Below are 57,671 nucleotides of genomic sequence, written 5' to 3' on the forward strand. Positions count from 1 at the left end.
GCAGTGTGCTTGGCGGTAGTAGCCAGGCTGGTGGTTATAATCCGCAGCAGTATGACCGCAAGCCTGATAATGGTTTTGGTTTAGATGACATTATAGGTGGTTTGGCAGGCGGTAACCAACGTGGTAGTGTGAGCTCAGGCGCTGGTGGGTTAGGCGACATCTTGGGTAGTGTATTAGGTGGTCAACGTAGTAGCAGCGGTTTTGGTGGTAAAGGAATGCTTATCGCTGTTCTTATGCCGATGGTACTAAGCTGGATCAAGCGTAATGGTGGTATAGGCGGTGCACTATCAAAAATCACTGGTATGGGACACGGCGCTCAAGCACGCTCTTGGATGAGTACGAACGAGGCTAATGACAATCTAGACCCAAATGAAATCAATCGCTTGTTTGACGAAAGCGAAATCCAGCAAGTGGCCGCTCGTACAGGTGCCAACGAAACAGAAGTACGTCAAGGACTTGCTGAATTATTACCTGAAGTCATGAACCAGCTAACCCCTAATGGCAACCTAGACAATGAAGCGGAAGCAAATGAAGAAATCGATCAAATCATAGGTCAACTGTCTAACCGTCTTGGTACGTTAAAATAATCAATTTGAGTTAAAGCTGTCTACGCTATGAATTTCTAGAGCGGTGGCACTCTTAAATCATGACTATGGGGCACATCTCACGATGTGTTCTTTTTTTGTCTCGTTTAAAGCATATTATTAATATGATAATTGACGATATATTATAAAGAACGAATCAAAAGCGGTCAGCCAAAGTGTCTGTTGTGTAGTTGAGCGCTGCGAAACACACATCGGTATTAAATCCTCTGTATTGCAAAAATCGCAGTTGTTTTGCTTTTTCCTTTTGCTCAGTAGGGACGTTGTCACCGTATTTTTTGGTACGTGCGATGACAGCCAGTTTGAGCCAATCTACGCCATCGACTATATTGTCTTCACTGTCCTCTACAAACTCGCTAAACTCATCCGATTCTGCATTTGCCATATCGATCAGCTCATCGATGTTGCCTGGCATAGCGATCTTCTTGCGGTAGAATTCTTGCTTGATGCGTCCGCGTCCACGACCTTTACGGATATTTTCACGTATGAGCATAAGGGTGGTGCGGTAATCACTCTGATAGCCTTTTTCTTCAAACTCATCGAGTAGGGCATCGACCTTTTCTGGATCTTGCTCCTTATCGATTAGTTTTTGCTTAAGTTCAGCTTTGCCATATTCGCGGCGCGACAAATAATAAAATGCTAGCCAACGCAATCGGCTTTCGGCTTTGATCGCATCGATTTCTGCTTGTTTTTGTTCAGGTGTATGTAAATAAGCCTTAAGTGCAGCTGGGATATTGTCGTTTTGACTGTCCGTTTCGCTGTTGTGAAAAGGGTATAATTCGTTCTTATCCTCTAAGTTGCTTAGAGATAGCTCAACGTTATTATTCATAGCAGGATGGTTACTGGTTTCATCACTATGAATGCTATGCTTAACTTCTGCTAGCATCTCCTTAATCGTTTGCGCTTCAGGCGGTTGATAAGCGGAGGCATTACTTGGCTCAGCAGTGAAATTAGCTGCTGGATGGAAACGCTTTTTACGTTTTTTAGATTTAGAGACTTTGGTTGTACTAGAGGAGGGCGTTTCGAAAAAAGTGCTATCGATAGTAGAGTCATTGAGAGATGAGCTGTCTATCTTTGAATGGGTAGAGCGCTTGGAATAGGTAGAGGGCTTGCTAGATTTGGTTGGCTTTTTAGGTGAGTCTTTAGCAGTATACTTGATTGGTCTTTTTCGTTTGCTCTCGGTAGAGCCAGCTGAGTCGGAGTCCGACTCAGCTAGAATATCAGCCAATGTTTTAATTTTCATAATCAATCATAACTATTTATAGCAGTTACCGATAATGGTTAGACCGTTATTGTACGGGCTCAGGAGCCGGCTCTGCATCCTTTGTTTCACTGCTTTTTTTCTTACCGAGTTTTTCATCACGAATCTTATCTTCGATTTCTTCGGCGATAGCAGGGTTTTCTTTCAAGAACAGCACAGAATTGGCTTTACCTTGACCGATTTTTTCATCGCCGTAGCTATACCATGAGCCTGCTTTACCAACAGCACCAATCTCGACACCCAAATCAATGACTTCGGCCAAATGATTGGTACCTTCGCCATAAGTAATCTCAAATTCTGCTTGGCGGAAAGGCGGTGCCATTTTGTTTTTGATAACTTTGACACGGGTTTGGTTACCTATGATCTCATCACCGTTTTTGACCGCACCAATACGGCGAATATCCATACGGACAGAAGCATAGAACTTAAGGGCATTACCACCAGTCGTGGTTTCTGGACTACCAAACATAACACCAATTTTCATACGAATCTGGTTAATAAATACTACCATGCAATTAGAGCGTTTAGCATTACCCGTAATTTTGCGCAGTGCTTGGCTCATCAGACGTGCTTGTAGACCCATATGTGAGTCGCCCATCTCGCCTTCAATCTCTGCACGCGGAGTCAAAGCAGCTACTGAGTCAATAACGATCATATCGATCGCCCCTGAACGTACCAGCATATCAGTGATTTCAAGCGCCTGCTCACCATTATCAGGTTGCGATAATAGTAGGTCATCAGTATTTACCCCAAGCTTACGTGCATAAACAGGGTCAAGCGCATGCTCAGCATCGATAAAAGCACAAGTGCCACCTTGTTTTTGACACTCTGCAATAGCCTGTAGGGTCATCGTGGTCTTACCTGAGCTTTCAGGACCATAAATTTCAACGATACGACCTTTTGGTAATCCACCTATACCAAGCGCGATATCTAAACCAAGAGAACCTGTCGATACTACATCAGCATCAAGAATGGCTGATTCATCACCCAGATGCATGATGGTGTTTTTACCAAATTGCTTTTCAATTTGACCTAATGCCGCTTTGAGGGCTTTGGCTTTATTGTCGTCCATATTGGATTCCTTGTTTTCGATAATTGATTTGACGCTATAGATAAAACACTTATAGGGTTGAGCACTATAATCAGTGTGCATCCCATGTCACTAAGGATGTGCATACACAGTCATCAGTGTTTGGGTATCTAGCAAAATAAAGAGGTTGTCACACGCATGGTATGAGTAGTAATATCGAAGATATCGCTCTACTATACAGTAAAATTAAATAACGAGAGAAGTAAAAATAAGTTTGTAATTACGAGCGCTACAGTAATTTTTAAGCTGTATTATAGCTATTAGCCATTGTAGAAGACGCTGTAGTGCTACTGATTTGATAGAGTAATTATAACAAAGTTTAAGCAGTATATTGAGGCGTGAGCGATGCTATACGACACTATATGTCGTGTGAGTAGAGATACAGGTTTATAAAAACAGTTCCTGATATAAAATGATTTTGAACCTGATAAAAGCCATACTTGTCAATAGACCAACGAGTTGTCCACAACAAATAATGCGCTTATTTTTATTGATTGTGAAACATTATAAATAACTAAAATTTTTTTAAAAATATTTAAAATAATTTTTTACGCCTTTATATTTAATTTAAGTTGTTGATTTTAAATAATTTTAAATTTGTACAAAAAGTGAACGATTTTATCTTATCCTTTAAGTTATCTGGCTATAAACTTGTCAAGTGGTGACTTATACACAGGGTTATCCACAGCTTATGGGGAGAACTCTCCAAGCCCTTATAATATCTATGCTTGCGTGAATAGACAATATTTTAAAAGCGCTCAATCGTATCTATTAAGAATCAACAAAGACTGTTTTTCGGTAGTAGCCTATGTCTTAAGTGATATGTTTCACATAATAATATTTTATCTTTTTTCACGTACTATCATACTATAGGCCTTTAAAGTCAGCGGTGTGACTCGGTAAAGCCGATTAATAAACTATTAAGCATACTTATAGGTATGATGGCAAGCTTATAAACAGACATAAAAAAGCGGCTAAATAACGTAGCCGCTTTTTTGGACATCACTAGATCAGATGATTTGTATTAGTCTTTGATATAGATCAAATCCCAAACACCATGACCGCGCTCGAGACCACGTCGCTCGAATTTGGTCATTGGGCGAAAGTCAGGACGGTCGGTGAAATTGCCGACGCCTGCTTTGTTGGTTAAGCCTGAAAAACCATCTAGCACCTCAACCATCCAAAAGGCATAATGCTCCCAATCAGTTGCCGTATGGAACCAACCGCCTTGCTTTAGACTGCGTGTCAGAATAGTCATACGCTCAGGACTGACAAAACGGCGTTTATAATGGCGTTTCTTTTGCCATGGATCAGGGAAGTAAAGCTGAATACGATCAATATGGTTTTCTGGCAGTTGTTTGAGCAGTTGAATAGCATCGCCATTGATGATTTTGACATTGCTCAAGTCTTGTGTGCCTGCCATGTAGGCGCATTTACCAATACCAGGCTCATGCACTTCGACACCGACGAAATTGCGAGTAGGTTCTGCTGCTGCCATTTCAATAAATGAATCACCCAAGCCAAAACCAATCTCTAAAGTAAGCGGTGCGTCAGTACCGTTTGGGCTATCAGCGAACAGCGCTCGCAAGTCATCAATACCGGTAAGGTCGCCATCACCAAAACTGTTATTAACCAGATATTTAGAAAATTCTGGTGCAGTCAGAGCCAGCTCGGCATTTTTATTCATGTGCGTGCGACGCTTCATAAATGTATTGACGATACGGATATGTTTGTCAGAAGTAGGCTCTGCCTCTTGGTGAGCACTTGTATCAGTGTTGATAGAATCGCTGGTGCTATTCAGAGTGTGCTCATCAGTAGTATCGGTACTATTGATGGTGTCGTTGATATCAGAATGTTGACTCATAGGGTTACTAGGGCTTAATTAGGTGGGTAGTGTCTGCTTATTATAAGTTAAATCTATACAACTGTGAATGTGCAATGCGACTTTAGCGCGTTCGCTGTTTGGTTATCCAGTTTTTCTATCTTATACGTGGGTTTTGGCGTTATTATAGAGCTATCGTTGATAGATAATTTTTTAGAATAAGTAGAGCGTATCGTTATGCTATTTATTGAGACGGATTCACCGCCACCGTTTTACCAAGATTCATTGACACCTGCTAAACGTAAGCAGTTAGACAGATGGTACATCGGCAGTCGCACTCAGCGCTATTATCTCAAACGTTTTGAGCAGTTCGATCAGCAAGGGTACCTATCACCAAAATGGCATTGGGCTGCGTTCTTTATCACTTTTCCTTGGTTGTTATACCGTAAACGCTACATGGATGCGATTGTCTATAGTGTGGCAGGGTGGTCGTTCATTCAGCTCAATGTGGCTATCGTGCTCGTTGCATTCGAATTTGTAGCGATGTCCTACGTACCAGATGCTTATCAAATGGTTACCCGTATTGGCATTGCAGCCGTTATCTGGCTGTTCTGGTCTGCAATGGTGGCGCGCTGGACAGATGCATATTATTACCGAATGGCGCGGCGTGAGATCGCTGATGCGATTAATGACCATCCGCGAGACGAAGCTGCACAAAAAGCGCATTTAAAAAAAGAGGGCGGGGTTAGTTTATTTGGCTTAGCATTGGGGTTCGGTTTTTTCGCCTTTGCATTGCTGGTAATCAAAGTACAGTTTTTGCCTATTATTGCCAAGCCAAAAGAGAATGAGGTGCTATTTGAGGCTTACGACATTGCCAAAACTGCCCAGAACCGCGTGGCACTGATTTATCAGCAGACAGGGCAATGTCCAATAGGTCTGCCGCTGAGTACTGACGATCAACAAGTGCGCATGAGTGTCGATAATCGGGCTGCTGGTGTGCTGGAGACCGACTGTGCAGTGACGGCGACGATTCAAAACGTAAGGTTTCCCATACGTTACCTGAACGAGCAGACATTGGTCTTTTATCATGTCCCAGACAGCGATAATTGGGGCTGCACCAGTTCACTGAACAAGAAACAAGCCCCCAAAAGCTGTACGTCTGACTAGGAATTGAACATCCCTACTATTTAGAGTCAGTTGCGATATCGTCTGGTTTATCAACTGGTGTCGCTTGACTCTTTAATGCCTCGTAAAAATCTGTCAGATCCATTTTACGCGCCTTGCCAATATCTTCATCAAACAAGCTCTCAAGTTCTGCCATCGCCGATTGTGCTGACTCAATCATACTGGCTTCGTCATCATAGATCGCTTGCTGACGCTCAATCAAGTCATCATCATAATCACGGAACGTTCTTACGGTTTCTCGTGCTTTTTCGGGAGAGATGCCGAGCAGTTGCAGTGACTCACGTGACATATCAAGAGATGACAGATAAGTCTCACGCCAAATGTGACGCACACCCACTTCGCGTAAGCGGTAGTAGTGCTGACGATCGCGCGCTCTTGCCAATATAATCAACTCAGGGTAGTTCTTGCGTAAATATTGGGCGGTGGTGATAGAGCGCTCCAAATCATCGATTGCCAAAATAAATACACGCGCTTTTTGAATACCTGCGGCTCGTAAAATCTCAGGGTTTTTTGGATCACCATAATAGACCTGGTTACCGAATTTTCGTACAAAATCGACTCGGTTTGCAGAGCGTTCAATGGCGGTAAATTCGATATTATGCATACGAAGTACACGACCAATAATCTGACCGACTCGGCCAAAGCCTGCAATAATCACTTGGTGCTCATGATCAGGGATGGTGTCGTATTCGCGGCTAGGTTTGCTTTTAGCAAATAATGGCTCACCTATTTTTTCTAATAACAAAAACGCCAGCGGAGTGAGTGCCATCGAGATGGTTACTACAAGATTTAAGGTATTGGCCAGCTCAGGACGTAAGACATTTTGGGCCGTGGCAACGCTGAATAATACAAAAGCAAATTCACCGCCTTGGGCGAGAGTCACACCCAATCTGATACTGGTGGGCCAGCGGTTGCCTGATATTTTTGCGATAGCTGCAATCACGGCAAATTTGATAAACATCAAGGCAAGCGCACAGCCAATGATAAATATGGGCTTGGCCAAAATAAGTTTGACGTCAGTCAACATACCGACCGACATGAAAAATAGACCCAATAGTAAACCTTTAAAAGGTTCGATACTGGCTTCTAACTCGTGACGATATTCAGAGTCAGCCAGCAGTACACCTGTCAAGAATGCACCTAGCGCCATTGATAGACCAATCTGCCCCATCAAGATAGACACACCCATAACGATAAATAATGCGACCGCTGTGAGCAACTCTGTTGCACCACTTGATGCTACAAATTTAAAGAAAGGTCGAACGACATAGCGACTGGCAAAAATAAGACCAGCAAACACCGCGAATACTTTGCCAAAATAAAGCAAATCGTAGCTCTGTTCACGCACCCCTGACAAAAACGGAATCACTGCTAATAATGGGATAACGGCGATATCTTGGAACAATAGAATAGTAAAGGCTTCTCGGCCATGGGTGCTTGATAGTTGCTGTTTTTCAGTCAGTATTTGCAGTACAAATGCAGTAGAAGAGAGCGCTAAACCAAAACCAACGATAAAGGCAGTATCTAGCTGTAATGAGAAAAAGTGATGCAACAGTCCCATCAACAACGTACCAGTCAGCCCAACCTGTAGACCACCAAGGACAAATATAGAGCGGCGTAGTGCCCAAAGCCGTGAAGGTTGCAGCTCGAGTCCGATAATGAACAACAGCATGACCACGCCAAACTCTGAAAAGTGCAACAAGCTCTCAGCATCACCCGCCACATCCAATCCACTGGGACCCAATATGAGTCCTGTGATGAGGTAACCTAAGACCGTAGCTATACCAAAGCGTTTACCAAGGGGGACAAAGAGCAGCGCTGCTCCTAAGAAGATAGTGGCTTGTAACATTAAGTTTGGTGAGCCGGCGGCGGCAGCGAACATCTGGAATCCTCAGAAATTAGGACAAAATAAGCAATTTAAAACGGGCGTAGTTGGCAATAAGTCGCGAAACACTATCGACACTATTATTTTTTACGGTAAATTTTCCACACACCATTGTCTGCAAGCGGGTTGTTATAAGCATCATTGCGACGTTTACGTGGTGTTTGCCTACTATCGACAATCTTAAAATCAGGCAGGGCATGGACGATAAGACCAGTACGATAAAAACGTACGCGTTCAGGCTCTAACATCTCACCTTTACTGTCGCGGCAAAAAACATAAGCACGCAGATCGATAAATTCACGATGAGCGACTAAACGTGCTTCATCGTCGTTATCTAGCACCGCTGTCATGCGGGCAACTTCATCATCAGTATAGGGTCCACACTTATCTGTAAGTGCACCGACTGAGCCAAAGCTTTTGGACTCTTTGGCACGCGTTTTGGTTAAATGAAGGCGCTGAACATGATAGATAAACTGCGGTATCTCAAGGCTGGCTGGTAGCGGTAGATAATCAGGTGGCATATTGGCTGCGGGATAAAAATCCTTGGCGCGTTCAAGTAGGTTTTGCCAGCGCTGCTGATAAGCTTGTACCTCGGCTAAATTACCTTCATAGATAGGCATGTCACGAATCTGCCGCAAAATATCAGGCGGAAACTGCTCATGACGAAAATTGGCAATGTCTTCTTGCAACGTCGATAACAAAACTTTGGCGTGTTTTTTGCCGTCTTTTGACGTGGGATCATCGATATAGTCTGGGGCGACAAAGGGTGCTGAGCGTCTAGACATAATGTTGTATCATCAATTGATCGTGAATAAGGTTTTCAGTCTTAAGTATACAGAATTTATATCAAAAATATGGTTGCAAGACAGAGTTTTTCATCGCTTTTAACATGCCATTACAATCATAGAGTCAAATTTTATAGAAACACCAGCTTAATAGAAGCGTAGGCTGGTTGGAAATTTAAGTGAGATGTACTTTTTATTGCTTCATATGTTTTTATTTTTAATATCTTACAAAACGATAAATATTACTACCTAATCAAGCAAATTATCGCGACTGCTGTTTATGCGTAAGTACCTATCAGGCTTGGCTATGTCTCCTAAGCGGCGTAATCCATTACATACTATTAGCAAAATATCCATCAGCATCTTTTGCATGGGATTAATACTCTCAGTTGGGTTTTGGTTGCTGATGATGTCAAATATGGGGTGAGGTTATCTACCCAATATCTGTAATGGTTGTTTAGATATTTGGATTAGGATGACGTTATTCATAGTGGGTATCAGTCTTTGGCTAGTGACAGTGGCAGTATCAGGGACTTGGTTCACTTTACACCTGCAGCGCTTTTGTTGTCGCTGGATCAGACGAAACCAGTAGCATAGAGACTAGTAGATTAGAGACCAGACCTAACTTAGTGAATTAGATCTGAATGAAAGTGAATAAGTTATGCTGTTAGTGATTATGACCAATATGACTGTTACCAGTAGGTGATCGGCCAGATATATCGCAGACGAGTGCTTCACTATGTGAGCTGTTTTGTGGATGTGACGAGCTCTCTACTTGAATAGTCGCATGATGAATACCAAGTGTCGATAAGTTTGTCTCAAGACTAGCAATCAAGATGCTCGACTCGTGAATGCTCATTTCTCCATCGACCACGACATGGCAAGATAAAGCATTTAAGCCACTAGTAATGCTCCAGACGTGTAAGTCGTGTACTTTTTGTACTTGAGGATGTGTAAGTAGTTTTTGTTCGACATCGACTAGTGAGATATTGGCAGGAGTGCCCTCCATCAATATATGTACAGAGTCACGTACGACGCGGTAACCACTAACTAATATAAGGAGAGCGACGATTATGGATGCTGCGGCATCTGCCCACACCCATCCAAAACCCATCATTAGTAGCGCTGCAATAATGGCAGCGACAGAACCTAATAAATCGCTCAATACATGCAGATACGCACTTTGCATATTGAGATTGACTGGTTTTTTATGATCAGCTGGTTTTGCCTTGGTATCTGTAATTTTGGTATCTGTGGCATCTGTAACATTGGCATCATTGCTCTCGTGGCTGTGCCCATGTGACGCTTCACCATGGTTGCCGCGATGCATCAGCCATGCAACTAAAATATTAATCAACATCCCTATGGTAGCTATGATCAGCATGCCTTGGGTTGCAATTTCTGGCGGTGAGTTAAAGCGTTTGATTGCCTCGTAAAAAATCATCAAGGCAATAATAACGAGGGTGGCGCCATTAAAGGTAGCGACCAATATCTCAAAACGTTTATAGCCAAAAGTTTTTTGATGGGTGGCTGCTTTTTCACCGATTTTGAATGCTATGAGAGTCGCGCCAAGTGCTATCGCATCACTCAGCATATGACCTGCATCAGATAGAAGCGCCAAGCTCCCAGTGAGCCAGCCACCAATAGCTTCGATGAACATATAGCCAGTAATGATAACAAAGCTAAACAGTAAGGTGCGCTGATAGCCTTTGGTATCTTGCGATGTTGGTCTTTGCTCTAAGCGGGAATCATGGTCGTGACGATGCTGATGGTGGTCATTGTTGTCGTGATTTTCATCGTCATTGTGATTATGCACTTCAGGACTATTCTGACTCATAGCAGCACTCAAATTAACTAGTATTTAGGTTAAGTGAACAGTATCAACTGTAGATCAAGCAGGTGTAGGGTTTCTATCGCAGACCGTTTAACAACTATTATAAATTTAACATAGCTACCTATCATAATCTGTTACGACGACGTAAACACAGTGCAGAAGGCAGAAAAACAATGTAGATAAAGAGAAGCACTACGATGCTGCTTGATAAATCAACAACACCATAATGTTTGAGGTTACCAGCCGACAGGATCGATATCTAACGTTAATTTAAGGTATTTTACACTCGGTAGTGTAAGTACAGGCTGCCACCACTGGTTCAATACGTGGTGCAGCTGCTGTCGGTCCTTAGCCAAAAGCAATAGCTGTGCATGATAGCGACTGTTTTTTTTACTCATTGGCGCATCAATGGGACCAAGAACAGCAAGATTATGTGCACTGGGCAGATGCGCAATGGCATCTTTGAGGGCTTGAGTAGTGGCCGCCAGAGTTTTGCCTTCACAGCGTATCAGTGCGGCATGACTGTGAGGAGGTAGCCCCATCATTCTGCGCTCTTGTAATAGCTCACGAGCAAATGATAGATAACCATCTTTTACCAGCTTTAATAAAAGCTCATTGTCAGGTTGCAAGGTCTGAATCAAGACGCGACCAGCTTTGTCACCACGACCAGCACGCCCTGCCACTTGTATCATAAGCTGTGCGGTATGCTCAGGCGAGCGAAAGTCTGCTGATAGAAATCCGCGATCAGCATTCGGTAAGCAAACTAGGGTGACATTAGGGAAATGATGACCTTTGGCGACCATTTGTGTCCCGACCAATATGGCAGGGTTACCTTGGTTTATTTGCTCGTAGATATTCTCCCAGCTGTCTTTGCGCCTTGTGGTATCACGATCGATTTGGATAATCGGATAGAGCTCTTTACTGGTTTGAGGGTTAGCAAATATGGCATGTAGGTTTTCGCTCAGCCTTGTCGTACCCATACCTTTAGCATCTAGGTTTTGACTGCCGCAATCAGGGCACGTCGTTGGAATATAAGCTTGCCAATCACAGTGGTGGCACTTTAGATAAGAGCTAGCTGCATAGCTACTGTACTGAGACTGACTATTATAATGGACGGTTAGATGTGCATCACAGCGAGGGCAGTCTGCCTGCCAACCACAAGCCTCACATAACAACACAGGAGCATAGCCGCGGCGATTCAAAAATATCAGTACCTGATCACCCGCTTCTAGCGTTTGTTTGATGGCACCAATCATGGCGTCTGTCAGTCCTGTATCATAGCGCGCACCATCATCTTGGGCTTGCTGATGCGTGCTTTGCAGGCGCGCATCGATCAGTTGCATGGTTGCAGGCTTGGCATTACCAGGACGAGTGAGTAACTGATACTCTGTCAGCTTACCGTCATCAACCAGTTTCAGATGCTCAAGAGAGGGCGTCGCTGTACCGAGTATGACTGGAATTCTGTTTTGTAGGCCGCGATAGAGAGCAACATCAGCAGCATGATAGCGCAAAGTGTCTTGCTGCTTGTACGAGCCATCATGTGCTTCATCAACAACAATAAGCCCCAGCGCTGCAAATGGATATAGCACCGCTGATCGCGTACCGATAATGATTTGTGCATGACCTGTGCGGCAATCTTGCCAACCTTGGAGACGATGCGTATTGGTCATACCTGAATGTAATAAAACAATATGAGCGGCAAAGCGACTGGCAAACCGTGCACGTGTCTGCGGTGTGAGTCCAATCTCAGGCACCAAAATAAGCACTTGCTTGCCTGCTTCTAATACTGCTTGCATCGCTTGTAGGTAGACTTCAGTTTTGCCGCTACCGGTAATACCATTCAACAAAAACCCAGTATAAGTCTCAGACTCATGGGCTGCAACAATGGCATCGACGGCAAGTTTTTGCTCGTCATTTAGATCAAGTGGCATCTTGGCTAATTTAACAGGAGAGGGGGGCTTTTTTGGTTGAATATAGCGCTCGATAAGTCCCTTGTCTTCTAGCGTCTTTAAAAATGCCCGCTGCATACCTTCTAATAGCAATACGTCTTCACTTGCCCCATGCTGACCATGTAGCTTGAGCATATCAAACTGCTGTTTTTGTTTTTTAGCATTGGCATGAAAGTCATCATCAGTGATATGCGGCAAAATTCGCCAATGGGTAATCAGCAAATCTAGCGGCTTACCTTGACGCACGAGACTTGGCAAAATGACAGCTAATACGTCACCAAGCGGATAGTGATAGTAGCGCGCAAGCCAATAGGCCAGCTTGAGCATACTAGGATCTAGAATAGACTCCGTATCCAAACACTTATTGATAGCCTTGATTTTGCTAACCGGTACACTGCTTCTGTCCTCAGAGACATGGGCAATGACGATGCCAATCAAGGTCTGACGACCAAATGATACTTCAACGCGGCTACCGATTTGCGGTATCAAACCGTCTGGTGACGCAAGCATATCTGCTGGTAGGCTGTAGTCAAACACCCGATAAAGGGGTACGGGTAGAGCAACTTGGACCAACATAAACGGCTTCGCAATATCATCAGGTTAATGGGGGATAAAAGGCAGAGACTAATAAGCTTAGCATGATGCTAAGCTTATTATAGAACGATTTATAGCGTGCTAATTAAGTAGAGTCTATATCAGCACTGTTTAATATTGAGTACTGTTTGATATCCAGTATTAGTCAATATATAGGATAGACTCGATTTCGACCACACCACCTTTTGGTAGGGCAGCGACCTGTACAGCAGCGCGGGCAGGGTAAGGCTCGCTTAAGTTGGCAACAAACACGTCATTCAAAACCGCAAAATCACTTAAGTCAGTCAAAGAGACGTTGAATTTAACCACGTCATTTAAACTACCGCCAGCCGCTTCACAGATCGCTTTGATGTTCTCAAATACTTGCTCCGCCTGTGCCTTAAAGCCTTCTCTCAATTCCATAGTTTCAGGGTCAAAACCAAGCTGACCTGAGATATAAACAGTGTTACCGACTTTGACCGCTTGTGAATAAGTACCTACCGCTGCAGGTGCGTTGTCTGTTTGGATGGTTTGACGAGTCATATGATGTCCTTTGAATATTTTATGGGTTTGCTGCTAAAAGCTCAGTAGCATTACGTATGATTATTTTAGAAAATGCTAAAGTCTCAATGTTAGGTTTTCATGTCTCTCTAACGAGTATCTAACAGATAGTATCGATAAATAGACATGACTATTATAATTGATATAAGCGCATGATGTTAGGGAAGCCGAGTAATGAGCGCAGCTCGCGAATGCCTTGAGCCAAGTGGTTGCGACTGCGTACAATGATATGGACAATAGTATCGCTATTACGTACGTCAACGGTTTCAACACCCATATTCAATTGACGTAAATGGTAAATGACTTCACTGATTTGCTCATCACTAAGCGCGATAGAGAGTTTTAGGTAAGCAGGAAAACGGATTTTGCCGCTATTTTGTATATCGTTATCATCCGTATCACCCTGCATTATAGTAGTGTCATTGCGCCACCGTAGCTGGATAACCTGATAGGGGTTGTCTTTACGAATGTCATCAAGTGAGAAGCACTTGTGTCTATGAACCACCAAACCGTGGCGTGATAAATGCCCAACGATCGGGTCACCATAAATCGGATGGCAGCAGTTGGCAAAATCAAGTTCAACCCCAGATGCATTGGCAATCAACTGCTGTGGCTGAGTCATATCATCGTGGTGCGCTTGAGCTTGCAGGCTGCTCACTTCGTCACTAAACAGACGAGTAACGACCAGTTGCGGCAGTAGTGTGCCAGAGCTGATTTGTTCAAATAGAGCGTTCTTTTCGGCTAGTCCGCGCCATTCCGTCAAATCTTTCCAGTCATTGTCTGTCAAATCATCGAGTGTTTTTTGATAGGTTTTGAGGGCACGATCTAACGCTTGACGACCGTGGTGCTGTTTGTCAGCGGCAGACAAGTCCTTGAACCAACGTAAAATCTCTTCGCGTGCTTTATTGGTAACCACAAACCCTAGCCACTCTGCTTTTGGTTCAGAATGGCTGTTGACTTCGATTTCAACCGCTTGTCCGTTTTTTACCACCGTACCGAGTTTTGCAGGTTTACCGTCGATGTTTGCACCAACAGCGACGTTACCGATCATAGGCCCAACGGCATAAGCAAAATCAAGTGCGGTTGCACCTTGTGATAGCTCGTAAGCTCGGCCTTTTGGACTATAACAAATGATCTTACTAGAATGTAGATAGTCCATTAAGTCATTGATAGTGGAGACCGCTGCTGAGAAATTGGGACTGTTTTCGTTCAAGCTGTCTTCATCGACCAAGTCTTTCATATTACGTAAAGAAGCTTGGATAACCGACTGGCTGACGTCGGAGGCGTGCTCTGCACCAATAACACCAAGCCTTGCTGCGCTTTGCATTTGCTTGGTCAAGATAGTGACCTTGACGACATCGTTATCGCGCTCATAGATAAGCGTAAGCGATTGATTACCACCCGGTAGCGGCCTACGAATATTATCAGCAATGTGCGTATCGTCGATTTGATACTTTTTAATCAAATAATAAGCCAGCTTGTCACAGGCTTCGATATTGTCGAGGACAATTTCAAACGCATAATGACGTAGTAGGGTATTGATCTCACCGCGGTTGCGGAAAAACTGACGATATATCACCACACGATTGTCCAAAACTTTGACCAGCCCGTTAAGGTCTAAGTTGTTGAGGACGATACTTAAATAGCGGTGAATGGCTTCTCTTTGAAAATTACGTCCAAGTCCATGCTGTAAGAGCTTATCAGACAGTTTGTTATACATACCAGAATCAAGGTTACGGTAGCACAGCACCTCGATATAGTCGGCAATATCATTAAGACCCATCAATCGTGCAAATGGGACATAAAAGTCCAAGGTTTCTTGTGCGGTCGTGCGCTGCTTTTCAGGGCGTACCGCATCAAGCGTAGACATATTATGTAAGCGATCAGCAAGCTTGATAATCAGTACACGTGGGTCAGCAAGCGTCGCGGTCAAGATTTTGTGAAAAGTGGCCGCTTTATTTTGTTGCTTGTTGTGAGAGGATGATTTGAGCTTGGTCACGCCATCGACCAGTCTCGCTACTATCTTGCCGTAGCGCTGCTCGATCTGTTCGTCACTCACGTCAGTATCTTCGACCGTGTCATGCAAGATCGCGGCGATGATGGTGTCTCTATCTAAGCGAAAGCCTGCCAATATCTCAGCCACTGCGATGGGGTGAGTGATATAAGGTTCCCCTGATTTACGCTTGTCTTTGATATGCGCAATATCACCGAACTCACAGGCATCAATAATGTCACGGCGCTCAGCGGCAGTGAGATAACCTACTGAACGTAGCAGGTTATATTGAGCATCATCAACGAGATGATGACTGAGTTTGGGTAGGGTTTGACTCATAAAATAACAATCCTATTTTCCATTACCTACTTATTTGACCATTTCTCGAAGCAAATGATGATGAAATATCGACCTACCGTATGAATCGTAAATAAGAGTAGGCCATTCTCTAATTAATCGCAAATTGCATTCAATGTCAACTGATAAGCGAGTAGGCAAGATAAAAATCCAAAATTTTTCACTTAGTGGTCTATTTTAGAAGATAAATGGTTATCAAAATCGCGAATACAATAGAGTCACAACCAAAAAACCACAGCCTATGCTGTGGTCTCTATTGCTGATCAAGATATATAGCTGTCTTATTTAGAAGCTACAATCCTAAAAGCTATGATCGCCTGACAACGCTAAATCTAATGAGCTAGTAGCAAAGTTATGCTCTGGCTGATTTAGAATATCACGGGTGATTTTGCCAGCGGCAATTTCACGTAGCGCCAGTACGGTAGGCTTGTCATTGTCAACATCTACCAATGGCTCAGAAATACCCTTTGCCAATTGACGGGCACGCTTGCTTGCGACCAAAATTAGCTCAAAGCGATTATCAACATTATCCAAACAATCTTCAATCGTTACTCGTGCCATAAATAGCTACCTCGGTTGTTTTTATTAGTCACGGACTTTGACCGCCACTCAATAAAAATAATATCAAATACATAAAGGGGGATAGCTACATATTATAGCATTTTTTGCTAAGCTGCGTAGTTGCTTTTTATATCATCTTATTGGACAAGCAGCTTTAGTCGCTGATGCTAAGTTTACTCCGCTGCAGGCTTGTTTAGCAAGTTGCTAATCGTACGATGATAACGCTGCTGCTGACGAGCAAGCGTTTGCCTATCAGCGATAATAAGTGCTTTTAGCTCAGCCAAAGCCACTTCAAAATTATCATTAATAATCACAAAATCAGAATTGACGTACTGTGCCATTTCATGAACAGCACCAGCCAGACGTCGTTCTATAACTTCGCTGGTATCTTGTGCGCGAGTTGATAGGCGCTGACGCAAGGTATCAATACTAGGCGGCAAAATAAAAACAGTCGTCGCATCAGGGAATATTTTTTTGACTTGGGTGGCGCCTTGCCAGTCAATCTCCAAGACCACATCGATACCTGCCGCAAGCTGGGAGCGTACGCTCTGCTCTGAGGTGCCATAGTAGTTTCCGAATACTTCTGCATGCTCTAAAAATTTATTTTCGCCAATAGCTTTTACGAAGCTATCCACATCTGTGAAATGATAGTGATGTCCATCAATCTCGCCTGGGCGCGGGCTGCGAGTCGTGTGCGAGATACTGACGGTTAAGTCGTTAGTGGTCGCCAGTAGTTGCTTCACCAGTGAGGTTTTGCCTGTACCCGAAGCGGCAGTAATAATAAATAATGAACCTGTCATACAATTTGTCCCAATAAAATATGTGCTAACAAATGGAATGTGTTAATAAAATAAAAAAGTGTGCTAATCACAGACTAAAAATATTCCAGTCAGCAGAAAAGGCTGGAAAAAAGAAAAACCGCCATCATGTATGGCGATATAAATCATAATAGTTGTCTCATTATAAACGGCTTTTGTGTGAGTGAAAGCGAGTTTTGCAATATGCGATCAGTATGTCGATATTTATAACTAAAATATTGCGATGAGTGTACTGCTATTTTTGAGGGCAATAAAAGCAAATTATGCTAAAGTAGAGTATTGAAATTGCCCCAACTTTTGAATGAAAGCTTTGATGCATAAGCTTTACATATAAATTATCCAATGATAGGCCTTCTTATGCAAATTTATCTTGCCAATCCTCGTGGGTTTTGTGCTGGTGTAGACCGTGCGATCGCGATTGTTAACGAAGCGTTGACCCGTTTTGAGCCGCCCATCTATGTCCGTCATGAAGTCGTACATAATAAATTTGTCGTATCAGATTTAGCCAATCGGGGCGCAGTATTCGTCGAAGAGCTTCACGAAGTGCCAGATGGTGCGGTGGTTATTTTCTCTGCGCATGGGGTCTCTAAAGCGGTGGAAGATGAAGCAGGTCGCCGTGACATCACTGTATTTGACGCGACTTGCCCCTTGGTGACAAAGGTACATATTGAAGTGGCCAAGTTTGCCCAAGATGGCATGGATGCGGTTTTGATAGGACACGCTGGACACCCAGAAGTAGAAGGCACTATGGGCAGGTTCAATGCAAAAAATGGTGGGCAGATCCATCTTGTCGAAGATGAAAGCGACGTTGCAGCTTTAACCGTACAAGATGCCAAACGCTTGGCATTTGTCACTCAAACGACGCTATCGATGGATGACACTGCTCGCGTTATTGATGCGCTGCGTGACAAGTTCCCAAGTATCCAAGGACCCCGAAAAGACGATATATGTTATGCCACGCAAAACCGCCAAGATGCGGTAAAAGATCTTGCCAGTCGCTGCGAGGTTGTACTCGTGGTTGGCTCACCAAATTCTTCAAATTCCAATCGTTTGCGTGAGTTGGCTGAGCGTATGAATTGCCGTGCTTACTTAATCGATAATGCCAGCGAGATGAATCGCAGTTGGTTAGATGGTGTGCAGAGTATCGGTGTTACTGCTGGTGCATCAGCGCCAGAGGTGCTCATTCAAGAAGTGCTGCAGCAGCTGCAAGACTGGGGTGGCGATCTTCCTAGTGAGCTATCCGGTATCGAGGAAAACGTAACGTTTAGTTTGCCAAAAGCCTTGCGCATTCCTGTTACCCAAGTTGGTAAATAGTCAGTCGGTAAACAACAAGTATTTGCGTGAAATATTATTGATATGGATAAGGCCGCATGAAAGAACCCAAAGGCAAATTTGTATTGGCAGAAGCCACGCTCGCTGACGTCAATAAGCAATTAAAGCTCAACATGCTCGTGACGGTTGCGGTAGTGTTTGTACTATTCATGAATATTATAAAATTCATGGCAGAAAAGAGCTTTTTTTATGCGGCACTCGCAGTCGTTATGATCTGTTTATTGTTCTTTATACAAAAAGCTCGCGGTATTCTTTTGTTAAGAAAACAAGAGCTGACCCATAAATAAAAGTTTTACAAGAAAGTGTTAAATATAGGATAGCTATGACTGCTTATTACAAATTTATCAAACGTGAACAACAAGAAAATGGTACCAGTGTGGCACACTATCAGCCAACCGAGCATGCACAAGGTGCCTGGAATGAGCATGAGCAACACATGGCGCCAGCGACAGGGCTCCTAACTGCTGAGCTCAAAGGTTTTGCACCGCAGCCCAATACTCGCATAGCTCGCGTAAGTCTGGATATATTGGGCTTGATACCGCTTGATGACTTTACCATTACCACTCGCTGTATTCGACCGGGCAAAACCATTGAGTTGATAGAGGCAGTAATGAGCAGTCGTGGTCGTGATGCTATCATCGCACGAGCGTGGCGACTCCTGACTCAAGACACCAGTGAAATAGCAGGACTAGAGGATCAAGCTTCAGTGCATCAGCCTGAGGATTTGCCCGTTTGGGACGAGATGAAAGGCTGGCCAGGTGGCTTTATCGAAAGCGTACGGCTAGTGACTACAGAAGATCGTCGTCCTGGGCGCGGGATGGTATGGATCACTAATGATGTGCAAATGGTAGAAGATACGCCAACCGATGATGTGGTACATCTATTGGGTATGGTGGATACTGCTAATGGTGTTGTCCCTAGGTTGGGGCTTGGACTGTCTAAACTAGAATGGATGTTCCCTAATACTGACTTACAAATACACATGCATCGAGAACCCAAAGGACGCTGGTTGGGTATCGAGGCAGTACAGCAATACGGTGATGATGGTATTGGTCTTACCAGTGCAGTATTACACGATGTGTATGGGCCTTTTGGTCGCAGCGAGCAAATACTCACTATCCGTCCGATACCGCGCTAACCGTTAGATAATTTTTTAGATAACTGTGTAGCCGGTTTACAAATAAAAGCACCAGTACAAGCTCATCTTTTGTCAAAGATAGGGACTATATAATTTGTAAAACGAAACGATAATATACAATCAATTAATTATACAAATAATTGAAAACCCGTTTTAATAGTATCCAAGAAAACGATATTAATCGACAGGGAGGGTGCTATGAACACGCATATTCAGTTTTCAAAAAAACTAACGACGATTTGGGACTTATTGATAGAAGCTTATTCAGAATAGTGACTTGTATCTACACGACTTGTGTATACATATGGGCACTTGCGTGAGCAGATAGTTCTTAAACAGCGTTTTGATAAATAAGCAGAACACCGCCTTGATAAATATAGGCGGTGTTTTTTATTGAATAAGCCTTCTGTGCTTGAATTTTTTTTTGCTGCCCCTATTAGTATAGACAGTCTAACGGTAATGCACACGGTAAACTGTGAGCATTGTTAGAACAGCTATAGTCAGTTATTTGATAATAGGTCTTTCATAGAATTTAAAGGAGTTTTTATGAGTGAAGCAACCCAAGCTGAAGGTCTGAATCCAGAATTAAAAAAACATACGTTTGAAGCAGAAGTGGCGCAACTACTGCACTTGGTAACGCATTCATTATATTCTAATGCGGATATTTTTGTCCGTGAGCTCGTCTCTAATGCATCCGACGCTTGTGACAAATTGCGTTTTGAAGCGACCAATGATGACAGCCTTTATGAAGATGACGGCGAGCTGAAAATCCGCATTGCTGTTGATGAAGCCGCGAAAACCATTACCTTTACCGATAACGGTATTGGTATGAACGAAACGGATGCTATCGAAAACTTAGGTACGATTGCCAAATCAGGCACCAAGGCATTTTTGGACAAACTATCTGAGTCACAAAAACAAGATGGTCAACTGATCGGTCAGTTTGGTGTTGGTTTTTATTCAGGCTTTATCGTAGCAGACACCATCAGTGTTGAATCACGCAAAGCGGGCGAGCCTGCGGATAAAGGCGTACGCTGGGTATCTGACGGTACAGGCAGCTTTACTGTTGAGACTATTAATAAAGACACGCGCGGTACGGCGATTACCTTGCATCTAAAAGAAGAATATAGCGAGGGCGAAGATAACTACCTAGACCGCGGTAAGATTAAGCGTCTTGTAAACAAGTATTCTGATCATATCAGTCTACCGATTCAGATGCGTAAAGAAATCTGGCAAGAAGATGTAAAAGAAGACGAAAATGACAGCTCTGATGATCAGGTGCCTGCTGGCGGCGAGATGGTACTTACTGATGAGTGGGAAACCATCAACAAGGCCAGTGCATTATGGACGCGCTCAAGCTCTGAGATCGAAGACGATGAGTATGTCGACTTTTATAAGAACATCTCTTATGACATGACTGATCCACTTGCTTGGACGCATAACCGTGTAGAGGGCCGAGTACAATACACGCAGCTACTGTATATCCCTGAAAAAGCGCCAGCAGATTTATATACTCGTGAGCAGCAGCATGGTCTCAAGCTCTATGTGAAGCGTGTCTTTATCATGGATGAAGCTGAGCAACTGTTACCAATGTACTTGCGTTTTGTGAAAGGGGTTATCGATTCAGCAGACCTACCTTTGAATGTGAGCCGTGAGCTACTACAGGAGTCACGTGATGTAAAATCTATCCGTGATGGTAACGCACGTCGTATCTTAACCTTGCTCGCAAGCCTTGCCAATAGCGAAGACAGTGATAAGCAAGAGAAATTTGCTAAGTTCTATGCAGAGTTCGGTGATGTGATCAAAGAAGGTCTAGGCGAGGACGCAGGTAACCAAGAACGTATCGCCAAGCTATTGCGTTATGCAACCAGCACGCAAGATGGCCTTGAGACCAGCTTTGAAGATTACAAAGCTCGCATGAAAGATGGGCAAAAAGCCATCTACTACCTCACCGCTGATAATTTAGCAGCAGCAAAAAACAGCCCACAACTTGAGCTGTTTAAGAAAAAAGGCATCGAAGTTATCTTGATGACTGGCCGTGTCGACGAATGGGCGATGAACTTCTTGACGTCATTTGACGAGACACCGCTACAAAACATCGCCAAAGGTGCGGTAGATTTGGGTGACTTGCAGGACGAAGCTGAAAAAGCCGAAGCAGAGAAAGCAGAAGAAACGTTAAAGCCTGTTGTTGATAAGCTTAAAACTGCGCTAGGTGAGCGGGCTAAAGACGTCAAAGTATCAACGCGTTTGGTTGATAGCCCAGCATGCTTAGTCGTTGGAGAAGGTGAGCTGTCACCACAAATGATTCAGATGCTACAGCAAATGGGTCAAGACGTACCAGCGAGCAAGCCAACCCTTGAGGTCAACCCTGATCATCCGCTCATCAAAAAGTTAGAAGGTAGCAAGCAGTTTGATGATTTGGCGCAAGTGATCTTTGATCAAGCCTTGTTAGCAGATGGCGGTCAGTTAGAAGATCCAGCTGCTTATCTAAAGCGCGTTAACGAGCTGTTGATGAGATAGTATCTGGTCGTTAGTGTAAAGGGAGGCCTTGTTAGCAAGGCCTCCTTTTTTTATTAGTATTCATGGTCATGTTTCGGTGATCTCTAGATTTAGGCGAGTTTTACAAATCATGCTTATCGTCTTGACCGACAATCCGTTACAATCGCGATAGATTAGCGAGCTAGACTATTAGGCAGTGCTAGTCGTCTTCTGTAAATATTCCATCGTGAATTCAATATAAATCGATGTCTAGAGCCGTAACAGAATCGTAAGACGATTGCGTAAGACGGCAGCTACACTAGAATAGTTATCATTGGGTCATTTTATTTTTCTCGGCTGGCTAGAGGTCTACGTCTTTGTCACTTACGTCGTTAAAAACCGTATCGCTCCAGCGTTTTTCGCTCAACTTTGCTGCCAATATTATTGCAACCTTGTGGATGCTAGTGGGCTCAACGCGAGCATTTTCTTGGGTCAAGCCTACGTTTATACAGTTTGCTGTATTCGCTATATTGGCACTCAGTAGTAATGTTTTGTTTTCGTGGTTGGCTGCTGAAAGTGGTAGCATATTTAATGAGCAAGGATTGGTCAGTTATTTGATTTGGCCAATGATTATTTTGCTCAGCGGTATTATTTTAGCAAGGCGCGCGAGCAACCAATCGCTAGTATTCGTGCCAGTCGTACTATGGTTGGTTGCTGATACGCTATCCGCTTTGTTACAAAGCTTAGTACAGTTTTCTGGTAGCTATGGTTGGTTGCCTGAGTGGAGTTATTCCTTTTTACCTGTACTATTTTTGGTATTGTTCCTATGGCAGACGCTTGCTTTATTATGGATTTTTTCTCGTCGTTTGCGTATACCGTGGTGGGAGCGCATTATCATACTGGTAGGTGCGGTAGCGTTACTGACTATCTGGCAACGTAATGTCGCTGACCAGCCTATTTTTAAGCAAATCCCAGTAGAGCCCGTATTAGAAGAGGCGGCATTATATGAGCAGCCGCGTCTATTGCAGCAGGCGCTAAGCAGTATTGACCCGAGTATCGATGGCAAAACGGACTGGTACTTTATGGGTGTGGCTGGGTTCTCTGGTCAGAACGTCTTTCGTTCTGAAATTAATAAAGTACGTGAGCTGTTCGATGTACGTTTTGGTACCAGTGGGCACTCACTGTCTTTGATCAACAATACCTACAGTTGGCTGGACGAGCCAATCGCTACCAAAACCAGTATTGCACGTGGGTTGAAGAAGATCGGTCAGCAAATGAACGCTGATGAAGATGTATTGTTCTTGACACTGTCGTCACATGGCAACGAAGATATTGTTCAATTAGAAAATCCGCCACTCGCGATGGACAATCTAGATGCCACATGGTTACGCGAGACACTCGACGCATCAGGTATTCGCTGGCGTGTGATTGTGATATCTGCGTGCTATTCGGGGTCGTTCATCGATGAGTTGGCATCGCCGACTACCGTAGTGATTACGGCCTCAGCCACTAACAAGGCATCGTTTGGCTGTACCAATACAGCTGAGATGACTTATTTTGGTCAAGCTTTTTTTGCTGAGAGTCTACGTGAAAACAGCAGCTTTGAATCTGCTTTTAAAGATGCAGCATACCGTGTACAAGAGCGTGAGCTTTATATGGGATTTGAGCCATCAGAACCACAAATGGTGATTGGTAGTTTGATGGAGACGGCACTACCGGCGTTTGAGCAAGTATTGTTTGATAAAGCACGTCCATCAGTTGCTAGTATCACGAGTAACGCGGCTTCTGTTACTATTGATACTGTACCTGATAGTGTGCCAACCAGTCCGTAAATGAAGTTAATAGAGCGATTAAATACAGATACAGCGCAACTCAAAATCTTGCAAATATAATATCAAATCACGAGCGTTTATTATTTATCATCGCTATCTATCACCGTTAGTTTTATTTTGAATAAAAAGGATATCACTCATGCACAATGCTTATAGTCGTAGTTTGTCCAACAACAAGCAGATGACCCAAAAAAGTGTGAATCGTTGCTTTAACGGTGAGCAGCATTATTATAGCCACGAGTCGACATCGACCAAAACGGCGATGACGTTTAGTATTTATTTACCTGATGAAGCATTGGCTGGGCGACGTTGTCCTGCCATACTGTACTTATCAGGACTGACGTGCAATGCCGATAACGTCACTCACAAAGCGCACTTTCAGCAGAAATGCAGTGAGCTTGGTATGATACTGATTGCACCCGACACCTCACCTCGCAGTAGTGATGATATTGAGGTGCCAAACGACGAGCGCTATTTTGTCGGGCAGGGCGCAAGCTACTATGTTGATGCGACCCAAGCGCCGTGGTCAGACAACTTTAATATGCAAAGCTATATCGTCGATGAGCTATATGACTTATTACGCTCAGAGTTCCCAATAGACAGCATTGGTGTCACAGGGCACTCTATGGGTGGTCATGGCGCGCTGCTATTGGGATTTAAGTATCCGAGCAAGTTTGTCAGTGTATCCGCCTTATCGCCAGTATGTGCCGCTAGCGAGTCTGCATGGGGACAGGCGGCTTATACAGAATATTTCGGTGATAATAAGGCTCTATGGTCTCAAGCAGATGCGGCACAGATGATTGAAAAGGTCGGTCAGCAGTATGCAAGTATCTTGGTTGACCAAGGCGCGGCTGATAATTTTTTAGAGGAAGAACAGCTGCAGACTTCCAAACTACAAGAGGCTTGTGCAAAAGCCAAACAGCCCTTAACATTACGTTATCAGGCGGGGCATGACCACAGCTATTATTTTATTCAGACAGTGATCAATGATCATATCGAACATCACTGGCATATGGCGCAATTGAGCTAAGGTGCCATACCAGCTAACGTGATACGTTTTTTGCTCTCTCATTTATGCTCAAAAGGTGATTTTTATGGCAAGTTATCAAGATTTGACAGCTTCCAATGGACAAGAAAAGTCAGTAGATACTGACGCTACAAAGGCAATAATGCAGGCCGATATGGATGCTGCCCTAAAACATAAACAGCCCAGTAATGATGATCAAGTGACTCAGGATAAGTCAGATGAGCTGATCGCAAAAACGCTCAATGATGCAGGCGATAGAGTACTTGATGAGACACAAATATCGCGTGTGATAGAGATGGCGTGGGAAGATAGAACACCATTCGGTGCGATAGAGCATAGCTATGGTCTCGATGAAACAGGCGTTATCAAGCTTATGCGTCAAGAGCTCAAGCCATCGTCTTTTCGTCTATGGCGTCAGCGAGTGAGTAATCGCGCTACCAAGCATGAGGCAAAGCGATCTTTTGACGTGGGCCGTGCCTATTGCAAGACACAATACAAGCCGCGCTGATTAACTGAGTATGCGAAAGGTATAGAGTAACAACAAGCCCATTAATACGATTTTTTTAATTGATTTACATTTGATATAAACACAAATTAGGTAGCCCTACTATGATCAGTCCTGCTAAACCTTATCTTATTGCCCCATCGATACTCTCAGCTGACTTTGCACGTTTGGGTGAAGAGGTCGAGCGTGTATTAGAGTCGGGTGCCGATGTGATTCATTTTGATGTGATGGACAATCATTACGTACCCAACTTGACGTTTGGCAGCATGATTTGTAAAGCGCTACGAGACTATGGTGTGGAAGCGCCAATTGATGTGCATCTGATGGTCTCGCCTGTTGATAGCATGATTGAGCAGTTTTTGGAGGCAGGTGCTAGTATCATCACCTTTCATCCAGAAGCCAGCGCTCATATCGATCGATCGCTGCAACTGATCAAAGACGGCGGTGCTGAGTGTGGTCTGGTATTGAACCCAGCAACACCGCTACATTATCTTGATTATGTCATGGATAAAGTAGATCAGATTTTATTGATGAGCGTGAATCCTGGATATGGTGGACAGTCATTTATCGATAGCACCCTAGATAAGGTACGTCAGGTACGTCAACGTATCATCACCAGTGGTCGCGATATCCGACTAGAGGTGGACGGCGGTATCAAAGCCAACAACATCCGTGCGGTTGCTGAAGCAGGTGCAGACATGTTTGTCGCGGGTTCTGCGATATTTAATCAGCCAGATTATAAAGAAGCGATTGATGCCATGCGCGCAGAGCTAGCACTGGCCAACGGCAACGAATAAAGTCAGTTAAGTAGCCTAAGATAGGCTGTATAATGGTAACGACAAACCATGCAAAGGTGAGATATGGACACGCAAAGACCCGTTAAGTCATCAACATCGCCTAATTCAGCAACAGGCAGTGAGCTGCCAGTTCAAAACGATCTTCCGAGACGTAGCTTAGTGCCAAAAGGCATTACCATTGGCTTGGCTACGTTTGCACTTGTCTTGAGTCTGGCAGGTTATGGTTTTCGTCTGATGATTGGTGATGATGTAGATACAGTACTACGTCATGCTGCTGTGATTGTACCTACCTTTGTATTGGGCATACCGTTGTTTTTTTGGGTTGGCTCGCGGGTATTGAACAAAGTCAAAGGTATGCATATTGAGACCAGAAACGCATTAACACTTGGCTGGTTGACGGCTTGTGTATCGATGCTATGGTTGATGGGTACTTATAGCTGAACAGGCTACAGTGGCGATTGCCTCTAGATATTGCGTTGCAAAACCCTTATAAGCTGTCTTTTATACTTTTTTAATCATTAAGCCATATTCTATAAGTGTGGCTGGAATTTTATATGCGAATCGTACCAGCCAGTATTGCTAATATTATCTATCCTAAAGACTTACCAAATGGCTTGTTTACCAGCTTGATCATAGCTTGCCTCTTGATGGGGCTAGCGTCATTACGTCATGGTACCGACCTACAGGGCTGGCTAAATGTTATTGAAAACTGGCTACTTATGCTACTGATACTGCCGACTGCAACAGCCACTGTTGCACTACCTTTCAAATATCGTGATCCCACGCTTGAGCTCAAGCTTGTCTACTACTTAGGTATGTTTGTGGCTTTCTTATTTACGCTAGCAAAGCTGCGCTACTGGCGTTAACTGGGTGCAAGCCATTCCATATCAAAAGGCTACTGATGTCAAAGACTTGTATGACAACCCTTGAATTTAACTACCAAAGCGTCCATTGTATAAGTAAGACAGATTTACCCGCGTTACTGTAAGAAAATAGATTTGCCGAGTACCATTTCTCAAGTGCCATGTCTGTAGTGAGTAGCTTGTTTGCAATGAATAATTCGTTTGCAAGTTTTAATTTTTGCAAATCATAAGCGGGATAATAAGGAAGCAGTTAATGACATATGATATCGATAATGATATAGAAGTAGACAACGATGGTAGCGATCAATTTACAGGGTTTGCTAAGGAGACCACATTAGAGCTGGTGGAATCTGAAGATGGTAGATTGTTGTTACGTGATGCAGAACAAGACGAAGAACCCTTAATGACTATTGAATTTTCTGATAAGCTCAAAGAATTACTTGGTAGCGATACTCAGGCTGTTGGTCAGCATATGATTCATGCAGCGATTCAGGTTATTATGCAAAAGCAGATGAGTAAGTGGCATGCTCACGTGTATGATAAAGAACCAACACACTATAGCTGATCTTTAGTTATCTCTCGATACTGATTGAGGCTTTTAGGTGTTATCAAATGATACGCCAAGCAGCAGCCATAAAAAAAGGGTTTATCAATTGATAAACCCTTTTTTGTTCAAATAGTACCATTTATAAAATGGAGATTATTTGATTTTAGCTTCTTTAAAGATCACATGCTGGCGTACTTTTGGATCAAACTTTTTGATTTCCATTTTGCCAGGCATAGTGCGCTTGTTTTTGGTAGTGGTGTAGTAATAGCCAGTACCAGCTGTTGATACTAATTTAATTTTATCTCTCATGATAGCTTTCCTGTAAATGAGGGGTCTTCAAACGATAGGTACGTGTCGAAAAGGCAAGTCGCTAACTATAATGTAGCAGAACGGCAGTCAAGTAATGAGAGTCATCACTTGACTGCTATTTTTAACTTAAACTTTTTGACCTTGTGCGCGTAGATCCGCTAACACTTTATCGATACCAAGTTTGTCAATGATGCGCATACCTTTGGTAGACACACGTAGACGTACAAAGCGGTTTTCAGACTCTACCCAAAAACGATGGTTGTGAAGGTTTGGCAGAAAGCGACGACGGGTTTTGTTGTTTGCATGCGAAACATTATTACCCACCATAGGGCGCTTTCCAGTCACTTGGCAAACTCGAGACATGGCGAACTCCTAATCTATGAGGTATGAGTTTTTCTCATACCAGTCTGGGCAAGTTGCACGTTTTTGCGGCATGGACACAGCAAGCGGCAGCTTTGCACCAAACAAAACTATATGAAGGTTGAGCTGGTTTTGCTGTTATCTAAAGGCAAATAACAGGCTGACCAATTCAGAAAATTTTAAAGCCGACATTTATACCATAAAATAGATGAATACTCAAATATTTTTATGATAAACGTTGGTTTAAAGGATGGCTATTATACCCTGAAATGAGCGCGCTATGTTGTTGATTATCTAATAGCAAAGATTAATTTTTAGTTGTAAGTTATAACAAAAGTCAGTAAAGTTGCTGTTATATATTTAATACAATCCGTTAATACGCTAGTATTAGTGTAAATCTAAGTATCATTACCAGTCTTGTTTAATGCTGGGTAATGGTTTTCGCTTATTTGTTCGAATAAATCACTGCTCATGCGGAGTCAAAAACATGTCATATAGCTCTCTACCTTTTACTTCTAAGTTATTTCAGCTTACTTCATTGACTTGTGCGTTAGCATTAGCAGGTTGTGGCGGCGGTGATGGTACTGATACGGTTGCGCCAGCACCTGATTTGGGAGTTACGCAGCCTGGAACGGATGGTAGTGATGGTGATAGCGGTGAACAAGTACCCGAAGTTGAGGCTGATTTTTTCTTACAGAAACTCAGTACAGCTCCCACTATTATCGAGTTAACAGATGAGTCGGTTTTATTTAGTGTCACTGTAAAAGCTGCTGAGGTCAGCTCTGGTGGTGCTATGGTTGGTAAGGCAGTTGCATTAAAGGTAATGAACTCTGAAACTAATGGTGTCACTATCGAAGGTCAAAGTACTCAAGTGACTGATAGCGATGGAAATGCAGTATATACATTAAAGTTGAATCCACAAGCAGTTGCGAATAAAGAAACGTTAATCGAAAATGGCTTTACGTTGATAGCTACTGCGAATAAAGCGGACGGTACAGCTATTGCACCGCAGGAGTTAAAAGTTTCAGTTAGTAGAGAAGGGAGCGGTGACGGTACCCAGGTGATCGAAAGCAAACTGAGTGTAAAGTCTAGTATCGATACAGATTCTGTATCTAATAACCTGTTGAACCCTTATGGAGATAGTGCTGTACTTAGTGTTCAACTTAAGAATGAACAGGGTGCATTGGTTCCAAATGTGGCAGTAGGTTTAGGGCTAGGTTCGATAAAAGGTGTATCTGTAGAAGCAGCGAGTCAAACGACAGATGCTCGAGGTAATGCAAACTTTGTAATACAAATAGATGAAAATTTGTCTGCTGCTGAACGTAATACGCTTCTACAAGGTATTAATTATGCCATTAGTATTAAAGAAGACAGCGGTGCGACTAAGCTAATAACTGGAAAGTTATCTGTCGCTTTGCCGAGCTCTGATTACAATTTAAAAGTATCAAGCAATTCAGCACAGCTTAGTGCTTATGGTGATACACAGCAGTTAACGGTTATAGCCTCTCCTAAAAATACGAATGTGTCTACTCAAATTGAAGGTGCAAAGGCAACAATAAAATTAAATGATACTCTCGAAGGGGTTAGCCTGGCAAGTGAGCAGTTGATATTGGATGCCAATGGTCAAGCGACTGTGGCATTAACTATATTACCAACATTGAGCGCCACTGAGCGTCAGGAGCTTGCAGACAAAGGTATTAGCTACACGGTTGTGCTTACAGAACCAAACCGCTCAGTAGTGACAGCAAGCTCTGTCAGTGTAGTCACCGTACCTACAGCTAAGTACAAAATAAATTTCAATGAAAGCAGCAAAAAAGAGCTATCGAGTTCAGGTGGCAGTGCGGTTATTAGCTTCAGGGTCAATGATAGCCGCGGCGGTGTAGTTGAAGGACAAAAAGTAGTAGCAAGCTTACCCGCAAGCCTAGCAGCTGCAGGCTTACTGACTTTAGAAAATAACTCAGAGCAGACTACCGATGCTAAGGGTGAAGTTAGCTATACGGTAAGAGTACCTAATAACTTGACAGTGTCCCAAAAAGCACAACTCGAAAAGGCGATTAATTTTGCATTGTCTGCAAGCATAACAGAAACATCAGGAGTACCGAGTACTACCAGTAGTGAGAGTATTCGTATCGGTTCGGATATCGGACAAAGCGATATTACACTGACTACGCAAAGCGTACCTGCAGTTGCGAGTATACTAGATGAGCAGTTTAAATTGCAAATTCTAGGTAAGCGTAAAGATGGCAGCGCTGCTGTAGGACGTACAGTTAAGCTTGTCATTAACGAAGGCTTTGCGACAGGTATTACTATTCAAGGTAACGAACAAACCACAAACAGCAGTGGCGTGGCAGAGTTTACTGTTCGTATCAGTCAAAACCTAACCCAAGCTCAGCGTGACCAACTAATAAAAACAGGTATTGCTTACACCGCAGTACTGACTGATGAAGATGGTACTCAATCCAAAATTATTCAGACAGTAAGAGTTGAGCAGCCAGTAACGAGTATACAATTCGCTTCTATCACAACGCCAGCAATTAGCGAATTAGGCGGTAACGGTAACATTGGTGTGAGATTGACATCCAAAGCGAGTAGTGCTCAGCCAGTTAAAGACAAAGCAGTTACTATCCAGCTAGGTGCAAAAGCATTAGAGTACGGTGTTACAGTCATTCAAAGTACAGCAACTACAGACTTTAATGGTGAGGCGATTTTTGCTGTTAACGTACCTAAAGGTTTAACAGCTGTACAGCGAGCGGATTTAAAGAACACGGGTATCAACTATCAGCTAACTTATAGTGAAAATGGTGTTTCTTATGAGTCAGAAATACAGAAAGTAGAAATCACTACTCCTAGCGTTAGTTTAAACATCTTGAACGCCACCAATAACATCGATAATCAAGCAGGATATATTCTAAACAATGTGGGTAGTAATGCTACTATCCAAGCACAGCTAAATAATCAGTCATCTGGTGAGCAAGTCGCCAATCAGCCTATTAATTTAGTGTTTAAGAATAGTGCATTAGCAGGATTACTGACGGTCAACGGTCAAATCGGCTCTTCTAATATCACTGCAAATACGAATGAAAATGGTCTCGTTAGCTTCAATGTCGTGGTTCCAAACGATCTGACTGCTGAGCAAAAAGCGGCACTAAGTACAGAAGTTTTGACAGCGACTTTGATCGAGACACTGACAGGTAATGAGCAGCAGATTAAAGTCAAGATCCAGTCTATGACAGCAGCTATTTCTTTACTCGCTAATCCAGTAAATGCTCTAAACCTAAATGGCGGCGAAACACAGGTTGAAGTAATAGCCAAAGATAGTGAAGGTAATATCGTTACTGGACAGAAAGTGTTCCTTGCATTGCCAGCTTCTATCGCTAGTAAAGGAATTACGTTAGTATCAGGTGGTAATCAAACTACTGATGATTCAGGCAAGGCTGTGTTTACTCTGGCAGTACCAAACAATTTGACCGATGATCAAAAGACTGCGTTAGGTACAAGCTTCATTGTGGCATTATCAGCAGCTGATAGTAGCGGTAACATTGTCACGCAAACAAGTACTGTCCGTACTACTGTGCCAACTGGTACGACTGAAAGTCTAACTATTGGTGCGAATAAAGTCGTCAATACTAAAGGTGATACGTTCAAAGTATTTGTTCGTTTAGAAAATACAGACGGTGCTATTGCCAATCGCCAGGTTACTTTAAATGTCGATGACCCTATAAAAACGGGTATCAGTATCTCGAATGGTACAGCTAATACTGATAGTGATGGTGTAGCTACCTTTAACTTGACACTTGAAGACGGTGCTAATGTTAACCAAGCAGTTCTAGAGTCTGGTATTCGTCTGACAGCGACGACTACGACTGCCGAAAACACTCAATTGGTACAAAATTATATCGTTGCAGTAGATACGTCTACAATTGAGAGTTACCAGATCATAGCATCTTCTGATAAGCCGACACTAACCACGGGTGGCGACCAAACTCAAGCCTCATTTATCATCACAGACAGTCAGGGTGGTATTCTTACTGGTGTACCAGTACAGTTGAGTATCGAAAGCTTAGAGTCTAGCGGTGCCGCGTTGACTACATCTAGTACAGTGGTAAGCGATAGTAATGGCCGGGTTGATGTGGGTGTATTGTTAGCAGCTAACAGTATCAATGCTCGCCTCAACCATAGTGTCGTGATTAATGCCAAAATTGTGACGCCGCAATATGACGCTAACGGTACTGTCAATATGGAGGTGCGTGAACAAAAGTCGCTGAGCTTATCTGCAATTGGCACAACACTCACACTGACAGCATCTGAAAAGAATCTCAAAGATAATAGTACGACCACCCTGTCTTCTACTTTAACTGATGGGACGGGACTTGCGATTGCGAATGCAAATGTGGAGCTCATTGATAGTGACGGCAAGCTTATTGCTAGTGATGCAACCGCGACCTCCGACTCAGAAGGTAAAGCTAGCTTTACAGTCAACGAAAGTGATTTGAGCTTCGATAGTAATGGTAACTTACGTGTCTTTGTGAGAGCAGTGGGTGAGAGAGAACTGACCACGCAGCGTAGTACCAGTAGCATTGATTTGGTTAAGGTATCGCAAGCGGGTATCAGCTTCATCGATATTGAAGACGTTTACGATGTAAATGTAGCGCAGAATATTAATATACAGATTCGCACTAACTCTGCAGCTGAGGCGAATGCACTTGTTGGTAGGCTCTTAGAAGTACAAACAACGATTGGAACGTTTGCAAATAATGATGTCATCTCGACTCAAGCGATAACGGCTGCCAACATTCAAGGTAATATTATTACAGTGCCAGTCGTGTTGAAATCGCCACTTGCTGGTACAGCAGTATTGCAGGCGACAGTACTTGGTGAGATGAGCAATGGTCAGCTCAAGTACCAAACAACCGTGGACACGCGTTTTAGAGCCACTACGCCGGCCAAGGTACTGTTCCAAGCGGTAAGATCAGTCATCACACCAGGTAGCAGCACAGAGCTTGTTGCAACCGTCAAAGATAAAAATGATGTGCCTGTAGAAGGACAGACAGTCGTCTTTAGCCGTGCTTCTGACTCTTCAGCAGGAAGACTGTCTGCCGCAACTGCTGTTACTGATAGTAAAGGTCAAGCACGTGTAGTGTATTTGGCAAATGCCAGCTCACCAATCAATGGTGTGACCCTCAACGCTCGACTATTGAATGACCCTAATAGTATTGGTAGCAAGTCTACTAATATTACCGTATCAAAAGATGCTGTTTATACGACATTAACGTTTGCTAATAAAATATCTTCTGACGACATCTACTACACAGTTCGTGGTTCGATATCAGTTATGGATGGCTCAGGACAGGCCGTTGCTGACAAAGAGGTATCCATCAAGTCTTATGCAGTGGAATATGCACAAGGCCGCGTATGTCTGCTAGATAGCAATACCTCATATCAAGGTGCCAACACGGTAGATGGAGAAGGCAATATCAGTACGCCAGAACCTCAAACGCTCTCTGAAAAATCTATCGTATTATTACAATCTAATTGGATTACGAGTGAAGACAGCCCAGAATATAACTACATCTTAGATAACGATGATGATGTAAATAACAATGGCGTGCTGGATACGATCAACCCAGTTGCTATTATTGGTGGAACATTTGCTGATGATGGCTATTCCTTCGTGACAGATGCAGAGGGACGTGCTGATTTCCAAGTTCGCTACCCTATCCGCTATTCGAACTGGGTAAAAGTCAGATTTGATGCATCAACTTTCCTAAATGGTAGTGAGAATACTCAAAGCCTAAATTATTCGCTACCATACTTGGAAGACGATTTAGAAATCGCTGGTGATACCTTATTTAGCCCCTGGATTGCAGATGCTAGCCCGTTTGGTCCAGGTAATGCAACCTGTGTGAATAGCTTGAGTGTCAATATAGATGCTGAAAAAGATACTACGAAAGTAATACTGTCACCATATGAGCCGAGCTATGCCGTATCGATCAATGGGTTCGCTCCAGATATGCAGTCGCAAGGTTACAATAGTTACATTGTAGACTTTAACCGAGCATTTGAATTAGGAGCTACGTTAGGCGTCGTAAGTAATGGTGCAGGTTTTACCAGAACTATAAAGGTTGAATAAAAATAATTAATGGCAAACTAAAAACCTCCAACGCTACGTTGGGGGTTTTTAGTTTGTGCTTCCAAACAGCTAAATAACCAAAAACAACCAACTCGCTCAGCAAAATATCACAAAAAAGATTAAAATAACCGGTTTACTACGCTGACAGCCATTCTCAGCGATCAGTCATCATTTCTTATATCGGGCGTATTATGTCAGACAACACCAAAACAGTTTTACCATCACATGCAACAAACATCGCTTCTCAGAGCAAACATATCCCTAGTGCCATCGATACAGCAACGCTACTTATAAAGTGCAAAGATCAGGCGGGTATCGTCCAAGCAGTATCAGAATTTATTCATCGTTATGGTGCCAACATCATCACATTAGATCAGTACTCAACGGCACATGAAGGTGGTCAGTACTTTATGCGTTTGGAGTTCGCTTTAGCAGGCTTGAGCGATATCATCGATAATTTTGAAGCCAGCTTTGCCCATACTGTTGCCAAGCGCCACGATATGGATTGGCGTTTACATAACAATGCCACTAAAACCAAAGTCGGTATCTTGGTCTCAAAGTTCGATCATGCGTTGTTAGATTTGTTATGGCGCCATCAGCGAGGTCTGCTGGACTGCGAGATTACTTGTGTGGTCAGCAATCACCCTGATTTACAGCAAGCGGTCGAAAACTTTGGTATTAGTTTTCATCATGTGCCAGTGACCAAAGACAATAAGGTAGATGCAGAAGAGCAAATCCATAAGTTGATGGCAGGTAACGACTTATTAGTGCTGGCGCGTTATATGCAGATATTATCGTCAGATTTTGTCAAACGCTGGCCAATGCAAGTGATTAATATTCATCATTCGTTCTTGCCTGCGTTTGTAGGGGCAGATCCTTACCGCCAAGCTTACGACAAAGGCGTCAAACTCATCGGTGCAACGGCGCATTATGTCACCGCAGAACTGGATCAAGGGCCGATCATTGAGCAAGACGTACACCGCGTGACGCATCGCCAAGGTGTGGTAGAGTTACGCGCTATTGGACGCGACATAGAGCGCAACGTATTGGCTCGCGCTGTCAATTGGCATGTGCAGAATCGTGTGATTGTGGCGGGCAACAAGACAGTGGTTTTTAATTAAAAATAATACTTAGATTAGAAAACAAAAAAGGCGACCAGTCGCAACAATGACTGACCGCCTTTTTTATAACATGACATTTTATGTCAGTGTTATATCAGCATCTCCAAAACAAACTTGCTACCCACAAAGCCAATCGCTAACAGAATAAAAGCGTAAATGGTGATGTTGGCGGCACGTTTGCCTCGCCATCCTGCGCGCCAATTGCCAAACAGCAACGTACCAAATAATAACCATGATAGCAGGCTAAAGACAGTCTTGTGTACGATATGCTGTGCCATCAAATCTTCTACGTATATAAATCCAATTCCTAGCGCGATACTGAGTAATACAAACCCGACCAAAAGCATATCGAATAATAAACTCTCCATGCTCTGCAGTGAGGGCAGTTTATTGACCCAAAAGCGGTGAATAGTATGATGCTTGAGCTCACGTATTTGCAGACGCAAAAATAGCGCTTGAACCGCAGCCATCAACAGCACACAATAGGCCGCTAATGACAACAGAATATGAATCTCAAGTCCGATGCTGACATCAGTTAATGGTTGGTAAGGCGCGCGGCCAACATAGCCGACAGTCATGCCTATGAGTGCTGTGGGTGCAGCCAAGATACCAAGACTAAGGATAGGTCGGTACAAACAGAACAGCAGATAAAAGAATAAAAAGAACAAACTGGTCAGGCTGATAATATTAAATAAATTAAAATTCAGACCATACAGTGTCACGACATACGGATAGAGCAATATTGCGTGTGCAGCCATGCCGACCAGTAATAGACCCAAACTGACGCTTTTATGGATAGGTTTATCCTGAGTCAGCGCCCAACCAATGTGAAGGCTGACTAAGACATAAGCCATGCTAGCAAGTAAAAATGCAAGGTGCACAGATAAAAAGCCTCGTCTTGAACTGAGCGTAAACTGACTGCTCAATGTATTGCTAAAGTGGTATTATCAGAATGATTAGAATAATCGTCCAATTTATCATAAAATGGGTGCCAGTTGAGCGCCATCTTTCTTATTCCTGATACATCATCATATAAGACACCCTAAGCAAAGTATAGTCAATCCCCTATAAATCGGATACGGTGTCAGGCTCGCTTAGTCTACGATTTGTAGTACTTTCACTTGCCTTCCTTGTATCCAAATTATACTGAACTGACTATATAAACCAGTTACTTACAACTAATAAGAGTCGAGCCTTTTGCGAAACGACTATAATTTTTGCATCGTGTTGATGCTATAGTATTGATAATATGATTTTTATCTGATTTGTTATGACAGAGTGTCCCAGTATTTTATAATCTATCCTAATAGTATTTACGAACCATTTGATTGGTTTGATTTAGCATTATTTTAATGACGTTTTATTTAATTGAAAACTATTTTAATTGAGAGTTACTTATGTTTGATACCTTAACAGAACGCTTGTCGTCGAGTCTACGCAATATCGTAGGCACGGGACAATTGACCGAAGACAATATAAAAGACACCCTACGTGAAGTGCGCATGGCGCTGTTAGAAGCTGACGTGGCACTGCCTGTCACTCGTGACTTTGTAAAACGCGTCAAAGAGCAAGCACTAGGTGCTGAAGTGCTCAAAGAGTTAGCACCTGGTCAAGCGTTTGTCAAAATCGTCCACGATGAGCTGACCGAAATGATGGGCAGTGCCAACCAGCAGCTAGAGATGACAGGCAAACCGCCTGTTGTTTATTTACTAGCAGGTTTGCAAGGTGCGGGTAAAACAACCACAGCTGGTAAATTGGCCAAGTATCTACAAGAACGCCAAAAGAAAAAAGTCATGCTGGTATCGGCCGACGTTTACCGGCCAGCAGCGATCAAACAGCTTGAGCAAGTCGCAGGTCAAGTAAATGCTAAATTTGTGAACTCAAGCACGGATGAGAATCCAATCGATATCGCAAAGCGTGCCATCGAAGAAGCCAAAATCCAGTATCAAGACATTCTGATCATTGATACCGCAGGTCGTCTACATATCGACGATACTATGATGGATGAGATCAAAGCGCTAACTGCTGCGGTTAATCCGTCTGAAACGCTATTCGTCGTCGATGCAATGACGGGTCAAGATGCCGCCAATACCGCAAAAGCCTTCAACGACGCGTTGCCACTGACGGGTGTTATCTTAACCAAGACTGATGGCGATGCTCGCGGCGGTGCAGCGTTGTCTGTACGTGCTATCACAGGTAAGCCTATTAAGTTCTTGGGTCGCGGTGAGAAATTAGATGAGCTAGAGCTATTCCACCCTGAGCGTATCGCGCAGCGTATCCTTGGTATGGGTGATGTACTGAGTTTGGTCGAAGAAGTTGAGCAAAAAATCGATCGTGATAAAGCCGAAAAAATGGCGAAAAAGATGCAAAAGGGCGGTGATTTTGACCTTGAGGATCTATTGACCCAGTTCCAGCAAATGAAGAGCATGGGCGGCATGGCAGGCTTTTTAGATAAGATGCCTGGTATGGGTGGCTCAGATATGCAAAAAGCCGTCGAAGATGCCAAGCCAGAAGAAAAAGTTCGCGAGATGGAAGCATTGATCAATTCAATGACGCCATTTGAGCGCAAAAACCCTGACAAAATTAACCCAAGTCGTAAGCGTCGTATTGCTGCAGGTTCAGGTCGTGAAATCCAAGACGTCAACCGTTTGCTCAAGCAGCATAAGCAAATGGCAAAAATGATGAAAATGATCTCAAAGCCTGAAGGTATCAGTAAAATGATGAAGTCTATGCAAGGGCTTATGGGTGGCGGCAACGCTGGCGGTGGCGGCGGTCCATTATTTGGCGGCGGTCAGCAAGGCGGCGCTAAAGACGTGAACCCAGAACAGATGGCAAAACAGATGGGACTTGATCCAAACAATATGCCGAGCACTGAAGAGATGCAAAAGCAAATGCAAGAGATGCAAAACCAAGCGCCAAAAAAGTTCAAAACACGTTTCTAAATTAGCATTTTTTATTTTTAAGTCGCTTGTTCAAAAATCTAAAGCCTCAAAGCCAATTAAGCTTTGGGGTTTTTTCATTGCTAGCCTTAAATTATGACCAACGAATAATAACCGATGAATAAAATGTGGAAAACGTAGAAAGTAATAAAATTTGTGTGGCCTAAATGCTATGATAGGCGCTGTTTTACCCTGTCAGGATTTTTGCAGTACATTGATTAATAATGACCATTAATAATGATTGTAAATACTCATCAAAATCTGACATGCCCTAGAATGCCAAAAGTATAAGCCGAGGTTGTGATGTTTTTAGCAATGGATACCGTGTTCGATCAGTGTTCGATCGCGATTTTAGATTTGAGCGGACAGGTACTGTCGAGCCATACCGAAACAGGTAAACGGCAGCAGACTCAGCAGATTTTACCGATGATTGATGCTGCACTATCTGAGGCGCAGCTAGGTCTTGCTGATATACAAGCATTGATATTCAATCGGGGGCCGGGTGCATTTAGCGGTATCCGTATCAATACCGCAGTTGTGCAGGCACTATCGGTCGCACATGACTTGCCTTGTGTGGGCGTCTCTAGTCTACAAGCAATTGCACAATGTGCGTATCAAAAATATGGTCTAACACATATATACAGCGCCCTCGATGCGCGTATGCAGCAGGTCTATTTTGGACAGTATGAAGTAGCTGTAGATGATCAGTCAGATCACGGTATCATGCAACCAGTATTGGATGATAGTAGCGACAGTACAGAACAGCTATTAGATTATGATCGCCAAACCGCACTAAACCTACCTATCGCGGGTAATGGTGCGACGCTATTAGCGCTACATGACCAGCAAGCTTGCCATGAAGATGTCTGGCCAGATGCGGTCATTATCGGACAGCTTGGTATAGCCCAGTTTGCAAAGTCTGGTGGTACTGAGGCTGCACAGGCTCTACCAAAATATCTACGCAATCAAGCTTGGAAAACACTAAAAGAGCAAGGTAAAGCATAGACCTTACTGTGGAAAAATATCAATTACTATAAGACCAACGTCAACATAGGACAGCCAATCGGTCTGTTCTTAGCTCAGCCTGTTTTTGGGCCCCTCTATTTTTAGGAAAGTCACCGTGGATATCATTTTATTAATTCAAGCTGTCATCATGGGTATCGTTGAGGGTATCACTGAGTTTTTACCCATCTCTAGCACGGGCTACTTGATTTTATCAGCAGATGTCATGGGGTTTTGGACCAAAGAAAAAGTTGATCTGTTTGTGGTCGTCGTACAGCTTGGCGCTATTTTGGCGGTGATATATGACTATTGGGGTAGACTGTGGCAAGCGTTGATGGGGTTGATTACTGGTAAAGCAGACGGCATGACCAATCCAAGACAGCTGGGACTGAGCCTGATCGTTGCGACCATCCCTGTCATGATAGTGGGCTTTACCTTTGCCGATGAAATCAAAGCGTATCTATTCAATCCTATCGTCGTGGCCATCATGCTTATTATCGGTGGTCTATTGATATTCTATGTTGAAAAACGTCCTAAAACGGTCATCGCGGCAGAGGCAGAAGATGTCAGTATGAAAACGGCACTCATGATTGGACTATTTCAGTGTCTGGCATTGATACCAGGGACGTCGCGCTCAGGCGCTACGATTATTGGTGCGTTATGGCTTGGGGTTTCGCGCAAGGCTTCTGCAGAGTTTTCCTTCTTTTTGGGTATCCCTGTCATCGTCGGCGCGGCATTATTAGATTTGCTCAAGCATGGCGATGTTTTGAGCAATAGTGAAGACTGGTTGGTACTAGGTATCGGAACTATCGTATCATTCGTAGTAGCATTACTCTGTATTCGCTTACTGGTAGCATGGGTGAGCCGTCGTGATTTTACTATTTTTGCTTGGTTACGCATCATCACAGGTGTCATCGTATTGGTAGCGGCTTGGGGCTTTGGTTATCAAATGGCAGGCTAGAGGTGCATGACGGTGTCAGGCAGTACAGATAAAATCAGTAGCAAAAAGGATGATGGTTATGACAGCTCTGCCTCAAACACATAGTAAAACGTATGCTGTAGTACATTGCCAACTGTTCTATGTCAATGATAGTCAGCAAGCACAAATTGAGCATCTGCTGTCATTGATAGACGAGCACGAACTGCCAATTGTCTTGGACACTCAACTCTCCACAGAGAAACTCACGCAAAAGCGTCGGCAGCAATTGAGCGAAACAACCTCTAAGCCTATATTATTGCTCGATGAGAAAGACAAGCTATCATGGCTCAGTGATGGACTTAGTGTGGCACCTGAATGGGACAAGTTGCAGCGCCGCGTAGTCAGTGCTGGCCGGAAGTCTGAACTGCTATTACAAGCAGCAAAAATCACAGCAGACAGTCAGGTTATCGATGCAACGGCTGGCTTTGGTCATGATAGTTTGATATTGGGCAGTACGGGTGCACGCGTGACGATGCTCGAGCAGCAACCTTTGATGGCGCTACTTTTACTTGCAGAGCAGCAGCGTATGAGTGCGTCACCCAATTGGCAGAAGCTTATGGGGCGTCTACAGATTATTAATACCGATGCACTCAGTTATTTTGTCAGACTGGATACTGAGTTGGCAGTAGATGATACGACTGCAATTGATGTGGTATACCTAGACCCTATGTTTCCAGAGGATAGCTATCAAGATACCAAAACCGGCAAAGGTGCAAAAGTAGGTAAGCACATGCAAGCGCTACATCGATTGGCTCATCCACCAACGCCCGATGAAGAGCGACAACTGCTAAATGGTGCGCAGACAGTGGTGAGTCGAAACTTGTCAGGGCAGGGTCGCGTAGTCGTAAAACGGCCTCAATTTGCGCCATTGCTTGCTGAACAGCCTGCTAGTGAAAGTTGGCATAATGAAGCCGTACGCTTTGATGGGTATTTTGTCTAACCAAGACTTTGTTCCATATGCCATTTGCTGAATGGCTTAAAATTACCGCCTTTAATGTTATAGGGTTTAATATTAAAGCAGTAACCATCAAAGTACTTAGCATTCAAGTGCTTAAAATTAGAATACTTAGCATTCAAGTACCTAAAAGCACTTAACATGAACGTCAAAGCATTCGAAATAAAAATATCGTATCAATGAAGCATTATTACCATTCAAGCTTTAGTCGACGTAGACCAATCAAAGCGACAAGTATAGAGACCATCATACTATGACACAAATCAGCTCTTCCATGACGCTCAAGGACAAGCTTTACGCTTATATGCAGCTGACACGCTTTGATAAGCCGGTGGGTATTGAGCTATTGCTGTGGCCAACGTTATGGGGCGTGATGTTAGCAGCGATGGGGCAAGCGCAGCAGCAAGGAATGACAGCAGGCTTGCCAAGCCTCAAGATATTTGCGATATTTGCGCTTGGGGCGATTTTTATGCGCGCCGCTGGCTGTGCGATTAATGACTTTGCTGATCGCAAAGTAGATGGTCATGTAACCCGTACTAAAGGTCGTCCATTAGCAGATGGACGTTTATCTAGTAAAGAAGCCATTGCTGCGTTTTTGTTATTGGTGTTGCTGAGCGCCAGTTTGCTGTTTTTCTTACCGATTGCGGTATTTTATTGGTCGCTTGGCGCCGTCATATTGGCGTTTATTTATCCATTTATGAAGCGCTATACGTATTTGCCACAGGTGTTTTTGGCGGCAGCTTTTGGATGGGCAATACCAATGGCTTATGTGGCGGTGCAAGGCGCTCCTGATATATGGTGTTGGTTGTTATTTTTAGCATATATGTGCTGGACAGTGGCGTATGATACACAGTATGCCATGGCAGATCGTGAAGATGATCTTAAGATAGGGGTCAAGTCAACAGCAATATTATTCGGTCGCTATGATGTGATTATCATCTCAATACTACAGATGCTATTTTTGCTCATTATGGGTACGGTGATGTGGCACTATTTTGCGCCAACCACGCTAGGTATTACGCCAATATTCGGATTGGCACTGGTGGCGATAATGTTTGCCAAACAGAACAGCGCGTGTGCCAGTCGTCATGCACAGGCTTGTTTTCAGGCATTCTTAGCCAATATTTGGGTAGGGCGCTATGTTTTTGCGCTTGTAGCAGTGACGTGTATATGGACGACGCTAAATGGATAAATTCAATAAATTACCGAGATTTCAAGCAAAAAAAACATCTGGAGCGAACAAGTCAGTCATAGATTATCAGGAAAAACTTGCTGAGCATGGACTGACGCGCGAGCAAGCGATTGCCACTGAGCGCAAATTAGCAAAGTTTGCCAATACGATGGATTCGCTAGTACGAGTACCTTTTACAAAACAGGGCATGGGTGCAGATGCGGCGCTCTCAACCATTCCTCTCGCAGGTGATTTGGCAGGGCTGGCATTGACCAGCTATGCTTTTATATTAGGTCGCCAGTTGGGTGTGCCTGCCCATAAAATGACGCCCGCTGTTAGATTGGCACTGATTGATATGGTCGTGGGTATCGTGCCAGGTATCGGTACGCTGCTAGATGTTTTTATTCGTCCTAGTCGCAAGACGCTGGGTATCGTGCACGAGCATTTGCACCATGAGTATGGTATTACTGAAACCATGCATATGGATCGGCCTTTTTTGCATCAGTCACTAGAGGACAAACAGCAACATAGCCGCTTCGGCGCTTTTTGGCGCAATCCTATCGTGGCTTGGCTGTACTTGCATATCCCTGATATGCTGGGGCTAATCGTGCTTGTATTCATCGGCTGGGGTGTATGGACGATAATAAGTTGGCTGGTCGGACTGTTTAGTTAATCGGCTGGTTTTAGTTAATTGACTGTTTTTACTAAACTGACTAAGCTCGGTTAACTATAATTACGTAATAGAAAATTGAGTAGTGTCAATAAAGACTAATGAGCAGTTATGAATAAGTAACCATAGAAAAGGCGGCAACGATAGTAGCGTTTGCCGCCCTTTTTTTGGTTCAAAATAAAGGGTTGAACAAAAGAATCAAGCACTGAACAAAAGAGAGTATGAAGCGTTACTCAGTGATGACTTCGGCTTCAGCACTGATAGCATCAAAACTGGTCACGGTATCGTTTTGGATAAAATCAATGGTGCCACCACCTGCATGACTCACTAGTTGGATACTGCCGTCAGTTGAGCGATAAGTGGGATTGTTCCCTTGACCTTCTGGCGCGCTGAGCGTGATTTTCGGTTGGTTAGGACGGGTGACAATCGCGTCGAGTAGTCCTGCAGCTGAGGTCTCAAAGACGACCGATAAGCTATCGCCCGCGTCATTTTTATAACGAACATCGGTGATTTGTGCGCCTTTAATGGCTTGCTCTGGATTAGGTGCAGCAGCACTGTTCGTAGCAGGGGCGGTGCCTTCTAGGTTTTGTTCTAGTTCAGCCAAACTCATATCGCGCTCTGAATCAGTGTCAGTCTGTACTTGGTCTTGGGGTTTGTTCACGCCGTTATCGTCAGCTTCATCTACATTGATATTTGTCGTGACAGGCGCGGTTTGTGTTGATGTCTCAGCGACAGGCTCATTTGATGTGTCAGGTTCTGGCGTTTCTTGGCAGGCAGTCAATAGCAGTACACTCAAAACAACAGCAGTGGTCTTGAAGTAGTCAGGTTTAGCGTTTGCAAAGCCTAGAGGTCTTAATATAAAAGCTATCATAGTCGGGTTTATCCGTTAGCGCGCGATGTCAATGAGGTAATATGCAAGCATTAACCTGCTATCTACTCACCGTATATTATTACGTATTGATGGTAATAACCAGCTTGCGCTGTCCGCCATATCCAGTCATGTTCCTATGCTCACATAGATAGATCCCTTGCCACATACCCAGTCCTAACCTACCGTCGATGAGTGGGATGGTTAAACTGACGCCCAGCATCATGCTTTTGAGGTGAGCTGGTAGATCATCAGAGCCCTCCAAGGTGTGACGATACTGTGGCTGATTCTCCGGTGCAATTTTATTAAGCCACTCTTCAGTGTCTAATCTGACATCTGGATCCGCATTTTCATTGATAGTAAGACTGGCTGATGTGTGCGGTAGAAATAAATGAATCAGCCCTACCTTGGCAGTGTGAGGTATCAGCTGAGTAATTGCATCTTCGATAATAGGAGTAATGATATGAATACCACGGGCATAGGCGGGTAGCATGATGGTCGTTTGATGATAGCTCATAGGATAGTGTCTCATTGTTGGAACCAACGTTGGGTAAAGATACCACACGACAGTACGAACCGTGAATAGTATGGTCTTTACGTAAATATCATGTTAGGTTATCTCAAACGAGCGGTGTTTGTAAGCGTGTACGATTGGGAGATAGGCGTGCGAGCATCGCCTCAGATAGCGGTACAAATGATCCTAGCATCATATCTGCTAATGCTTCAGCGCATATAGGTGCCAGTGCATAGCCTTTTGCGCCCATCGCGCTCATGGTCCAAATTCGTTGGCTGTCTGCCAACTGCCCTACGATTGGGTGATAGTCAGGCGTCTGAGTGCGAATGCCGGCACGTCCTTGCCACCTACTAGTATCTACTGGGACAACAGACGCCATCTCAGGAATAGCAGTGATTAGCTTGTCTCGGCTAATCTGATGCTCTTCATCTCTTACATTAGTATCCGTATCGTTACGTATAAAGCTTGCCCCCAATAAGAGGTATGGCTCGCCAGCGACGACGGTGTTCAGCTCACCATCGCCTAATTGTGCGTTAAATAGCGCACAGTAACCGCTATATTTCAGCGGTATTTTGGGCAGGTTTACTACTTGCTTTACGGTAGGTATAAACCAAGACAGTTGCCCACGAATCTTACGGCAATCAAATATCCGCTCATCCAATTGATGACTCTCAAACGCCGCGCAAATGACAATATTATCAGCAGTGATAGTGACAGTGTCATAGTTTTCATCAATACCTTCGATACGAACTTGCTGCTCAGTTTCGGTAATTTTATTTACTTCCAACTGCTGAAAGCGGGTAAGTGGATGCGTCAGTATGATATTTTTTAACGCTTGCGGGTTGACCAAGCCAGATTTAGGTAAGTATAGATTATCTGATAAGTCCTGAGCTTTTAGTTTAGTAAGATTCTGAGCTTGTTCAGCGGGTAGGGTAGTTGCCATCTCATCAGGATAGTCTGCAATCTGCTCGGTACCGACATTGGCTTTTATGAGTAAATCGAGTGCACCAGTTGGTTCCAGTACTGGCACGGTATCAATCTGCGTGGCTACTTGGTTAAGATCTCGATATAGTCTACTGCTATATAAATAACCGATAGTATGCAGGTGTTCATCAACGTGATGAATCGGTGTCATTTTGGGCGCAAGTAATGCGCGCGGATTACCTGAGGCACCTGCTAAGGGCGCTGATTTATCTAGTAAGGTGACAGTGATGCCACGATTGGCAAGAGCCCAAGCTGTGAGTAGCCCTGAAACACCAGCTCCAATGACGACGGTGTGATCGAATATAGCATGGGTCGTTTTTTGATGTTTATTATGATGACTAATATCTTGATGGTTATTATTAGTATCATCGTCATGACTAGTATCAGAATGGTCTGCATCTATCATCACAGCCGTGAGCATCTCACGTTTTCGTCCAAAGCCTTTTACTTTTTTAATTTGGAAGCCGTGCTCTTTCAGTCCGCGTTTGACGATGCCGGCACAGCTATAAGTGGCGGCAGTAGTGTGCGGGCCTGATAGACGCTGCATCTGTGTAAAGATACTGTCAGCCCACAAGGTGCTATTGCAAGAAGGCGCAAAGCCATCCAAAAACCAAGCATCGATATGAGGCACAGACGAATACTGATGACTGACTGCCAGCTTGCTAAGGCTATCCGCGGCATCTCCAAACCACATATCGACGGTTAAATTGTCACAATCAAAATTCAGACGATGACAGCCTGCAATCAGAGGCGGGTATGCTGCCAAAATCAGTTCGATGAATCTTGAGAGCTCAGGGGCACGCTGACGCCACAAAGCAAGTATATGAGTCAGATCTGCATATGGTATAGGGAATTTTTCAGTGGTAATAAAGTGAAGACGCGCATCTGCTAGGTGGGGATGAGTGTCGCGCAGCTGTCGCCATAACTGCCAGGTTGCCAGTAAGTTTAGCCCAGTACCAAACCCTAATTCCGCAATCGTAAAGCATTGTTTTGGCGCAAGGTATGTTAAACGTTCTGACAACTGATTGTGTGCCAAAAACACATGACGCGTCTCTGCTAGACCATCCGCATGCGAAAAATACACATCCCCAAACTCACCAGATACCGGCACCATATTACCAGTATCATCCATCTGCCAATCAATCTTGGCAGGCGTAATAACGTTTGAGGACTTAGCATTTTGAAGGTTAGCGATAGACATGAGAGGTTCTTAGCCGCAATGGTCGTATAGTCGGGATATTATTGGTGCCAGAGTTGATATTGTTACATCATAGTATGGCGTAGCAGAAAAAGATAATCGAAAGCTAAAGTCATGAAAGTCACGTATAGCAACTAGCTTATCAGCAGCAACTAGCCTACCAGCGCTCACGGCGCACAAATACCAGCCACGAGATAAAAATACCGACCAACAAGCTGATCAATACCGTAAACGCACCATACAAAAACAGCTGACCTTTACTCTCGTATACTAAGACGTTCGCTTGGGTCTGTAAGTCGTTCACTTGACGCTGCAATTGCGCGTTACGGCTGAGCAGCTCTTGATTGGCAGCTGACAGTGCCTTAGAGGACGGTTGCAGTTGCGCGGCTAACGTATCGTTGATATCTAGCGCAGAGTTTTTGGTTGCGACAGTGCTCGTAGCAGGTTGGGTTGTCATCGGCGTCGCTGCTGGTTCCGTGACATTAGTATCAGTTACTACTGGCGCTGCATGCACTGAGGCAGCTGCCAATAGCAATAGGCTGGCCACGCTGTTTTTTAAGAATCGATTGTTCAAATAAAGGACTCTTCGACTCACGATGCAGCTACTTTGTCAGTTGGCGCTGGCAATGCTTGGATAAAAGGTTTGATATCCACATGGCTATATACGCCATCACGTAGATAAGGCTCATCATTTGCCCATGCCTGCGCCGCTTCGATAGAGTCAAAATCAGCAATAATAAGGCTGCCTGACATGTCGTTTTTTCCATGTTCAATAGGCGTTGGACCTGCAATAACCAGTCGGTCTTCACGACTCAAAGCCTGCAGCCGCTCAATATGCTCTGTGCGAGTAATCAGACGTTGCGCGCTGCTGTTGGCCACATCATGACCAATAATGACAAATAAAGACATGAGACTTCCTTAGTGAGTAATAGAGCATGATAATTGATGCAAAAGACGTTTTACAACGCTAAAGGTCTTTTACTATTGATATTTAGCGGTAGCCTGACTGTTATTATAAGACAGCCTGTGTTATTTGGTGGCTTTATCCGTCAATGCAGGGTTTAGGTGTTTTTTTAATACAGCAAACTGAGCCACGACGAACACCAGCATGATTGGAATCCAGCCATAAGTTTTGAAGTTAATCCACGCCTCATCTGACATTGTGAACGCTGTGATATAATGTAATACAGCCATAAGCGCAAAAAACAATGCCCAAGCGACGGTCAGCTTTTTCCAACCGCTGAGTGTCAGGGTAAATACCTCTTTCATTGCAAGCTGCATCAAGGGCTTATTAATAGCAGCACTAACAAATAGCGTTAACGCAAAGATACCGTTGATAATGGGCGACTTCCAACGCAGATAGATGTCGTCACGCAGCAGCAACGTACCACCGCAAAATAAAATGGTTAATAATAGGACGACCCATTGCTGCTTATCAAATTTGCCTTTTTGGCGAATAAAGTGAATGGCATAAACGATGATAGTGGCGATGAGCAAAGCCCCTGCTGCTGCCAGGATACCACTGTAACGAGCAGCGATAAAAAAGGCGATCAAAGGGATAAAGTCTAATAATGCTTTCATAGCAAAGATGGTGTCCAACAAAAACGTATGGGGTAGTTTACACGTCTACCGCACCAAAAAAAAGCAATCAGCACGATAATACTGCGATATAAGCAACCTATCGAGTACCCCTTTCTTACGGTGGCTAGTGACTTGTGATTAGTACTTGCAGCTAGGATATAAGCGACTGGGCAAATATAACGTCATAAGTTAGACATAATGATTAAATATGGCAATGATCACTCTCACGTTTAGCAGCTGTCCGAGGCGTTATTTGTAACAATAATAACAATAGTAATTAGTGATAGCAGCAGTGACGTTTGCCACTGAACTTACCTTGCACTTTATAGCATTCAAAAAAACATAGTATTCAAACAAATCATAGTACTCAGAAAAACCGTAGTACTCAGAAAAATTAAGGCTCAACTTATGAAATACGATTTACATTGCCACAGTACCTGCTCGGATGGGACTTATGCGCCAACTGAAGTGGTCAGTCGCGCTCACGCCGCGGGTGTCAATATTCTGGCATTAACTGACCATGACACGCTGGCAGGAATTGACGAAGCAAGAGCCGCTGCTACTGCCCATGATATGCAACTGATCAATGGGGTTGAAATCAGCTGTGAACATACGCTGAGCGGCGGCTACGGTAAAAACAAATCCACTAATAAGATCATTCATGTGCTTGGGCTGGATTTCGCTGATCGCGACAAAATGCACGCAACTTTGCAGCAATTACAAGACAGTCGGGCGACACGTGGTCAGCGTATTGCCGAAAAGCTCAGCGAGCTGTTGGATATTGACTTCGATGAGCTATGGCAAGCGATTCTCAATAAGGTAGGTGGTAATCCGCAAGCTGTTGGACGGGCTCATATTGGGCAAGTGCTATTTGAGCGAGGCGAGGTAAAAACCGTCCAAAAAGCCTTTGATAAGTATTTGGCAGATAACAAGCCTGCCTATGTGGCAATCGAGGCATTGACGATGCAGCATGGTATTGATCTGATCCATGCTTGTGGGGGTAAAGCAGTACTTGCCCACCCCACGCGCTATCAGTTATCAGCCACACGAGTCCGTAAGCTGATACAGGAGTTTGCACAGCTTGGCGGTGATGCTTGTGAGCTACCAGCGACCAGTGAGCCGGTAAGTACGCGTAGAATGGTTGATCGTAGTATTGCTGAGCACAATCTTGTCACCTCAATCGGTAGTGACTTTCATGGCAGCAATATGCCGTGGCGACGCTTGGGAGATGTACCTGTATTAAATGCAGATCAGCAAGGCGTTTGGGAGTCATTTAAAACGCTGTCTTGATCCAGAAAATATTCTATTTTTATCGTCTTGTTAGAACAATGTCAGATACTGGTGCTGGCTATTTAGGTGACTGATTAAGCAGCTGGTAAGACTCAATACTTATAATTAGGCATTATTACGACCATAAAACAATTATTGATAAATAAATGCATAAAACAGATTGATAATGCAGACAGAACTTGTAACACTTGAAGCGTTGGTTATAGAATTTATCAAGGATATTACCACTTTTAGTTTGGTCTCAATGCCTAAGAATTCAGGGCGTTTAATTTTTCTGTGGTAGCCCATTTATGGCTGTATCGATCTCTCATCTTGGATACAAAAAGCTCTCTCAAATGATTTTTGAGTGGCAAGCGGTGGATCGAACGTCATTGTTGGCGCTATTTATTGTCATGGAAGTGTCACTACATTGGCTGTGGTGTTTGTTGGTTTGGTTGCAACAAGACGCCGTTGAGAGCTATGTCAATATACATTATCTGTATCCGTTGTGGTTTGGTATCAGTTTGACAGGCTTGTTTTTTTTGTGCATGTACAAATATCTGCCGCATACGGAGAATAAAAACGACGCTCTGGATGAGTGGCAGATTGCCTTGGTTTTGATCTATACCTTCTATATTGCCACTGTCATCGTCGTCATAGGCTATAGCAGCCTGTTTGCGGGTGTCTCAGTGGTCGGCGGTGCGATGCTAGGGATGATGCTGATAAAGCGTCGCTATGCTTGGCGGATGTTTTGGCTACAAATAAGCCTAATGCTAATGGCTATTATCGTACCTTATTTTGGTGTTAGTTTACCCAATCTGCGCCAGTTAACGGTTATTCATCCTCTGATAGATACACATAACTACCTGACTTACAACGAGCTTATGGCGATTGAAAATGCCATCGCTGCTTCTGCTTTTGAAAATAATATATTAGGGTGGGAAAGCATCAGTGAAGTGCAGCGCTCATCAGCGTTTTTTTGGCGCTCAACGCATCTGTATCTGGCGCTACCCAAAGCAATTTTTATCGTATATATGTTTCGCTCTTTGCTACTGGTACTAGATGATAGCCGACAAGAAACCTTGCAGCATGCCAATCAAGACGGACTTACCCAGCTAAAAAACCGCCGCTATGGTCTAAAGAAGATGAAGTATACCTTAGCAACAGTACAAGACCATCAGGACTTAAGCGTCATGCTATTGGATTTGGATTGGTTCAAACGGATCAATGACAACTATGGTCATGATGTGGGCGATCAGGTTTTGATTGAAGTATCTCAGACGCTATCCCAGTCGTTATCGGATGAAGCAATCATTAGCCGATATGGTGGTGAAGAGTTCTTGATTGTACTACCAAACACACAGCATGATAGCGCTATGGTGATTGCTGAGCAGTTGCGATTGAGCATCGCTGACAAGGCGATTAGTCTCAATAATATGTTTGAGTTTAATGTGACAGCAAGCTTTGGTCTGTATACCTTAACTCATAAAGAAAGAGCCTGTATCGCCAAAACATACAAATCCATTTTGCAAAAAAGAATATTGCCTCAAACAGAGACAGTGCCACTCATCAAACCAATTGCGACCCAACGAGCTGAAAATATGGCATCCATGCAAAAACTGCCAAGCGACATCTGTCAGCGGCTTATCAGTGCTGCGGATAAAGCCCTATATGAAGCCAAGCATCGCGGTCGCAACCAAGTCGTTAGCGCCAATAAAATGCTTAATGAAACAACTGGTGGGACACACACGCTCTATAAAAAACGCTAGTCGTTATGGCTAGTAGCTACTTTCAAGTAGCATCTATATAGAAATAGCGGCTACGTAAATAGCCGCCAGATAAATCCTGCTACACATCAGTCAATCATGACTCAAGCTGCTGTACGATACTTGCTAATACGCTCGTCGCAAAGCTGCCTGTTGTCAATGTAAAATCCAATACCAGCGTCTGATTGTCAGACCACTGCCATTTTAGCTGCTCAATAGGCAGTCTCAGCGCACGTCGTTGTGCTTTGATATCACGCTGCTCTAACCCCATTGCTAGCTGTTTAAGTAATGCGCTGTGCTGAACCACTTCCTTTTCTCGCTCCGCGGCACTACTGCTGACTTTATCATTGTCAGTGCCCCACATGACAGCAGTGGGATGAATATCGCCACTGTCAAGGCGTGCACGTAGCGTCTCATCCAAGGTTTCACTGGTAAATATAGACCCTGAACCATCGAGATTAAACACTTCACCTGCTAGCCCTTTATTCCAGCTCTCATCCCGTACGCGCGCTGCGAGTATCTCATTAAATATTAAGCTGCGTGCTGCAGATAGCTCCATAGTATTTTGTTCTCTCGGTGCACGCTTGCGTTTGCTCTTTTTTGGTTGTGAACGAGGCTCGCGCGGTGGACGGGCAAACAGAGACAATGCTTCTTTGATGTTATTGCCTTGCCAACCAAAACGCTGCGGACCAAAGTAATTGGGCACACCGCTGTCACTGATACACTGCAAATACTGCTCGATATGCTGCTTAGCAGACTGTACTTGCTCAGGCGCTACTGTATCGACCTCATTAGGCGTTGCGAATTGAATATCACGTAAGGTAATAATGAAGTGGTTGGCACGGTGGGTACCGCGGTTAAGCTTTTTGTTATGCCAGTGCTGAGCAAGGATAGTGACGGATTCGTGCTCGCCAACGTCTATCGGTGCAAACTCGGTAGGCGGTAATTGTTTTTTGGGTATGCGCAGACTAAACCACTGGGTCGTCAACGCATGACGGTCTTTCAATCCTGAGTAGCCCACATCGCGCAGTGGGACGTCTGCCCACTCTGATAATAGTTTTGCCAGATACGCGGTGTTCATACCTGACTTCTCTACATGCAGCCACAAGTGCTCGCCTTCACCCGTAAACTCTAGTGGCAATATCTCATTGACTACGAAATCTGCAGGACTTGCTTTATAAGTGGCTTGTTGTATCGGCGGGTGATTAGGTTGCGGCAGTCTCGCAGTGTCAGTAATCGCTGCAATATCGATAAGCGTGAGATCCAAACGGTCGATTGAATCGCTAACTGTAGCAGATTGAGTGGCAGAGGTAGGGGTATTGTTGATATCAGTAGAGGTGTCTTGAGAAGTCATAATCTGGTCTTTTATTTTGTGGTGATAAGCAAGAGGGATAACATAAGCAATCGGGTGAGCAATTACGTTTTGCAACGCAGGTAACATACAAAAAAACATCGTGTGTGATGCGGTCTTGCTACTATCAGTACATAGCATACTTAGACAATAGAGTAAGTTGAAATTGTCAGGCTCGGTCTGGTCATTTTCAATGCGCTGTTATTAGGACATTATTATAACTGTTAAGGAAGCATTATGACCAAGGCGATGATCAACACAGTCACCATTAGTAAAGCTGATATTCCAAGTGGTGGCATGAAATCTTATAAACAAGAAGACGATAGTATCATTTTAATCACGCGTGATGACGATGAGTTCCGTGCATTTGATGGCAAGTGTCCGCATGCGGGTGCAGATTTGGGCAACGGTCTGCGCTGCGGCAACCGAGTCGTCTGTCCTTGGCATCATGCAAGTTTTGATACCCGCGATGGGTCGTTACTGGAGCCGATAGCAACAGAAGGTTTGACTCAATATGAGCTCACAAGTGACGGTGATAATGTGACCGTTGATACTTCAGCTCCGATAGAAAAATCGATAGATAACGACCAGCTCACAGATACTCATACCATTATCGTCGGTGGCGGCGGTGCAGGATTTATGACAGCCAACCAATTACGTCATGGAGGCTATGGCGGCAAAATCACACTGATTAGCAAAGAAGATACCGCACCTTATAATCGCCCCTTACTATCAAAAGCATTTTTAGCTGGCAATATGGCCGAAGATAAACTGCTATTAGGCGGCGCAGCGTGGGCCAAAGACAACGATATCGAGCTACGCCTCAATCAAACGGTCAGCGAAGTATTGCCCAATGAGGCGACCATCGTCATAGAAAATGAAAACGGCACTAGCGAGCGAGAGACTGCGGATTTCTTGGTGGTGGCGACAGGTGCATCACCTAGCATTCCGCCCATTACTGGGGCAGATGTCGATGGCGTCTACACGTTGCGTAGCATGGCAGATGCCAAATTGATTAAAGCGGCCAGTCATGATCAGCGCGTGGTAATCATTGGTACAGGCTTCATCGGTATGGAGGTTGCCTCTGCATTAGCACAGGCGGGTACGACTGCTTCTATTACGGTGATTGGGCAAGACGACCGCGTGATGGGTAATATAGTATCGGAGACTGTGAGTAATGCACTGATCAAACTGCATGAAGAAAAGGGCATCAACTTTGTATTTGATGCCACCGTCAATGAAATTACCAAGATTGACCGTCAAGCTGACCAAGACAAAGATAACGAAGCTTTTTCACATGTGGGCGGTGTTACGCTAGCGAGTGGTGAGCACATTGATGCCGATATCGTGGTCTTGGGTACTGGCGTCTCACCGCGCACAGAGATACTGAACGAGGTTAATGACCCAGATGGCGTACAGGTCGATGACCATCTACAGCTGCGCGATGGGGTATATGCGCTAGGCGACATCGCCAAAGCTAGCAATCAAATGGGCCGTATGCGCATCGAGCATTGGCGTGTGGCATTGCAGCACGGTATGGTGACGGCAGCTGCTATATTAGGTGATGACAATGTCGATTCGTTAGAGGCGCGCATTCCATTCTTTTGGACCATGCAGTATGGCAAGAGCCTGCGCTATAGCGGTCATGCTGAGACCCCAGAGCACAATATCCTATTTGGCACGCCAGATACGCTCGACTATATCGAATATTACTTCGATGACGACAGCGAGAACACAAGAGCTAGCGCAGCGAGCACGCTCGGACGCGACAAAGAATTGGTCGCTTTCTCTGAGCTATTGCGCCGTGGCCATGCGCCAACGCGCGCGCAGCTCAATGCAGGGTTTGATATTATTGAGCAAGCGCAGGTATTATCGCGCTAGTACTACAAAGCAATACATATTAATATTTAGACTGGCTTAGGGAACTAAGCCAGTTTTTTTATATGAGTAAAAAGGAAAAATTCTAATATGAGCGAAAATAATATAAATAACAGTAACATACATATAGACTCTTCCAATAAAGAATCTGTATTTCTACGTGAAGCCACATTGGATGATATCGCTGCACTTGAGCGCTTATTAAATCGCTGCTACCGAGAGACAGCAGGCTGGACCAACGAGGCAGATTTGATTGGTGGTATTAGAACCACGTCAGCCGAGCTTGCTGCCGTTATCAATGACCCTAACCACTATTACTTTGTTTATCCAAAAACAACAACAGGCGAGCGTGAGGCAGAAGAGACGGACGAGCTACTTGGTTGTATCGCTGTCGATATCAAAATAGATGCTGACGCTAATAAAAAAGCCTATATCGGCATGTTTGCGGTACATCCTGAGCTACAAGGGCAGGGCATAGGGAACGTCCTCTTACAAGCGGCAGAGACTTTTGCAGATCGTCACTTGCAGTCACAGAACCAGCCCAGCCGTCTGACCATGTCTATCTTGAGTCATCGTCCTGAGCTCTTGGCATACTATCAGCGCCGCGGTTATCAGTTCAATGGCAATAAAATGCCGTTTCCAAACGATGGCAATAATGGCGAGCCCAAGCGTGAAGACTTGGAGCTGTTGGAGTTGGAAAAGATAGTGAGCTAAATGTAGGTCTAGCAACAAGTCACTTGAAACGACAATAACATCAAGGCCTCATTTAACCCCAAAAGTGTCCAAAGGTCATAAACAACCCCAAACTTAATAGTAAAAATGCCACAATGATCAAGCGCTTGAACCAGTTAAATGCTGGCAAGCGCGTGGCATTGTCATCAGACATCAGATAAGCAAACAAAAACAATAGGCTTGCAGCTAAGGTCATAATTCCGATGCCAATCGGCAATATAAACAAGTACATCTGCCACACAGTGATCTCTCAACGGTTAGTATTCATCGCATCATAGCAGTATTGGGATTGTACTGTCAGTAAGTGACTCTTTTGTATTTACTGTCTGTATTTTTTGATATTAAAAAATACAGGTGTCGACTGATAACATCAAAAAAGGATGCACAAACGGCATCCCTTTTTATATTCCATAAGACTATTAGTAATAGTGCTCGATGCTTAGCGCTCAACGCATCGTCACAAACTCTTCTGAACCAGTCGGGTGAATAGCCACTGTATTGTCAAAGTCAGCTTTGGTCGCGCCCATTTTGATCGCGACAGCAAAGCCCTGAATCATCTCATCGACACCGAAGCCAAGCCCGTGTAGACCAATAACCCTCTCATCATCACCCAAGCATACCAGTTTCATCATGCATTTTTGACGATGCTGAGTCACTGCGCTGTACATAGAGGTAAATGTCGATTTGTAGCATTTGATGTTTTCTTTGCCATAATGCTCAATCGCATCAATCTCAGACAAGCCTATCGTACCGATAGCGGGGTGGGTAAAGATTACCGTTGGTATCAACGTATAGTCCAAATGCTCATCAGGTTTATTGTTAAACAAACGCTCTGATAAACGGCGACCAGCGGCAATCGCCACCGGGGTCAGATCGATACTGTTTTCGATAATATCGCCAACGGCATAGATGTTTTCAACATTGGTATTTTGGAACTTATCGACCTTGATCTTGCCAGTCTCGGTAGTTGCAACGCCAGTCACTTGCAGGTTGATATTGTCAGTCGATGGTGCGCGTCCAATCGCCCAAATCAGACAGTCTGTCGTATCTAGACTGCCGTCTTTGCTACATAACGTCAGGCTCTCGTCTTCGTTTTTATTGACAGCAGTGAGGGTGGTGTTGGTATGCAAATGTATACCGTCTTGCTCCATCTCTATGAGCAGAGCCTCTACCACACTATGATCAAATGCACGCAGCGGTGAGTGCTGACGGACATACAGGTGCACTTCAGCGCCCAGACTGTTTAACACGCCTGCGATCTCGACAGCGATATATCCAGCGCCCACAATCGCCACGCGCTTTGGCAAATGCCTCAATGCAAAGAAGCCATCAGAATCGATGCCGTACTCTGCGCCTTTGATATCTGGGCGAATAGGATGACCGCCAGTCGCAATCAAGATATGATCAGCGGTAATGAGCTCACCATTGACCTCTACGGTATTGGTATCAACAAACTTAGCAAAGCCTTTGATGACTTCTACGCCGTTTTTGGCCAAGTTATTGTCATAAGAGCGGTGGATATTTTCGATATACTGTTGACGACTCTGTACCAGCTTTTGGAAGTCAAAATCTCGGACATCGACATCAAACCCATAGTCTGGCGCATATTTATGAATGGCTTCGGCAACTTGCGCGCCATACCACATGACCTTTTTGGGAACGCAGCCCAAATTCACACACGTACCGCCCAACTGGTCGGCTTCGATAATGGCGCATTTTTTGCCATAGCTTGCTGCACGGTTGATTGAGGCAATACCGCCGCTACCACCACCAATGGCGATATAGTCATAATGTTTGGTCATAATAAGGTCTCTTTACTGAGTTATTGTACGTATTGTTTTGGATACCAGCATAACGGGTCATGCTATCTGTGCTATCCATCTTACAAGTTTTTTGTGCTGAGGGTATGGCAAATAGCCTACCTTTGGACAGCACATAACTAGGGCTAGGGTCTATATACTTGACCACATTTATCAAACAATGGGGCGCCGTCTATAAAACAATAGCCCCGGAATGGACAAACCTAGCACCAAAGCGGAGGTCACAAAAAGCGCTTCAAACAAATACACCATCATTTGGCTAAATAATTCGTCTGAATA

49 protein-coding genes (2 of these 49 cut by a window edge) are annotated in these 57,671 nt (G+C 44.0%); 25 read left to right on the plus strand and 24 right to left on the minus strand.

The genetic code is table 11. The annotated features are described in order from the left end of the window. Nucleotides 1-587, plus strand: partial view of a YidB family protein gene (locus NJD71_RS07915; protein ID WP_319051424.1) — the 3' portion only. Its footprint begins 127 nt before the window's first position; the window shows 587 of its 714 coding nt (coding positions 128-714); its start codon lies off the left edge, out of view; its stop codon occupies nt 585-587. A 154-nt stretch (nt 588-741) separates the two neighbouring features. Here NJD71_RS07915 and NJD71_RS07920 read toward each other — a convergent pair whose 3' ends face one another. The 3 genes from NJD71_RS07920 to trmB form a co-directional block, all read right to left on the minus strand. Further along, nucleotides 742-1,845, minus strand: coding sequence for a regulatory protein RecX (locus NJD71_RS07920; RefSeq protein ID WP_319051425.1), 1,104 nt, complete (start codon nt 1,843-1,845; stop codon nt 742-744). Nucleotides 1,846-1,891: 46 nt separating this feature from the next. Next, nucleotides 1,892-2,935 carry a recombinase RecA gene (gene recA / locus NJD71_RS07925; protein ID WP_319051426.1) on the minus strand — a complete coding sequence of 348 codons (1,044 nt, stop codon included), beginning with the start codon at nt 2,933-2,935 and terminating at the stop codon, nt 1,892-1,894. 1,042 nt (nt 2,936-3,977) lie between these two features. Next, nucleotides 3,978-4,817 (minus strand): tRNA (guanosine(46)-N7)-methyltransferase TrmB, encoded by an 840-nt coding sequence (trmB, locus tag NJD71_RS07930; RefSeq protein ID WP_319051427.1) that lies wholly within the window; start codon nt 4,815-4,817, stop codon nt 3,978-3,980. Nucleotides 4,818-5,012: 195 nt separating this feature from the next. On the opposite strand from trmB, the gene NJD71_RS07935 reads away from it, so the two are divergent. Next, entirely contained in the window at nt 5,013-5,942 is a 930-nt protein-coding gene (locus tag NJD71_RS07935) for a pilin (RefSeq protein WP_319051428.1), read from the plus strand. Between the two features lie 16 nt (nt 5,943-5,958). Here the strand turns inward: NJD71_RS07935 and NJD71_RS07940 are convergent, their stop codons facing one another. The 8 genes from NJD71_RS07940 to gmk form a co-directional block, all read right to left on the minus strand. Continuing rightward, nucleotides 5,959-7,842 (minus strand): monovalent cation:proton antiporter-2 (CPA2) family protein, encoded by a 1,884-nt coding sequence (locus tag NJD71_RS07940; RefSeq protein WP_319051430.1) that lies wholly within the window; start codon nt 7,840-7,842, stop codon nt 5,959-5,961. Between the two features lie 83 nt (nt 7,843-7,925). Beyond that, nucleotides 7,926-8,630, minus strand: a complete 705-nt coding sequence (locus tag NJD71_RS07945; RefSeq protein ID WP_319051431.1) for a hypothetical protein — start codon at nt 8,628-8,630, stop codon at nt 7,926-7,928. A 667-nt stretch (nt 8,631-9,297) separates the two neighbouring features. Then, nucleotides 9,298-10,467 (minus strand): cation diffusion facilitator family transporter, encoded by a 1,170-nt coding sequence (locus NJD71_RS07950; RefSeq protein ID WP_319051432.1) that lies wholly within the window; start codon nt 10,465-10,467, stop codon nt 9,298-9,300. Between the two features lie 233 nt (nt 10,468-10,700). Next, nucleotides 10,701-12,989: a primosomal protein N' gene (locus NJD71_RS07955; RefSeq protein ID WP_319051433.1), complete on the minus strand. Its 2,289-nt coding sequence runs from the start codon at nt 12,987-12,989 to the stop codon at nt 10,701-10,703. A 159-nt stretch (nt 12,990-13,148) separates the two neighbouring features. Next, entirely contained in the window at nt 13,149-13,529 is a 381-nt protein-coding gene (locus tag NJD71_RS07960) for a RidA family protein (protein WP_319051434.1), read from the minus strand. Nucleotides 13,530-13,680: 151 nt separating this feature from the next. Then, complete coding sequence (locus NJD71_RS07965; protein ID WP_319051435.1) at nt 13,681-15,879, minus strand: RelA/SpoT family protein; 2,199 nt, start codon at nt 15,877-15,879, stop codon at nt 13,681-13,683. 318 nt (nt 15,880-16,197) lie between these two features. Then, nucleotides 16,198-16,458, minus strand: a complete 261-nt coding sequence (gene rpoZ, locus NJD71_RS07970) for a DNA-directed RNA polymerase subunit omega (protein ID WP_319051436.1) — start codon at nt 16,456-16,458, stop codon at nt 16,198-16,200. Nucleotides 16,459-16,631: 173 nt separating this feature from the next. Beyond that, nucleotides 16,632-17,258, minus strand: a complete 627-nt coding sequence (gmk, locus tag NJD71_RS07975; RefSeq protein ID WP_319051437.1) for a guanylate kinase — start codon at nt 17,256-17,258, stop codon at nt 16,632-16,634. Nucleotides 17,259-17,633: 375 nt separating this feature from the next. Here gmk and ispH point away from each other — a divergent pair, with 375 nt between their 5' ends. From ispH to NJD71_RS08030, 11 genes are all read left to right on the plus strand, one after another. Further along, a complete protein-coding gene (ispH, locus tag NJD71_RS07980) occupies nt 17,634-18,590 on the plus strand; it encodes a 4-hydroxy-3-methylbut-2-enyl diphosphate reductase (RefSeq protein WP_319051438.1) in 957 nt (318 codons plus the stop codon). 56 nt (nt 18,591-18,646) lie between these two features. After that, nucleotides 18,647-18,895, plus strand: a complete 249-nt coding sequence (locus NJD71_RS07985) for a hypothetical protein (protein ID WP_319051440.1) — start codon at nt 18,647-18,649, stop codon at nt 18,893-18,895. A 35-nt stretch (nt 18,896-18,930) separates the two neighbouring features. Further along, nucleotides 18,931-19,746: a thioesterase family protein gene (locus NJD71_RS07990; RefSeq protein ID WP_319051441.1), complete on the plus strand. Its 816-nt coding sequence runs from the start codon at nt 18,931-18,933 to the stop codon at nt 19,744-19,746. A 546-nt stretch (nt 19,747-20,292) separates the two neighbouring features. Then, nucleotides 20,293-22,266: a molecular chaperone HtpG gene (gene htpG, locus NJD71_RS07995; protein WP_319051442.1), complete on the plus strand. Its 1,974-nt coding sequence runs from the start codon at nt 20,293-20,295 to the stop codon at nt 22,264-22,266. A 335-nt stretch (nt 22,267-22,601) separates the two neighbouring features. After that, nucleotides 22,602-24,056: a C13 family peptidase gene (locus tag NJD71_RS08000; protein ID WP_319051443.1), complete on the plus strand. Its 1,455-nt coding sequence runs from the start codon at nt 22,602-22,604 to the stop codon at nt 24,054-24,056. Between the two features lie 139 nt (nt 24,057-24,195). Beyond that, nucleotides 24,196-25,086, plus strand: coding sequence for an S-formylglutathione hydrolase (fghA, locus tag NJD71_RS08005; RefSeq protein WP_319051445.1), 891 nt, complete (start codon nt 24,196-24,198; stop codon nt 25,084-25,086). Between the two features lie 223 nt (nt 25,087-25,309). Next, nucleotides 25,310-25,591, plus strand: a complete 282-nt coding sequence (locus tag NJD71_RS08010; RefSeq protein ID WP_442967663.1) for a TIGR03643 family protein — start codon at nt 25,310-25,312, stop codon at nt 25,589-25,591. A gap of 101 nt (nt 25,592-25,692) precedes the next feature. Continuing rightward, the gene (gene rpe, locus NJD71_RS08015) at nt 25,693-26,385 is read left to right on the plus strand and encodes a ribulose-phosphate 3-epimerase (RefSeq protein WP_319051446.1); all 693 of its coding nucleotides are present in this window, start codon (nt 25,693-25,695) and stop codon (nt 26,383-26,385) included. A gap of 63 nt (nt 26,386-26,448) precedes the next feature. Next, entirely contained in the window at nt 26,449-26,826 is a 378-nt protein-coding gene (locus NJD71_RS08020) for a hypothetical protein (protein WP_319051447.1), read from the plus strand. A gap of 113 nt (nt 26,827-26,939) precedes the next feature. Further along, entirely contained in the window at nt 26,940-27,251 is a 312-nt protein-coding gene (locus NJD71_RS08025) for a hypothetical protein (RefSeq protein WP_319051448.1), read from the plus strand. Nucleotides 27,252-27,501: 250 nt separating this feature from the next. Beyond that, nucleotides 27,502-27,813: a hypothetical protein gene (locus NJD71_RS08030; RefSeq protein WP_319051449.1), complete on the plus strand. Its 312-nt coding sequence runs from the start codon at nt 27,502-27,504 to the stop codon at nt 27,811-27,813. 135 nt (nt 27,814-27,948) lie between these two features. Here NJD71_RS08030 and rpmG read toward each other — a convergent pair whose 3' ends face one another. Both rpmG and rpmB read right to left on the minus strand, forming a co-directional pair. Further along, complete coding sequence (gene rpmG, locus NJD71_RS08035) at nt 27,949-28,104, minus strand: 50S ribosomal protein L33 (protein WP_010201403.1); 156 nt, start codon at nt 28,102-28,104, stop codon at nt 27,949-27,951. 126 nt (nt 28,105-28,230) lie between these two features. Beyond that, on the minus strand, nt 28,231-28,467 hold the full coding sequence (gene rpmB / locus NJD71_RS08040; protein ID WP_057761372.1) for a 50S ribosomal protein L28: 237 nt from the start codon (nt 28,465-28,467) through the stop codon (nt 28,231-28,233). Nucleotides 28,468-28,951: 484 nt separating this feature from the next. On the opposite strand from rpmB, the gene NJD71_RS08045 reads away from it, so the two are divergent. Together NJD71_RS08045 and purU are read left to right on the plus strand one after the other, a co-directional pair. After that, nucleotides 28,952-34,594 carry a beta strand repeat-containing protein gene (locus tag NJD71_RS08045; protein WP_319051450.1) on the plus strand — a complete coding sequence of 1,881 codons (5,643 nt, stop codon included), beginning with the start codon at nt 28,952-28,954 and terminating at the stop codon, nt 34,592-34,594. A 191-nt stretch (nt 34,595-34,785) separates the two neighbouring features. Further along, nucleotides 34,786-35,715 (plus strand): formyltetrahydrofolate deformylase, encoded by a 930-nt coding sequence (purU, locus tag NJD71_RS08050; RefSeq protein WP_319051451.1) that lies wholly within the window; start codon nt 34,786-34,788, stop codon nt 35,713-35,715. A gap of 89 nt (nt 35,716-35,804) precedes the next feature. Here the strand turns inward: purU and NJD71_RS08055 are convergent, their stop codons facing one another. Next, nucleotides 35,805-36,596 (minus strand): cytochrome C assembly family protein, encoded by a 792-nt coding sequence (locus NJD71_RS08055; RefSeq protein ID WP_319051452.1) that lies wholly within the window; start codon nt 36,594-36,596, stop codon nt 35,805-35,807. Nucleotides 36,597-37,112: 516 nt separating this feature from the next. On the opposite strand from NJD71_RS08055, the gene ffh reads away from it, so the two are divergent. The 6 genes from ffh to NJD71_RS08085 all read left to right on the plus strand — a co-directional run bounded on the left by ffh (nt 37,113) and on the right by NJD71_RS08085 (nt 43,434). Next, nucleotides 37,113-38,657 (plus strand): signal recognition particle protein, encoded by a 1,545-nt coding sequence (gene ffh, locus NJD71_RS08060; RefSeq protein ID WP_238070043.1) that lies wholly within the window; start codon nt 37,113-37,115, stop codon nt 38,655-38,657. A 300-nt stretch (nt 38,658-38,957) separates the two neighbouring features. Then, nucleotides 38,958-39,659: a tRNA (adenosine(37)-N6)-threonylcarbamoyltransferase complex dimerization subunit type 1 TsaB gene (gene tsaB, locus NJD71_RS08065; protein ID WP_319051481.1), complete on the plus strand. Its 702-nt coding sequence runs from the start codon at nt 38,958-38,960 to the stop codon at nt 39,657-39,659. Nucleotides 39,660-39,774: 115 nt separating this feature from the next. After that, on the plus strand, nt 39,775-40,617 hold the full coding sequence (locus NJD71_RS08070) for an undecaprenyl-diphosphate phosphatase (RefSeq protein WP_319051453.1): 843 nt from the start codon (nt 39,775-39,777) through the stop codon (nt 40,615-40,617). A 58-nt stretch (nt 40,618-40,675) separates the two neighbouring features. Continuing rightward, nucleotides 40,676-41,575: a class I SAM-dependent methyltransferase gene (locus tag NJD71_RS08075; RefSeq protein ID WP_319051454.1), complete on the plus strand. Its 900-nt coding sequence runs from the start codon at nt 40,676-40,678 to the stop codon at nt 41,573-41,575. A 289-nt stretch (nt 41,576-41,864) separates the two neighbouring features. Next, the gene (gene ubiA, locus NJD71_RS08080; RefSeq protein WP_319051482.1) at nt 41,865-42,782 is read left to right on the plus strand and encodes a 4-hydroxybenzoate octaprenyltransferase; all 918 of its coding nucleotides are present in this window, start codon (nt 41,865-41,867) and stop codon (nt 42,780-42,782) included. After that, complete coding sequence (locus NJD71_RS08085; protein WP_319051455.1) at nt 42,775-43,434, plus strand: DUF4112 domain-containing protein; 660 nt, start codon at nt 42,775-42,777, stop codon at nt 43,432-43,434. The genes ubiA and NJD71_RS08085 overlap by 8 nt, the downstream gene beginning before the upstream one ends. Nucleotides 43,435-43,660: 226 nt before the next feature. Here the strand turns inward: NJD71_RS08085 and NJD71_RS08090 are convergent, their stop codons facing one another. From NJD71_RS08090 to ispZ, 6 genes are all read right to left on the minus strand, one after another. Further along, the gene (locus tag NJD71_RS08090) at nt 43,661-44,302 is read right to left on the minus strand and encodes a hypothetical protein (RefSeq protein WP_319051456.1); all 642 of its coding nucleotides are present in this window, start codon (nt 44,300-44,302) and stop codon (nt 43,661-43,663) included. Nucleotides 44,303-44,381: 79 nt separating this feature from the next. Continuing rightward, nucleotides 44,382-44,816 (minus strand): secondary thiamine-phosphate synthase enzyme YjbQ, encoded by a 435-nt coding sequence (locus tag NJD71_RS08095; RefSeq protein WP_319051457.1) that lies wholly within the window; start codon nt 44,814-44,816, stop codon nt 44,382-44,384. Nucleotides 44,817-44,919: 103 nt separating this feature from the next. Beyond that, a complete protein-coding gene (mnmC, locus tag NJD71_RS08100) occupies nt 44,920-46,998 on the minus strand; it encodes an FAD-dependent 5-carboxymethylaminomethyl-2-thiouridine(34) oxidoreductase MnmC (RefSeq protein WP_319051458.1) in 2,079 nt (692 codons plus the stop codon). 154 nt (nt 46,999-47,152) lie between these two features. Further along, on the minus strand, nt 47,153-47,590 hold the full coding sequence (locus NJD71_RS08105) for a hypothetical protein (protein WP_319051459.1): 438 nt from the start codon (nt 47,588-47,590) through the stop codon (nt 47,153-47,155). Beyond that, nucleotides 47,587-47,904 carry a YciI family protein gene (locus tag NJD71_RS08110; RefSeq protein ID WP_319051460.1) on the minus strand — a complete coding sequence of 106 codons (318 nt, stop codon included), beginning with the start codon at nt 47,902-47,904 and terminating at the stop codon, nt 47,587-47,589. Before NJD71_RS08110 ends, NJD71_RS08105 begins: the two co-directional genes overlap by 4 nt. Before the next feature lie 120 nt (nt 47,905-48,024). Next, nucleotides 48,025-48,576 (minus strand): septation protein IspZ, encoded by a 552-nt coding sequence (ispZ, locus tag NJD71_RS08115; RefSeq protein WP_319051461.1) that lies wholly within the window; start codon nt 48,574-48,576, stop codon nt 48,025-48,027. Nucleotides 48,577-48,984: 408 nt separating this feature from the next. Here ispZ and NJD71_RS08120 point away from each other — a divergent pair, with 408 nt between their 5' ends. Both NJD71_RS08120 and NJD71_RS08125 read left to right on the plus strand, forming a co-directional pair. Next, complete coding sequence (locus NJD71_RS08120) at nt 48,985-49,866, plus strand: PHP domain-containing protein (protein WP_319051462.1); 882 nt, start codon at nt 48,985-48,987, stop codon at nt 49,864-49,866. 290 nt (nt 49,867-50,156) lie between these two features. Next, nucleotides 50,157-51,614: a GGDEF domain-containing protein gene (locus NJD71_RS08125; protein ID WP_319051463.1), complete on the plus strand. Its 1,458-nt coding sequence runs from the start codon at nt 50,157-50,159 to the stop codon at nt 51,612-51,614. Nucleotides 51,615-51,708: 94 nt separating this feature from the next. Here NJD71_RS08125 and truD read toward each other — a convergent pair whose 3' ends face one another. Then, complete coding sequence (gene truD / locus NJD71_RS08130) at nt 51,709-52,965, minus strand: tRNA pseudouridine(13) synthase TruD (protein WP_319051464.1); 1,257 nt, start codon at nt 52,963-52,965, stop codon at nt 51,709-51,711. A 234-nt stretch (nt 52,966-53,199) separates the two neighbouring features. Between truD and NJD71_RS08135 the strand changes: the two genes are divergently transcribed. Together NJD71_RS08135 and NJD71_RS08140 are read left to right on the plus strand one after the other, a co-directional pair. After that, nucleotides 53,200-54,843: an FAD-dependent oxidoreductase gene (locus NJD71_RS08135; protein ID WP_319051465.1), complete on the plus strand. Its 1,644-nt coding sequence runs from the start codon at nt 53,200-53,202 to the stop codon at nt 54,841-54,843. An 87-nt stretch (nt 54,844-54,930) separates the two neighbouring features. Then, on the plus strand, nt 54,931-55,554 hold the full coding sequence (locus tag NJD71_RS08140) for a GNAT family N-acetyltransferase (RefSeq protein ID WP_319051466.1): 624 nt from the start codon (nt 54,931-54,933) through the stop codon (nt 55,552-55,554). Nucleotides 55,555-55,606: 52 nt separating this feature from the next. Here NJD71_RS08140 and NJD71_RS08145 read toward each other — a convergent pair whose 3' ends face one another. The 3 genes from NJD71_RS08145 to NJD71_RS08155 form a co-directional block, all read right to left on the minus strand. Beyond that, on the minus strand, nt 55,607-55,768 hold the full coding sequence (locus NJD71_RS08145; protein ID WP_319051467.1) for a hypothetical protein: 162 nt from the start codon (nt 55,766-55,768) through the stop codon (nt 55,607-55,609). Nucleotides 55,769-56,018: 250 nt separating this feature from the next. Further along, nucleotides 56,019-57,374, minus strand: coding sequence for a glutathione-disulfide reductase (gene gorA, locus NJD71_RS08150; protein ID WP_319051468.1), 1,356 nt, complete (start codon nt 57,372-57,374; stop codon nt 56,019-56,021). Between the two features lie 171 nt (nt 57,375-57,545). Beyond that, nucleotides 57,546-57,671, minus strand: partial view of a threonine/serine exporter family protein gene (locus tag NJD71_RS08155; RefSeq protein WP_319051469.1) — the 3' portion only. Its footprint extends 327 nt past the window's final position; only the last 126 of its 453 coding nucleotides appear in the window; the start codon falls outside the window, past its right edge; it ends in the stop codon at nt 57,546-57,548.

It is taken from the genome of Psychrobacter sp. PP-21, assembly GCF_033790785.1.
Classification (GTDB): domain Bacteria; phylum Pseudomonadota; class Gammaproteobacteria; order Pseudomonadales; family Moraxellaceae; genus Psychrobacter.

What these genes read in the sequence shown, in the direction of transcription:
- gmk (WP_319051437.1), bottom strand. Translation starts at nt 17,258, where the DNA reads ATGACAGGTTCATTATTTATTATTACTGCCGCTTCGGGTACAGGCAAA.
- NJD71_RS08045 (WP_319051450.1), top strand. Translation starts at nt 28,952, where the DNA reads ATGTCATATAGCTCTCTACCTTTTACTTCTAAGTTATTTCAGCTTACT.
- NJD71_RS08030 (WP_319051449.1), top strand. Translation starts at nt 27,502, where the DNA reads ATGACATATGATATCGATAATGATATAGAAGTAGACAACGATGGTAGC.
- NJD71_RS07935 (WP_319051428.1), top strand. Translation starts at nt 5,013, where the DNA reads ATGCTATTTATTGAGACGGATTCACCGCCACCGTTTTACCAAGATTCA.
- NJD71_RS08135 (WP_319051465.1), top strand. Translation starts at nt 53,200, where the DNA reads ATGACCAAGGCGATGATCAACACAGTCACCATTAGTAAAGCTGATATT.
- ispH (WP_319051438.1), top strand. Translation starts at nt 17,634, where the DNA reads ATGCAAATTTATCTTGCCAATCCTCGTGGGTTTTGTGCTGGTGTAGAC.
- NJD71_RS08110 (WP_319051460.1), bottom strand. Translation starts at nt 47,904, where the DNA reads ATGTCTTTATTTGTCATTATTGGTCATGATGTGGCCAACAGCAGCGCG.
- NJD71_RS07990 (WP_319051441.1), top strand. Translation starts at nt 18,931, where the DNA reads ATGACTGCTTATTACAAATTTATCAAACGTGAACAACAAGAAAATGGT.
- rpmG (WP_010201403.1), bottom strand. Translation starts at nt 28,104, where the DNA reads ATGAGAGATAAAATTAAATTAGTATCAACAGCTGGTACTGGCTATTAC.
- trmB (WP_319051427.1), bottom strand. Translation starts at nt 4,817, where the DNA reads ATGAGTCAACATTCTGATATCAACGACACCATCAATAGTACCGATACT.
- NJD71_RS08140 (WP_319051466.1), top strand. Translation starts at nt 54,931, where the DNA reads ATGAGCGAAAATAATATAAATAACAGTAACATACATATAGACTCTTCC.
- NJD71_RS08145 (WP_319051467.1), bottom strand. Translation starts at nt 55,768, where the DNA reads ATGACCTTAGCTGCAAGCCTATTGTTTTTGTTTGCTTATCTGATGTCT.
- NJD71_RS08020 (WP_319051447.1), top strand. Translation starts at nt 26,449, where the DNA reads ATGGACACGCAAAGACCCGTTAAGTCATCAACATCGCCTAATTCAGCA.
- rpoZ (WP_319051436.1), bottom strand. Translation starts at nt 16,458, where the DNA reads ATGGCACGAGTAACGATTGAAGATTGTTTGGATAATGTTGATAATCGC.
- mnmC (WP_319051458.1), bottom strand. Translation starts at nt 46,998, where the DNA reads ATGTCTATCGCTAACCTTCAAAATGCTAAGTCCTCAAACGTTATTACG.
- NJD71_RS07960 (WP_319051434.1), bottom strand. Translation starts at nt 13,529, where the DNA reads ATGACTCGTCAAACCATCCAAACAGACAACGCACCTGCAGCGGTAGGT.
- NJD71_RS07945 (WP_319051431.1), bottom strand. Translation starts at nt 8,630, where the DNA reads ATGTCTAGACGCTCAGCACCCTTTGTCGCCCCAGACTATATCGATGAT.
- NJD71_RS07965 (WP_319051435.1), bottom strand. Translation starts at nt 15,879, where the DNA reads ATGAGTCAAACCCTACCCAAACTCAGTCATCATCTCGTTGATGATGCT.
- NJD71_RS07985 (WP_319051440.1), top strand. Translation starts at nt 18,647, where the DNA reads ATGAAAGAACCCAAAGGCAAATTTGTATTGGCAGAAGCCACGCTCGCT.
- NJD71_RS08095 (WP_319051457.1), bottom strand. Translation starts at nt 44,816, where the DNA reads ATGAGCTATCATCAAACGACCATCATGCTACCCGCCTATGCCCGTGGT.
- NJD71_RS08025 (WP_319051448.1), top strand. Translation starts at nt 26,940, where the DNA reads ATGCGAATCGTACCAGCCAGTATTGCTAATATTATCTATCCTAAAGAC.
- NJD71_RS08075 (WP_319051454.1), top strand. Translation starts at nt 40,676, where the DNA reads ATGACAGCTCTGCCTCAAACACATAGTAAAACGTATGCTGTAGTACAT.
- NJD71_RS07920 (WP_319051425.1), bottom strand. Translation starts at nt 1,845, where the DNA reads ATGAAAATTAAAACATTGGCTGATATTCTAGCTGAGTCGGACTCCGAC.
- NJD71_RS07950 (WP_319051432.1), bottom strand. Translation starts at nt 10,467, where the DNA reads ATGAGTCAGAATAGTCCTGAAGTGCATAATCACAATGACGATGAAAAT.
- NJD71_RS08125 (WP_319051463.1), top strand. Translation starts at nt 50,157, where the DNA reads ATGGCTGTATCGATCTCTCATCTTGGATACAAAAAGCTCTCTCAAATG.
- purU (WP_319051451.1), top strand. Translation starts at nt 34,786, where the DNA reads ATGTCAGACAACACCAAAACAGTTTTACCATCACATGCAACAAACATC.
- NJD71_RS08085 (WP_319051455.1), top strand. Translation starts at nt 42,775, where the DNA reads ATGGATAAATTCAATAAATTACCGAGATTTCAAGCAAAAAAAACATCT.
- NJD71_RS07955 (WP_319051433.1), bottom strand. Translation starts at nt 12,989, where the DNA reads ATGTTGGTCCAAGTTGCTCTACCCGTACCCCTTTATCGGGTGTTTGAC.
- NJD71_RS08120 (WP_319051462.1), top strand. Translation starts at nt 48,985, where the DNA reads ATGAAATACGATTTACATTGCCACAGTACCTGCTCGGATGGGACTTAT.
- ffh (WP_238070043.1), top strand. Translation starts at nt 37,113, where the DNA reads ATGTTTGATACCTTAACAGAACGCTTGTCGTCGAGTCTACGCAATATC.
- tsaB (WP_319051481.1), top strand. Translation starts at nt 38,958, where the DNA reads ATGTTTTTAGCAATGGATACCGTGTTCGATCAGTGTTCGATCGCGATT.
- gorA (WP_319051468.1), bottom strand. Translation starts at nt 57,374, where the DNA reads ATGACCAAACATTATGACTATATCGCCATTGGTGGTGGTAGCGGCGGT.
- recA (WP_319051426.1), bottom strand. Translation starts at nt 2,935, where the DNA reads ATGGACGACAATAAAGCCAAAGCCCTCAAAGCGGCATTAGGTCAAATT.
- ubiA (WP_319051482.1), top strand. Translation starts at nt 41,865, where the DNA reads ATGACGCTCAAGGACAAGCTTTACGCTTATATGCAGCTGACACGCTTT.
- NJD71_RS08090 (WP_319051456.1), bottom strand. Translation starts at nt 44,302, where the DNA reads ATGATAGCTTTTATATTAAGACCTCTAGGCTTTGCAAACGCTAAACCT.
- NJD71_RS07940 (WP_319051430.1), bottom strand. Translation starts at nt 7,842, where the DNA reads ATGTTCGCTGCCGCCGCCGGCTCACCAAACTTAATGTTACAAGCCACT.
- rpe (WP_319051446.1), top strand. Translation starts at nt 25,693, where the DNA reads ATGATCAGTCCTGCTAAACCTTATCTTATTGCCCCATCGATACTCTCA.
- truD (WP_319051464.1), bottom strand. Translation starts at nt 52,965, where the DNA reads ATGACTTCTCAAGACACCTCTACTGATATCAACAATACCCCTACCTCT.
- ispZ (WP_319051461.1), bottom strand. Translation starts at nt 48,576, where the DNA reads ATGAAAGCATTATTAGACTTTATCCCTTTGATCGCCTTTTTTATCGCT.
- rpmB (WP_057761372.1), bottom strand. Translation starts at nt 28,467, where the DNA reads ATGTCTCGAGTTTGCCAAGTGACTGGAAAGCGCCCTATGGTGGGTAAT.
- htpG (WP_319051442.1), top strand. Translation starts at nt 20,293, where the DNA reads ATGAGTGAAGCAACCCAAGCTGAAGGTCTGAATCCAGAATTAAAAAAA.
- fghA (WP_319051445.1), top strand. Translation starts at nt 24,196, where the DNA reads ATGCACAATGCTTATAGTCGTAGTTTGTCCAACAACAAGCAGATGACC.